We start from the raw sequence: 56,567 nt of genomic DNA on the forward strand, positions 1-56,567 counted from the left end.
AGAAATAGAACAAAGCAGGCTAAAACTTGCAGAACTAGCTACAGAGCGTGAACGAGTTGAACAGCTAGTCTCAGCAGGCGCTGTACCTCCTGTAGAATTAGAAAAAATTGAAAATAGAATAGCTTTAGAACAAAGCCGCCTTGCTCAAGCAGAAGCGCAGTATGAGCAGGCACAGGTACTGCGTGATCAAGGTGACTGGACTGAACGATTACGAGCAATAGAAGCAGAGAAAGCAGGCTTAATTGGAGATTTAGCGACTCTTGAGATTCGAGCACCCTTTTCAGGCACTATTAGTGAAATGAACCTTTATCGTGGCCAACTAGTAGACCCTTCTAGACCCTTATTGAACCTGACAGGCAAGAAAGATCTGGAGATACAAGTAGATGTGCTACATGAAGAAGTGAACAAAGTTCATAAAGGGCAAGAAGTAGTAGTAAGTCATCGGGGCACAGGCAAAAGTGTACAGGCTAAAGTAGACAGAATTGGAACTAGAGCAGAAGCAAAAATCTCACCTTTAGGATTAGAACAACGTCGCGTACCTGTCTACATAACTGTCGACCCCATACCAGAACAATGGCTTGAAGGCTTTCCCATCGATGTTACTTTCTCTTGGACTACTGAAGAAAGTTTGCTTATTCCACGCAGTGCTCTTTTAGCAACTGCCGAAGGGACTTTTCTTTATCTCATGGAAAATGAAGAAGTGAAGCAAGCGCCTGTTAGCATTGGCATTATAGCTAATGAGAAAGTACAAGTCTTAGCAGGACTACAAGGTGATGAGGAGATAATACTTTCCCCAGAAAATGTTAAGGTGGGCCAAAAAATAAAAGCTACTCAGCTCTCTTTCACTTCCTCTGAATAAGTTGTATACTAATATGATGTGATGTTAGTCAGATTGGTCTATTCTTAAGAATTAGCCTGGAGGAAGAAATATAATGACAACTGCTGAAATGTCAACGTTAGCCCAAGAAGTCAATCGTCGTCGTACTTTTGCTATCATCTCTCACCCTGATGCAGGGAAAACGACTTTAACAGAAAAGTTACTGCTTTACGGAGGTGCTATCCGCTTAGCAGGTTCCGTAAAAGCAAGAAAATCTCAAAAGCATGCCCTCTCAGACTGGATGGAGATTGAAAAGCAAAGAGGCATCTCTGTAACCTCCAGTGTGTTGCAATTTGACTATGATGGCTTCCGTGTTAATATCCTTGATACACCAGGTCACCAGGACTTCAGTGAAGATACTTATCGTACTTTAATGGCAACAGATAGCGCCGTAATGGTTATTGACGTTGCCAAAGGCGTAGAAGACCAGACGAAAAAGCTTTTCCGCGTCTGTAAACAGCGAGGAATTCCTATCTTTACTTTCGTTAATAAGCTTGATCGCTTTGGCAAAAGTCCCTTTGACTTAATGGAAGAGATCGAGAATGTTCTTGGCATCAGGGCTTATCCAATGAACTGGCCTATAGGAAATGATGGCAATTACGTTGGTGTCTACAATCGAAAGTTAGCCCAAGTAGAACTTTTTGATACAGAAGGTGCTCATGGGCAGAAGATTATTCCATCACAAGTAGGCTCTGTTGATGATCCTGCTTTTGCAGAGCTTTTGGGAGAAGAAGCTTACAAAGCTTTACAAGAAGACATTGAGTTACTTGATCTAGCTGGTGATGTTTTTGATGAAGAGAAAGTAGCGGCTGGTGAATTAACGCCAATGTTTTTTGGTAGTGCTATTAGCAACTTTGGTGTACGTCCTTTTCTTGAAGAATTCTTGCAACTAGCGCCGCCGCCCCTGTCCCGTAAAGGTGTCGAAAATGCTGTAGAACCTCATGACGAGCGTTTTTCAGCTTTCGTCTTTAAGATTCAAGCGAACATGAACCCCACCCATCGGGATCGTATCGCATTTATTCGCATTTGTTCTGGCAAGTTCACCAAAGGGATGGCTGTTAAGCATTTAAGCACAGGAAAGACGATCAAGCTTGCTCAGCCAACGCAATTTATGGCTCAGGAGCGGACGATCATAGACGAAGCCTATTCTGGCGATATTATCGGTCTTTTTGATCCCGGTGTCTTCGGTATTGGCGATAGTCTTTGTCAAGATGGTCTGACCTTCCAATTCGAAGATTTTCCTGTCTTCCCACCAGAACTTTTTGCACGCGTTCAAGCCAAAGATACTATGAAGCGCAAGCAATTTAACAAAGGTATGACTCAGCTCACTCAAGAAGGAGCTGTACAAGTCTTTCGTCAACCTGAGATGGCCATTGAGTCTTACATTGTAGGAGCAGTAGGTTTGCTTCAGTTTGAAGTACTAGAGTATCGCTTGAAAAACGAATATGGTGTAGATATTGAAATGAACCATCTTGGATATAGCACTGCTCGCTGGATCGATGAAGGAGATCTTAAGAAAAGTATTAAAGGCATCGATAGTGCTATGATCGTAAGAGATATAAAAGATCGCCCCGTAATTCTTTTCCGTAACGAATGGTCCTTCAACTGGGCCAAAGAGCAGAATCCGTCGGTGAATTTTATGATCGTGCCTAAGTAGAGGAGGTCTGTCGTGCCAATCAAAAAACTTATCTATCTAGCTATTTTTCTTGGCACCGCCTTCTCAATCTGGCAAACAGAATGGGGAAAAACCTTTCTAACCATGTCGCTGACGACAGATATAGAAGCGCTTGCTACTTATCTTAATGAGCTAGGTTGGAAAGCCTGGTTAATTGCTATTTTTCTTTCAACGGTGCAAAACTTTATCGCCCTTATACCTAGTTTCTTTTTAATTGGTGCCTTTGTTCACGTTTTTGGTTGGCAAACTGGTCTGCTTATTGCTTGGATTGGTGAAATAGTAGGTGCTGCTTTAGCTTTTGTATTTTTTCGCTACTATGGTCGTTCCTATATGGCAAGCTTGTTAAGTAGACATAAGAAGCTGAATCAATTTGATCATTGGATTCGCGATAACGCTTTTTGGAGTATCTTACTCTTACGTTTAGCACCTTTTGTGCCTACTGGTGCTATCAATATAACAGCTTCTCTAAGCGGTGCTTCCTTTGTCGCTTTCATTGCCGCTACTGCGATAGGTAAAATTCCCATGGTGCTTTTTGATGGCTTGATCGGTCATGATATCTGGAACCCCCAGGAAAATGCTCTGCGCTTAGCTATTGTAACGGTTGTTATGATCGTCTTTGCTCTGCTAGTTCATCGATATCGAACCAAGTTCTATCAGGCAGAAGCAACATCTGCAGAGGAATCAAAAATGAACAGCTGAACGATAAATAGTCCAGACACGCTTTGCTCAATCGGTACTTGATCACAAGTACCGACTTTTTTTGGATATAAAGAATTTGGGGTTTTATTCAAATTAATTAGGTTAATTAGGTTAGCAAAAAGAAGTAAATTAGCAAGGAGAAATATTAAATAAGTCGAATATGTACGCTAAAGATCTATGTTGCATAAACAGCTTTCTATAGAAGACTTGATTTTAATCAAAGATCGGAGTGGATAGAATGAAAAGCCTATTTAGTGGCTTACAAGCAAAGTTGATCTTAGTGATTCTTGGCATACTTCTTGTGGCAACGACTATTTTTGCTCTCTTCTCCATCTACACAGCCAGCGATCGCTTTGAAAGGGTTTTCATAGAACGTATCGAAAAAAATCTTCTCGGTATGGAAGAGCTTTTGTCTATGTATAAGACGCAGGCCTTAGCACAGAGTAACATCTTAGCCCAACATCCTCAAATTGTTGAAGGTGTGCAGAGAAATGACTTTAGCTATCTCTTGACAGTAACAGCGCCTTTAATGGAAATGGGTAAATTAGATTACCTTGTCATCACAGATCCTACTGGTCGTGTGATCATCAGAACTCATGAGCCTCAAAAGGTCCCAGCGCCTGATGATAATATTTCTAATCAGATTAATATTCAACAAGCTCTTGCTGGCAAAGCTTTTGTGGGCATTGAAGAAGGTAGAGTCGTTAGACTCTCTGTGCGTGCGGGAACGCCTATTTACAATGAGGCAGGTCAATTGATTGGTGCTCTTTCAACGGGCTATGTGGCCAGTGCTAATGGCATGGTAGACCAAGCTCAACATATGTATGATGGCGTATTTAGTTTGTTTTTGGGAACAGAACGGGTAGCCACAACAACAGTTGATGAGAGCGGGAATCGGCAGATTGGGACAGAAGTACGTAATGAAGAAATTGTACAAAGGGTGATACAAGAAGGTAGTCTTTTTGTTGGCATGAACCAATCTTTTGATCGCAATTTCATTACAGGATATATGCCTTTAGAAGGTGCTGATGGAACTACTATTGGCATGATTGGCACAGCCATCCCACGTGCGGAGATTCAAGCTATTGAAAGGGCACTAGCTACTCAAACAACCATAGCGGCAGTTGTTATTTTTACTATAGCAGGATTCATTGGTTGGTTCTTCGCAGGTCGCATAGTTGCTCCTATTCAAGAACTTCAAAAACTAATGACAAAAGCTGGTGCGGGTGATTTAACTGTACAAGGTACAGTTCGCTCGAAAGACGAACTAGGTGAGTTAACTAGTTCCTTCAACGAAATGATTAGAAGTCAATCGCAAATCATTGCTATTGTTCGTCAAAGCTCCGATGAATTAGCAGCTGGATCAGAGGAAATGGCTGCTTCAGCCCAACAAGTAACCTCAGCAACACAAGAAGTAGTACGCAATATTCAAGATCTAACGGAAGATGCAGAACAAGGCAACCAAGCCGCTCTCAATGCTTCTGAAGTTCTCTTAGAGCTTTCATCGCTCATTCAGATTGCCAAAAACGAGGCTATAGTTGCCGCAGAAAATGCTGTAGACTCCCTTACGGCAGCAGAAGTTGGCAAGACAACGGTAGAAGAAACAGTAAGTCGTATGGTAACAATCAAGAAGAAAACGATAGAAACAGAAGAACAAATTGCTACGCTCGATCAATATTCCAAGCAAATTAGTATGATTACCGAAACAATTACTAACATCGCTGGTCAGACTAATCTGCTAGCACTTAATGCCGCCATTGAAGCGGCTAGAGCAGGAGAAAACGGTCGAGGTTTTGCAGTTGTAGCTGATGAGATTCGCAAGCTAGCAGAACAGTCTAATCAAGGCGCTGAAGAAGTGTCAGCTCTTGTCAAAAAAGTAGAACAAAGCACTAGAAATGCTGTAGAGGCAACGCAAGAAAGTCGAGGAGAAGTTGAGAAAGGTGTTATTGTAGTCAACGAAGCAGGAGAGGCTCTGGAAAAAATAATGACTACAGTAAAAACAGCAGAAAAGGCAGTACAAGACATTGTATCCTTAACAACAGAAGAAGTAGCTAGCTCTGATAAAATTGTCGCTTTAATTAACTCTGTTGCATCTACAATTGAAGGAACAGCCCATAAAGCACAAGCAGTAGCCGCCGCTTCTGAAGAAACCTCGGCGGCTATGGATACTATTTCTGCGGCAACAGAAGAAGCAAGTGCCATGGCTTTAGAATTAAAGTCCTCAGTAGAACGCTTTAGTGTGAACAGCAAGTAAGTGTAAATAAAAAATAATAAGCATGAGCCTCCTTTTCTTAGGGAAAAATAAAAAGAAAAGGAGGTAACTTTTTTGCCAGAACATGAACAGCAAAATCCTTATGAGCAGGGAAAAAAAGGCAAGGAACTACAAAACCAGCTTAATAACGAGGGTAATGAGTTAACGAATATTCCATCGGCAGTAGATCCGGAAAGCTTACAAGGTATTCCTGCCGCTCCTGGTATAGCAACTATTGAAGAACATGATACCTTGCCAGAGATCTCGAAAGATCCCCGCTAAAGTAAAAAGAAGAGTAGCTCAAGTATCTAGTACTAGAGCTACTCTTCTTCTGATGCTGAGTAGGGCTTTCTGATTAGGCTTCTGTAAATAAGACTGTGCTCAGATAACGCTCACCCGTGTCAGGGAGAACAGCAACAATACGTTTACCTGCGTTTTCTGGACGCTTTGCTAATTGAAGAGCGGCATAAGCAACAGCGCCAGCAGAAATACCAACGAGTAAACCTTCTTCTTTGGCCAGACGGCGACTTGTAATAAGGGCATGATCATCGAGAACAGGAATAATCTCATCGACTACATCTAGATCGAGAACTGGTGGAAGAAAACCAGCACCAATTCCTTGAATCTTGTGTGGACCAGGCTTACCACCAGAAAGCACAGGAGAAGCGGCTGGTTCGACAGCAACAACCTTAATGTTACTGTTATACTTTTTCAAAGTCTTACCAGCACCCGTAACAGTACCACCTGTACCAACACCAGCAACAAAGATATCAACTTTACCTTCTGTATCTTTCCAGATCTCTTCGCCTGTAGTTACTTCATGAATAGCTGGGTTAGAAGGATTAGCAAACTGCTGGAGTAAAATGGCATTCTCAGTCGTTTCAGCCAACTCTTCAGCTTTACGTACAGCACCTTTCATGCCTTCCGCACCAGGGGTCAAGACTAGCTCAGCACCATAAGCGCTTAATAAGTTTCTTCTCTCCATACTCATAGTTTCAGGCATAGTAAGAATGAGTCTATAACCTTTCACGGCCGCAATCATGGCTAGAGCAATACCAGTATTACCACTAGTAGGTTCAATGATCAACGAACCTTCTTTTAACAAGCCTTTTTGCTCCGCATCGAGGATCATATTCAAACCGATACGATCTTTTACACTGCCACCAGGATTGAAAGATTCTAGCTTAGCAAGCACTTCAACATTCTCAGTCTCCACAATACGATTTAACCGTACCATCGGTGTTTTTCCAATTAGTTCGCTAACGTTTTGAGCAATCAAAGCCATAGCAGAAGTCACTCCTTACTGTTTTTAATCCCTAGTAATCATATCGGATATTAACCATATCACTTAAGTTCATCATAAAGGCAAGATCGACCTTTGTCAAGCATAGCCTTTTATAAAATTTCTAGCTTTCTGTCGAAAATAGCCAACCCAAAAAAAGACTTGACCTAAGGCGACAATACCTGTAATCTTATATCGGAAAACTAAACATTAAGTTTCTTATCAAGAGCGGCGGAGGGACAGGCCCTGTGAAGCCCGGCAACCGGCGGTATTAACTGCAAGGTGCTAAATCCTGCAGGGAAAGTCCCTGGAAGATAAGGCATAGTGCTTACTAGAAGTCTTCTCTTCAAAAAAAGGGAAGACTTTTTATTATGCAATAATAAGGAGGATGACGTCTTGCGTATAGAGACTTTGTTGGCTCAATTGGGAAATGGAAAAGATCATACAGGAGCTATTAGCTATCCTATCTACCCTTCTGCTACCTATCGTCATCCCGCTTTGGGTGAAAGTACTGGCTTTGACTACAGTCGTTCTGGAAATCCCACCCGTAAAGTTTTAGAAGAAGCTATTGCTCAGCTGGAAAAAGGCAAGCGAGGTCTAGCTTTTTCTTCGGGTATGGCCGCTATTGCCTCTTGCCTGTCCCTTTTTAAGCCTGGTGATCACCTTATCCTTTGTCAGGATCTATATGGGGGAACTTACCGACTAGTAGAACAAGTTTATGGACCATTGGGCCTGACAGCTACTTATGTTGATACACGTTCTAGTCAAAAAATTAGAGAAGCGATTAGGGAGAATACGAAAGCTATTCTGGTAGAAACTCCGACTAATCCGACGATGCATATTACAGACTTGAAAGAGATGCATCAGATTTGCAAGGATCATGACTTACTCATGATTGTCGATAATACTTTTATGAGTCCTTATTTGCAACGGCCTATTGAAGTAGGTGCTCATATCGTTATTCATAGCGGTACGAAATACTTAGGTGGTCACAACGATGTGGTAGCAGGACTTGTTGTAACAGCAACGGAAGAGCTAGGTGAGAAGCTATATTTTTATCAAAATGCTATAGGTGCAGTGTTAGGTCCCTTTGATGCTTGGTTACTGTTACGAGGCATGAAAAGCCTAGCGTTACGGATGGAACAAAGTCAAGCTTCTGCTCAAGCGCTGGCTCAATGGTTACAAGAACATAAAGAAGTAGAGCAAGTTTATTACCTTGGCTTACCTGAGCACCCTGGTCGAGAAGTTCATTTTGCTCAGGCTAGCGGGGCAGGAGCTATGGTTTCTTTTGCTCTTCGTAAGGAAGAGCAAGTTGAACAAGTTCTCTCTCGTGTACAATTAATCTCTTTTGCTGAAAGTTTAGGTGGAGTAGAATCTCTAATTACTTTCCCAGCCAAACAAACGCATGGTGATATTCCCGAAGAATTACGTTTACTAACTGGCGTTACGTCTACTCTCTTGCGCCTTTCCGTAGGCATTGAAAACGTAGAAGATTTAATCGCAGACCTTGATCAAGCTTTACGGGATTAAGGAAAAACTAAAGCCTGATTAACACAAAAGGGTAGGTAAGAAGAATGAAAAAAGCAACACAGGTTATCCATACAGGGATTGAACCGGAAAAGCATACTGGCGCTTCAAGCGTACCAATCTTCATGGGTTCAACATTTCATCAAACAGATATTGACGAAATACCAGCTTATGAATACTCTAGGTCAGGCAACCCAACTAGAGAAGCTCTAGAAACTGCACTGGCTAAGTTAGAAGGTGGTACTAGAGCTTTTGCCCTTGCCTCTGGCATGGCCGCTATGACAACAGCTATGGCCCTATTCGGTGCTGGCGATCATGTTATCGCTTCCCGCGATATATATGGTGGTACTTATCGATTGCTTAGTAAAGTGTGGACTCAATTTGGTGTGGAAACGACTTTTGTCGATACTACAGACCTAGAAGCTATAAAAGAAGCAGGACAGCCTAACACTAAAGGGTTAATTCTTGAATCGCCTTCTAATCCCACCTTGGCTATTACAGATATTAAAGGTGCTGTAGCTATTGCCAAAGAAAATAATTGGCTTACGCTAATTGACAATACTTTTATGACACCCTATCTACAGCAACCTTTAGAGTTAGGTGTTGACGTCGTAGTCCACAGTGCCACTAAGTTTTTGGGCGGCCATAGTGATCTCGTAGCAGGTGCTGTTGTTGTAAAAGATAAAAATCTGGGCAAAAAACTTTCCTTCTATCAAAACGCTTTCGGTGCTATTCTAAGTCCTCATGACAGTTGGCTTTTAATAAGAGGCCTCAAAACTTTAGCTGTTCGCATGGAAGCTTCTCAAAAAAGTGCAGAAATAATTGCTTCTTACTTAGCTAAGCAAAAAGGGATTGAAAAAGTCTACTATCCTGGCTTAGTTAGTCACAAAGGCTATGACCTACAGCTCCAACAAGCAGAAGGAGCGGGCGCCGTACTCTCTTTTGATCTAGGTAATCGAGAAAAAGTGAAAAAGTTTCTTCAAAAAACTAAGTTACCTCTCGTGGCTGTCAGCCTTGGTGGCGTAGAGTCGATCTTATCTTATCCAACCACCATGTCCCACGGTGCTATGGAGCCAGAAGAACGTCTTATCCGAGGCATTGGCCCAGGTCTAATCCGACTTTCAGTAGGTTTAGAAGACCCTGACGATCTAATTGATGATCTACATCAAGCTTTAGAAGACTTATAATCATAAAGGAACCCCCCGCTGGTCTTGCGCATAATTTAAAGACCAACGCGGGGGTTTTTTTATGGCTTCCTAAGAGCCCGTTAGCGAGGTGAAGAGATTGCTCCAAGGTATGAAGAAAAAAGCGACAATGCCAAGCCCCCAGGTCTCGGGAATCATTCTGCTCATTATGCTAAGCTTTATAGTTACTGCTTGTACACCAGGAATGCTTGGACTAGGGAAGAGAGAGGATTATACCAGAGAAGCCGTTCTTACTATTTCCGCTTACTCAGTGACCAAAGAGGCTCTAGAGCGTGAGATAATTCCAGCTTTTCAAGAGAAGTGGGAAAGAGAGCAAGGAGAGCCGGTCATTATACGACAAACTTATGGCCCTTCAGGTGCCCAGGCCAGAGCTATTGCAGGTGGCTTAAGAGCCGACATAGCTTTGTTAGCCTTAGAAAGTGATATGAATTTAATTGCTAGGGAAGGCCTCATTACCGAACCATGGAAAGAAAAAAAACATGGTGGTCAAGTAACTCGTTCCATCGTGACTTTTGGTGTAAGACCAGGCAATCCTCTAGCTATTGAAGATTGGCCCGACTTGATGCATGAAGGCATTGAGATCATCTATCCCAGTCCTCGAACATCAGGTGGAGCTATGTGGGTAATTAATGCTATCTATGGGTCAGCTCTTAAAGAAAGTGAAAAGGTAGATTACAAGAATCATCAAGGGCTTGACAATCAACTAAAATTGGATAGCCAAAAGCAAGAAAAGGGAAGAGAAAGACTTAAGCGGATTCAAAGCAATGTACGGGTCATGGACAAAAGTGCTCGTGAGTCCATGACAACTTTTGAGAAAGGATTAGGGCAAGTTATTATCACCTATGAAAATGAACTATTGCTACGCAATCGAGAAGAAAAAATATATGAAATTATTTATCCATACTCCACTATCTTGATAGAAAACCCAGTTGCTCTTATTGATAAAAATGTGGAAAGAAATGGTAACAGAAAGATTGCTGAAGCCTTTCTAGATTATTTGTGGAGTAGAGAGGCACAAGAAATTTTTGCAAACTATGGTTTTCGTCCTGTTCATGAAGAGGTGATGGCCGAACGTATCGATCAATTTCCTCAGCCCGAAGGACTCTTTGATATTGACTACTTAGGTGGCTGGGATGAAGTAAGAGTTAATCTCTACGGGCCTCAAGGTTTGTGGACGCAGGTGATCGAAGGCAGAGAACAGGGGTGAAGATAGATTGAAAGGATGTAGCTCGCGGCGAGAACAGGATCTTTCAGCCATAGCCTTACGTAGCATACTTTTTGGCTATCTTATACTCTTGATTATATTGCCTTTGGGACATATTTTTGGAGAAGCCTTTCGGGAGGGTTGGTCCGGCTTTTGGCAATCACTACAGAAAGCAGAAGCCCTTTTTACTCTAAAGTTTACCTTCGCACTGGCTCTATTTACAGCCATTGTTAACGCTATAGCTGGCACATTGACGGCTTATGTGCTGGTGCGCTTTCCCGTAAAAGGTAAAACCATACTCAATGCTCTCGTTGACTTACCTTTTGCCATCCCCACAGCTGTTAGTGGCTTGATGCTCTTGCTCCTCTATGGACCACAAAGCCCCCTTGGGAGTTGGCTTGGCGATCGAGGTATTGATATCATCTATGCCATACCTGGTATTGTGTTGGCTATGATTTTTGTAACTTTTCCTTTTTCTATTAGATCTGTACAGCCGCTTTTATTGGAGATGGGCCAAGACAAAGAAGAAGCAGCTAAAACCTTAGGCGCTAGCTCTTGGCAAACTTTTCAGAAAGTAACTCTGCCAATGCTTTGGCCTGGCATATTGTCTGGTTTCTCTTTAACCTTTTCTCGAGCTCTAGCGGAATTCGGTTCTGTAATCATTGTTGCTGGCAATATTCCCTTGCAAACTCAAGTTGCTTCCGTCTATATCTATGGAGAAGTAGAAAGCTTTAACATGGTAGGGGCCGCTTCTGTTTCGGTAGTTTTGCTTATCTTATCATTTACCTTGCTCTATGCCCAGAACCGCTGGCTTGCTCGAAAAAGGAGGGGCGATAGATGAACAAAAAAAAGACCCTCTATACGGGCCTACTTTATCTCTGGTTTACAATTTTTTTGATGGCTCCTGTAGGTGCTTTATTAATGGGTACTTTCGAATTTGGACTAAGCGCTTTTTGGCAGGAACTAACGAGACCGGAAGCCCTGCACGCTTTAAAACTAACTTTTATCATTACATTGATTGTGGTATTCATTAACACTATCTTGGGCTTACTGACCGCTTACGTAATGACGCGGCAAAAATTCTGGGGTCACTCCGTAATCAATGGCATTATTGATTTACCTTTTGCCGTATCTCCTGTTATTGCCGGCTTTATGATTTTGTTACTCTATGGTCCTCAGGGTGTCATCGGAATTTTTTTCACGGAAGCTACTTTCTCCATAATTTTTGCCTTGCCTGGTATGATTATAGCTACACTTTTCATTACTTTTCCTTTTATGGTACGAGAAGTGATGCCTCTATTAGAAGAAATGGGTCGCAATCAAGAAGAAGTTGCCTATACTCTTGGTGCATCGCGGTGGATGACTTTCTGGAAGGTTACCTTGCCATCTGTAAAATGGGGTGTCCTTTATGGCATGGTCCTGACTACGGCTAGATCACTCGGTGAATTTGGAGCTGTGCTCGTTGTGTCAGGCAATATTATCATGGCTACTCAATCGGCTACCTTATATGTTTATCAGGCCGCAACAGACTTTAACATGATTGGAGCTTTTGCTGTATCACTCGTTCTTGCAGGCACATCTTTTATAACGTTGATTTTTCTTGAATTGTTAAAACGCAAGAAGGACGTGATGGAATCATGAGTATAGAAGTAAAGAATCTTATAAAAAACTTTCACAACACCGAAGTCTTAAAAAACATTACTTTTCAAATCGAAGAAGAAGAGATGACAGCTTTTTTGGGGCCTAGTGGTAGTGGTAAGACTACATTACTGCGTATTATTGCAGGGTTAGAACAACCTAGCGCAGGTGAAATTTATATAGGAGGAGAAAGGGTTGACCATTTACCACCACAACGTCGTGGTATTGGTTTTGTCTTTCAGAATTATGCTCTCTTTAAGCACATGACTGTTTTTGACAATATTGCTTTTGGCCTCAAGATTCGAAAAAGGAAAAATGAGATTATAGGCTGTAAAGTTTTTGAACTTTTAGAAAAAATGGCTTTGCAAGGCTTAGAAAATCGTTATCCTCATCAGCTATCAGGAGGACAACAACAAAGGGTAGCTTTAGCTAGAGCTCTCGCGTCAGAACCCAAACTGCTTCTACTTGACGAGCCTTTTGCTGCTGTGGATGCCAAGTTACGTAAAGAATTACGACAATGGATTGTTAAACTTCACGAAGAAATGAAATTAACAAGTATCTTTGTAACTCATGACCAACAAGAAGCTCTAGAAGTAGCTGATCGTGTTGCTGTTTTCAATCAGGGAAAACTAGAACACTTTGGTACTCCAAGAGAAATCTATCATCGCCCGGCTACACCTTTTGTAGCTAGCTTTGTAGGTGATGTTAACTATTACCAAACAAAAATAAAAGGCGGCTATGCTGATGTAGGGCCAATTCAGATTAAAGCTTATCGGCTTGTAGAAGGTAGTGACGTAGAAGTCGTAATTCGTCCTGAAGATGTACGTATAGAACCTTATCATGACAGAGCAGATCTAAAAGCACAGGTAAAGCAAACGACTTTTTTGGGAGACTTTTTCAAAGTAGAAATGGTCTTAACGGGAGACAAGACTATTACTGCCACCGTATCAAAAGAACAGGGCTGGGTGATCCAGCCCCAAGATTGGGTATCACTTCGAATTCTATCTACTAAGCTATTCACGAAAGAGCGAACACCAGCTTTAGAACTCTTTCATCAGCGAAGACCAGTTGAGGAGCTAGCAAAAACAGCAGATGCTTCACTTTAGAGCGGCTTTTAGCGTAGAATAGCCTAGCAGATCATAGACTAGACAATAGCCTAATAGACCTTGGACCATTTGCCAGATACCGAGAATGGCAAGCAGAGATTGTGTGATGGGCGCAGCAATAGGGAAGAGGAAGGCTAACAACAACAACTGGGCACCTAGGAATAGGCGAATCAAGCGGTCAATGTGACCTACGTTAGGCTTGAATTTCAATTGCATCGTCATAGCTCACTCCCTTTTCTAGTTACCCCTCGGTAGTTACCTTTCTTAATAAAGGTAGGTTATAGAGAAAGTATGCGCTTTTTTTTTGCTTCTCATGTTGAAAAATAATGTACTGTCAAACAAAAAAAGACACCGAAGAGAGCAAGTCTCTTTAGTGTCTTTTTTTGATAATAGCCGCGGCTATTCGTTTGTCGTAAAGGGCAGTAAAGCAACGTGGCGGGAGCGCTTAATTGCTTGAGTTAACTGACGCTGGTGTTTCGCACAGCAACCAGATACACGACGTGGTAAGATTTTACCGCGTTCTGTAATATACTTGCGTAGCTTGCCCACTTCTTTGTAATCTACATTATCGATTTTATCGACGCAGAAGAAACAAATGCGACGGCGAGGACGACGTCCTCTGCGACCGCCTTTGCGTTCTGGCTTTTCGCCTCTATCTTGCATGATAACCCTCCTTTACCCAGCAATGGTATGCAAAAAAAGTCTAGTTGACAGTCTTGCTTCGCTGATTACTCTTCGTTACGAATGACTAAGAAACGGACAATGTCATCGGAGATTTTCATAACCCGTTCTAGTTCTTGAGCAACCGCAGGTTCTCCTTTGAAATAAACGAGAACGTAAAAGGCTTCTTTGATCTTATTGATCTCATATTGAAGCCTGCGCTTGCCCCACTTGTCAACCTTGACGATCTCGCCACCCTCTTGGGTAATGAGGTTCGTAAACTTGTCCACAACAGCTAAGAAAGCTTCTTCTTCTAAGTTGGGGCGTACTAAAATCATCGCTTCATAATTACGCAAACCAGGCACCTCCCTTCGGACTAATGGCCCTATCTTCTTAAGGATAGAGCAGGGATGTAGGCTCTTAAGCCACATTTGTATACTATATCATGATGAATAATTTTTGGCAACTATTTCTGCAAAACTAATCTAAGACTTCATATCCTTCTTCTTCGATAACTTCAATTAACTGTTCAGGATTAGCTTTTGTACCATCATAGCGGATCGTTACTTGCTTCTCTTCTAAATTAACTGAAGCTGATTCTACAGCTTCGATCTTAATAAGAGCTTTTTCTACAGCAGATTTGCAATGGTCACAAGACATACCCTCAACCGTAAGTGTCAATTCAGTCATTTCAAAGTACCTCCTATAATTTAGTTCATAAACCCATAGAGAAAAGCCAAAATATAAAAGGAATTCCTGTGTTGGATATCGAAACAATTGTATTATAAAAGAACAAGGACCTGCTCCAAGTCTTAATTGAGGAGCAGAGGGAGATGAGAAAAAGGTAAAAAGAATAACTTACTCTTTGGCCTACCGATAAAGAGTCAGGGGCAGAAAGCAGGTATCAAACGATGACAGCGAAGAAAAGGTTTAGTTTTGCCAGTAGTCGTTTCAATGTTGAAAAAGCCGTATACATGATGCTTGAGGATATTAAAACAATCCCTTGGAAATCTGGTGATCTTGATTTTATTAAGTTAGCTTTGATCGAAGCGATGGTCAACGCTGTCGTTCATGGCAATCAAGAGTGCAAAAGTAAGAAAGTAAAGGTTGCTTATGAAGTGACGCATCATGCATTAACAGTAGAGATCTCCGACGAAGGACCTGGCTTTTCTTGGAACGATGTAGGGGAACCAGACCTGCTAAGTGAATCAGGTCGAGGAATCTTGTTGATCAATGCATCGATGGATGAGGTATCTTACAACGAAAAAGGGACAACAATCTACATGACTAAGTATATACCACAGAAAGTCTCTTTGCCATCTTATAACAAAAAAGCTGTTTTTGGTGACAACCCGCTTTCCAATTCAGAGAGGAGGAATCAGAAATGAGTCAGAACAACAGTGGTGAGCTTACCGAAATTCAGTTGGTCGTATTCAAGTTAGGTTCTGAGGAATATGGTGTTCCTATTACGCAAGTTCAAGAAATTAATCGCCTGATGACTCCGACCAAAATTCCTCAATCACCACCTTTTGTCGAGGGAATCATTAATCTACGAGGCAAGATTATTCCTGTTATAGATCTTAAGAAAAGATTTAACTTGCCGCTAGTAGATCATACAGCCAACACCCGTATTATCGTCATCAACATTGGAGAAAACACTGTTGGTGTTGTTGTCGACGCTGTAACAGAAGTTCTTCGACTCCCCATGTCCTCTTTAGAACCACCACCACCGATGATTAGCTCTATATCTGTAGATTATCTGAAAGGCGTGGGCAAAGTTGGCGACCGATTGCTCATCCTGCTAGATCTAGACAAGATTCTTACAGAGAAAGAGAAAGAACAGCTTGCGGCAACTGAAGCATGCGCAAAGGATACCGTGAAATTTTAAAGGATCTGGCTTTGCAACTAGGGTTTGCGCCTGAGCAGGGTGGTCATACTAAGCTTATGAAGCAGGTTAAAATTTCCAACCCTGCCGAGGTATCCTTTCACATCGGTTGCGATATTGTAGAGATTCAAAGAATTCAAAAGGCCGCAGAACGACATAGTCGCTTTTTATCGAGAATCTTTACAATTGCAGAAATTGAAGAATGTCAACAAAAAGCAGACCCTTGGCCATCATATGCCGCTCGCTTTGCCGCAAAGGAAGCGGTCATCAAAGCCATGCCTGGTGACTTTATCCCAGCTTTTACTGACATCGAAGTTACTCGGCAACAACAAGGGAAACCACAACTACTTTTTCGTGGAAATACCCAGGCTTACTTAGAATCAATTGGCTGGAAAGGTTGGTCTGTTAGCTTGTCTCATGAAAAAAGTCATGCCATGGCCGTTGTCTTAAGTTGGCGTGAAGGTGCAAAGGGGGTGGCACCTTGCGAATTGTAACAGCGGCTGAAATGAACCGCATCGACGATAGAGCCACAGAAGAGTATGCGATTCCACCGCTTTTGCTGATGGAAAACGCGGGACTACAAGTGGTTAGAGAGGTAACCAGTCTTCTAGGTGATTCATGCCGAGGTCGTAGAGTTCTCATCCTTTGCGGAAAAGGCAACAATGGAGGTGACGGTTTTGTTGTTGCGCGCCACCTACTCAATCATGGCGCCGAAGTAAAACTGTTTCTACTTGCCCCCGAAAGAGATATACGAGGCTCAGCTCTCACTAACTTGACCATCTATAAGCGTATAGGTGGTAAGATTTATTCTTTAATGGATCACAAAGACTTAAATGCTCTCCGCATGGCTCTTTTGTCTACAGATCTGATTGTAGATGCCATCTACGGAACAGGTTTTACTGGTGTCGTTCCACCACTTACGGCAAAAGCCATGGAGATGCTCAATGAATTGTCTTTACCTACTGTTGCTGTAGATGTACCTTCTGGTCTAGAAGTAGATACAGGTAAGATTAAGAGCCAGTGCTTAGAGGCTACAGTAACAGTTACTTTCGGACTCCCCAAACTAGGACTACTCATTGAACCAGGCGCTACTGTAGCGGGGAAACTGGTCGTAGCTGACATCTCATTGCCCAAAGAATTGATTGATAATCCTCTCTTAATGAGGAGACTTCTAACTAAAGAACTTTGCAAAACTTGGACAGTAAAAAGAGAAGCAACTGCCCACAAAGGAGACTTTGGTCACCTCTTGATCATCGGTGGAACTGAGGGGATGGCCGGTGCAATTGCCTTAACCGTAAAAGGAGCTTTGCGTGCTGGTACAGGGCGTACAACAGTAGCTGTACCTGAAAAGATTGCTCCCTTCGTTATTCCACAAGTACCAGAGTCCATGAGCTGGTCTTTGCCAGCACCGAATGGTCGCCTAGAAAAGTCATCATTACAGGACAAGGTTTTTGACAATTTTGACAGTCTTGTAATAGGACCCGGACTAGGTCGATACGAAGAATCTGCCGACTTTTTGGAAGCAATCTTCGAAAGAACAAGAGCACCCATAGTTTTAGATGCCGATGCACTATTTGCTCTTGAAGATAACATAGAACTTCTTGCCGCGGCCCAAGGACCCTTAATTCTAACACCACACCCAGGAGAAATGGCACGTCTAACAGGTCTTACGGTAGAAGAAGTACAAAAAGAACGACTCCAAGTAGTAAGTCATTACGCCAAAGACTGGGGCGTTACGGTTGTTCTAAAAGGTGCTAGAACTTTAGTGGCCACACCTGATGGAGATTTGCTAGTTAACTCATCAGGTAACCCAGGTATGGCTACAGCAGGAAGCGGTGACATTCTAGCTGGCATTGCAGGTAGCTTACTCGCCCAAGGCAAAAATCCTCTAGAATCTGCGGCACTAGCCGTATATGTTCATGGATTAGCAGGCGATATAGCAGCTCAACGATTTGGGGACATAGCCATGAAAGCAGGAGATATTATCGACTGCCTACCGCAGGCATGGAATTTAATAGAAGATTAAGGGCGATGGTGGTGTTTTTGTGACTTCCAAAAAAGTAAAAGCAGTAGATATAATGACCAAAGAAGTTCACTCTGTCTATGTTGATACACCAATTAGTGAAGTAGCCAAAGTACTTACAGAGCAGAAGATTAGCGGCTTGCCCGTATTGTCTCGGCAAGGAGAAGTAATAGGAATCGTATCAGAAGGTGATTTGCTCTACAAAGATAGAGAAGTAAAGTACCCTTCTTATATTGCCTTGCTCGGTGGCTTTATTTACTTAGAAAGTCCTAAACGTTTTGAAGAAGAATTTCGTAAAATTACGGCTCTTCGTGCAGAAGAAATAATGACCAAAGAAGTTATTACAATTGAAGAAGATACCTTAGTGCAAGATATGGCTGCGATTATGACAGAACAGAGAATTAATCGACTCCCCGTTGTTCGTCAAGGAAAGCTTGTTGGCATTGTGACACGGGCAGATATCATAAAAGCTTTGACTGAAGAAGCGTAACACGGGGGCTCGGGGGATGCAGGAAGAGACAGAGTGGCAGGGGAAAGAGACAAGTAGACCTGCCTGGGCAGAAATAAAACTGGAGAATTTTGCCCATAATATAAGGTCTTTAAAAAAGCTTACCACTGCTGGAACAAAATTTTTTGCTGTTCTAAAAGCAGATGGTTATGGTCATGGTGCCGTACCACTTGCTAAAGTGGCAGTGCAAGAAGCTGTTGATGGCTTTGTTGTAGCAATTCTAGATGAAGCTCTTGCCTTACGAAAGGCTTCTGTGAAGCTACCTGTTCTGATTCTAGGTTATACGACGCCAGATAAAGTGTCGGTAATCATCGAAGAAGAATTAACACAAGCTATCTTTACAAGGAAAGCCGCTGAAGAGCTTTCCACAGCGGCAGTAAGAATCGGTAAAAAAGTAAAAGTGCACCTTAAAGTTGATACCGGTATGGGACGAGTTGGCTTTCCTGCCATAGGAAGCCTAGAAGATCTTAAAGCTGTTGCAAAGCTACCAGGTTTAGAAGTGGAAGGCCTGTTCAGTCACTTTGCAACGGCTGATGAAGAAGATAAAAGTTATGCTTATCATCAGCTAGAAAGCTTTTTTAACATAGTGAGGCAATTAGAAAAAGAAGGTCTTTGCTTCCCTATGCACCACATGGCCAACTCAGCGGCGCTTCTAGAGATCCCACAAGCACACTTTAATGCTGTACGAGCAGGCTTAGCTATCTATGGACACTATCCATCAGTAGACAGCGAAAACAAAGTAGATTTACTACCATTGATGACTCTAAAAGCTCGAATCGTACAAATCAAAAAAGTACCGGCTCAAAGTCCCATTAGTTATGGTTGTACCTATCGTTGTCCTAGTGCTACAAGATTGGCAACGGTTCCACTTGGTTACGCCGATGGTGTACCGCGAATTTTATCAGGAAAAATTAAGGCTTATGGAAAAGAAAGCATCATTTCCCAGGTAGGACGAATATGTATGGATCAGATGGTTTTTGACATTGCTGATGCGCCCCTTGAAGAAGGTGACGAAATTGTTCTATTCGGTCATCAACAGGGAAAAAAATCTGTACCAGAACTAACGATGGAGCGATGGGCAGAACTAGCGGGTACAATAGCTTATGAAATCATGACGGGTATTTCACTCAGAGTTCCCCGGATTTATCTATGAATGACAAGGGTACCATTAATTGGATCATTCCGCTTGCATAAAACCCCTTGCCTTTAGGGGTAAAAAGTTTATATAATAAACAGACGAAAGCGGAATTTCCCTGGGAGGTGCACTGCGTGCCCGATTTGAAACGCATTCAGGTTACCTTACCGGAAACTTTGTTGACGGAACTAGATCGAGTACTGATGGCCGAAAAGATGAATCGCAGTCAACTGATTCGGGAAGCCGTAAACCTGTATATGATTGAGCACAAACGAAAGGTGTTACGTGACCAGATGCGTCGTGGATATATAGAAATGGCCCGAATCAATTTGGAGTTAGCCTTAGAAGGGTTTACCGCTGAGGTTGACGTTGAGCGATTGTTTGAGGCTAGGCTGGCCAGGTAAATAAATATGGCCCATATACGTCGCGGAGAAGTCTACTACGCAGAACTTAACCCTGTAGTTGGCTCGGAGCAGGGAGGTACCCGCCCCGTTCTGATCATACAAAATGATATCGGCAACCAATATTCACCTACAACTATTGTAGCGGCTATTACATCGCAGATTAGTAAAGCCAAGTTGCCGACCCATGTTGAAGTGCCATCTAGCAGAAGCGGATTGGATCGAGACTCTGTCGTACTGCTGGAACAAATTCGAACCATCGATAAAACTCGGTTACGTGAAAAAATCGGTCTACTAGACGAAGATATGATGAGCAAAGTTGCGCAGGCCCTAGAAATCAGCCTAGGTCTGATCGAACTTTAACCAACAATCCGCTCGGGAAATCCCGGGCGATTTTTTTATGGACAAAAGTCGCCGAGTTTTATGGAGGTGTTCGACAGATGAAACCCCTTGTGTTAGTTACTCCTTCTTTCGAACGAGGACGCCTGATGGTGCGTCGAGAGTACCTTCAAGCCTTACAAGACGAAGGCGTACTGCCTTGGCCAATTTCCATAGAAGCCATAGAGGAGGCAGAAGCCTACTGTAACAATGCTCACGGTCTTCTACTTTCAGGTGGTGGAGACATTGACCCACTCTTCTATCATCAACAACCTCATGTAGCACTAGGCGAAGTAGACCCTGATAGAGATAGACTAGACTTTGCGATTTTGGCTAGAGCATTACAAAGACAAATGCCTATTCTGGCTATTTGTCGAGGTTTACAAGTACTAAATGTTGCTCGAGGTGGTACACTCATTCAAGATCTTCCTCGTCAACGTCCCCAGGCTCTTCGGCATCAACAAAGAGCACCAAGATGGCATAAAAGCCATAGTATTGACATTTGCGAAGGAACTATGTTGCGCCAAATATATAGAAATAGCACAGGGCAAGTTAACAGCTTTCATCATCAAGCCGTCGATCGTGTTGGAAAAGACTTAGAAGTTGTTGCTCGATCAAACGATGGTGTCATAGAAGCGTTAGAGGGCTTAGGAAAGAACTTTGTAATGGCAGTACAATGGCATCCAGAAGATCTTTATAACAATGATCTTGAAGCAAGAGGATTATTTCGTGCTTTTGCAGAATCTTGTATAGAATATGAAAAAATATGTAGGGTAACCGGAGGGTGTTCCAGTGAGCAGACAAATCCATGTGACCCTGATTAATAATGACGTACGCTTAGCCAAACCTGTTTATAGCAAGACAGGTGCTGTCTTGCTACCTATAGGTAAAACTATCAATAACCGCTATGTATCCTACTTAAAAAATCAAGGTATTGAGTTTATTGACATAGAAGTAGGAACAACAGAAAGCCCCACTAGTCTCAGCAAAGAGAACACAGTACAGAACAATGAGCAAGAGCAAGGTCAAGATAAAGAGGCATACAAAGACAAAGCTAGAGATATTTTCAAAGATGCTGTAACGAACAGCTCAGACTTCAATTTTCTTTACATGTTGAAAAGAGATCTCTCTCTATCTGTTCAAGAAAGTGTATGCAACTTTGCAAGACAAGACAATCAAGACGTGGCAACAGTCAATGTAATTATCAGAATATTTGATGATATCCTACAAAATCCCGGTGACATCATCAACCTTTTAGCCTTAAAATCGACAGACGGATTTACTTACAAGCACTCTATTAACGTGGCAGTACTTTCTTTGCTCATGGCCATGAACTTAGGCTATAGAGAAGAAGAACAAAAAGTTATTGCTAAAGGTGCTTTTTTTCATGATATAGGGAAGCATAAGATACCGAGAGAGATTCTCTTCAATGATGGCGTTCTAGATGCAGAATCACGTAGAAAAATAGAAGAGCATCCTAGAAAAGGCTATGAAATCTTAGAAGGCTCTACTCATATGACGGAAGAAGCGGCTAAAATTGCTTTACAACATCATGAACGATTAAACGGCACAGGCTATCCGCAAGGCTTAAAAGGCAAAGATATAACTTTAGCTAGTCAGATTGTAGGTATAGCTGACGTTTTTGAAGCGATGATTTCTAATCGAAAACATCGAAGTAGTTACAATCCCGTGGAAATAATTGAATACTTGATGACTTTAGCAGGAACACACTTTCAAGAGCAAGTCGTCAAAGCTCTACTCAACAGCATAACGATTTACCAAATTGGCTCCCTCGTTGAGTTAAGCAACGGTGAGCGTGCTGTAGTCGTCGAAGTAAATTTTTCTGTGCCTACAAGACCAGTTGTACGTGTTGTTTTTGACAGTCGTGACCTACCTGTTCGCCAGAAAAGAGAAATAGATTTGTCAGCAAAAGAAAACATGACACTGAATATACAAAGATCTTTCGGTTAGTACTTATATAGTACTAACCGATTGAAAGGAGCAAAGGAATGAGCACCCTACTTGTCGAAGTTACAAGAGGCACAATGGTTGAAAATCGTCACTACGGCTCTATAGTTGTAATTGATCATGAAGGTCGTATATTAGCTTCTGCTGGTCAAGGAGGTCCTACTTACATGCGGTCATCATCAAAACCCTTGATGACCATACCGCTAGTAGAAAAAGGTGGCATGGATGCTTTTCAATTTCAAGAAGAGCATCTGGCCATTTTTACAAGCTCCCACACCGGTGAAGAAGAACATCGGCGCTGGGTCTTAGATAGTCTACAAAAAATAGGACTAGAAGAAGAAGTCTTAGCTTGTGGAACACACAGGCCCTTTGATCGTAAAACAGCAGAAGCATTGCTCCGAGCAGGAGAAAAACCAGGTCTACTGCATTGTAACTGCTCTGGTAAGCATAGTGGTGTTTTAGCATACTGCTTGCTTAGAGGCTATCCATTAGAAGGATACACATTGCCGGAACATTCAGCAGAAAAAGATATTTTATCGGCTGTGGCTGACCTAGCAATGCTAAAGGCAGAAGATATCGTAATTGGAATAGATGGTTGTGGCATTCCTGTTTACGGAATGCCCTTAAAAAATATTGCCCTTGCCTTTTGTCGCTTTGGCATGGCTAGTGCAGGTAATGAAGCACGGCAACAAGCATGCAAACAAATTAGAAAGGCCATGATCAAACATCCCTTTTTGGTAGCCGGCACAGGTCGCTTAGATACAGACTTGATGACAGTCACTGAAGGAGCTGTTGTTGCCAAAATCGGAGCAGATGGTGTCTACGCTTTAGCTGTACCGGAAAAAGGCTGGGGCATGGCTGTAAAAGTCGATGATGGCAATATGGTTGCTTTAGGCCCTATCGTCATAGAAGCTCTCAGCCAACTAGGTCTTCTATCTCCAGAACAAAGACAAGCTTTGGCCTCCCATGACCAAAAGACGATCAAAAACAATTTGCGCCAAACAGTAGGAGAAATGAGACCTTTTTTTACTTTGCAATAGATAGAAAAGAGAATAGGCCATGAGAAAAATAATTTATGGAGCCCAGGTCTGGACCATGACAGGAACAAATTACGCACCTGGGCTGGTTGCTTTTGATGAAGATGGAATCATTAGAACCGTAGAAGATTGTCCACCTTCTTTTGAAGAAGAAGGCGTAGAAATCATTGATGGACGTGGGCAAATACTTTTACCAGGATTTATAGAAGCTCATTGTCACGTAGGTTTGCTAGAAGAAAATACACCTGTAGAAGGTAATGATCTTAATGAGACATCAGACCCAATTACACCACAGATGAGAGCCTTAGATGGAATCAACCCTTTTGATCCAGCTTTTGAAGATGCACTTCAAGGTGGAGTTACTACTGTATGTATTCTACCGGGAAGCGCTAATATCGTTGGTGGACAAGCAACAATTATGAAAACAGGACCTCTCTCCTGGTCTGAAAGGGTCGTAGAAGAGCAAAGTGCCATAAAATGTGCTCTCGGCGAAAATCCCAAGCGAGTCTATGGCGATCAGAAGAAAGCACCAATAACTAGAATGGCTTCAGCGGCTTTGTTAAGAGAAGCCTTTACCAGAGCTAAGGCATATCAGTGCAAAAAAGAAAAAGCTAAAGAACCATTAACAGAGCCTGATTTACGCTGGGAAGCCCTGCTACCACTATTAGAAAAAAAAATTCCCCTGCGCGTCCATGCTCATCGTTCTGATGACATCTTAACGGCTCTACGCATCGCTAAGGAATTTGACTTGCCGCTGGTGATCGAGCATTGTACAGAAGGTCACCTTATTGCAGAAGACTTAGCTGAAGCTAAAGTATCAGCAGTAGTTGGACCATCATTAGTCAATCGAGCCAAAGTAGAAATGAAAGAAATCACTCCAAGAACATCCGCTGTTTTGCACAAAGCCTCAGTTCCCTTTGCGATCATGACAGATCACCCTGTTATACCCATACAGTACTTACCCCTTTGCGCTGGCCTAGCAGTCAAGCATGGCTTAGAGGAAGAAGCAGCTCTTAAAGCAATCAGCATAAGTGCGGCACAAATCTTAGGCTTAGAAAAAAGAATTGGCACGATTGAAGTAGGAAAAGAAGCGGACCTAGTGCTTTGGAAGGGCCATCCTTTCGACATCAGAAGCTCCGTTACGACAGCATGGGTCAAAGGAAAGAAAGTTTTTCCCTTCTTAACTTAGATAAATAGACTAAAGCAGGAATTTGTGAAAAGATGACGAAAAGGGAAATAAAAGGTAAGTTGCATGAAATGCACTTTTCTAGTATTTTTATTTTGTGAGGTAATTCTTTATGGTAACAAGTGATGAAAGAGACAAGAGTGAAGACAAAATGATCCTTGTTGTTGACGACCAACAAGGTGTTCGCTCCCTCTTGCAGATCATTTTCCAAGAGGCAGGTTACAAAGTAATGATGGCTAGCAATGGTCTACAAGCTGTAGATATAGTGGAAAAGTATCATCCACCTATAGTACTGATGGATGTACGCATGCCAGGGTTAGATGGTTTTCAATCTATGTTACGGATGGTAAAAGTAAGCCCCTATATCAAAGTCATTCTGATGACAGCGTACACTGATGAAAGCCTTGTGCAAAGAGCACTACACGAAGGAGCTGTCGACTGTTTAACCAAGCCCTTTGACGTATATATTGTTAGTGAACGAGTTGAAAAGTTGTGGCAATCTATTCTGGAAGAGCGTGCTAATAGAGAAAAAGATAAAACTTCGGCCTAATAACCCCTAAAAAGGGGTTTTCTTTTTCTATGTCGTATAATGTAAAGAATATTGGTAATAAAGTTAGCAGAAGTAACTATTGATGATATCTTAGAAGGAGCAATGATTTTGCATAAAGAGATAGGGCAGGGACTTCTCCCTGATGAAGAAGCAACTCGTGCTTTTGGTCAATGGTTAGCTCAGCATATGAAAAAGGGCGACATTATCTTACTTTATGGCGATCTTGGGGCAGGGAAAACAACGCTCGTTCAAGGATTACTTACTTCCCTAGGCTATGGGGGAGCTGTAACAAGTCCTACTTTCACACTAGTCCATGAATACGAAGCTGATTTGCCAGTTTTTCACTTTGATCTATATCGATTGACAGAACCAGATCAAGTCTGGGATATCGGATGGGCCGACTACTTAAAAGGAGAGGGCCTACTCTGCGTAGAATGGCCAGAACGGTTGGGCCATCTAAAGCCTTTAGAAGCCCTTTCGATAAAGCTAGAACCTGTAGAAATGTCTAATGGCCAAATAGGTCGTCAAGTTGAACTTACAGGTGTAGAAGAGAGCGCACAAGCTATTGTAAGGGAGTGGAAAAAAGCATGTACTTGCTTGGATTAGATTGCTCCACATCAGTAACAGCACTGGCCATTGCGACAGAAGAAAGAGTGTTAGCCGAGACATTCTTACATACCGAAGGAACACATTCTGAGCGACTAATGCCAGCTATCGAAGCAACGCTTGCAATTTCCAAACTTCGCTTAGCTGACCTGCAAGGAATAGCTGTTGCCATTGGGCCCGGATCTTTTACCGGTCTTCGCATTGGACTAGCTACAGCTAAAGGTATCGCCCATCCTCTTAGTCTTCCTGTAGTAGCTATTCCCACTTTAGATGCATTAGCACGGAACGCCATGCATACGACAACACTTGTGTGCCCCATATTAGATGCTCGCAAATCAGAAGTCTATACGTCTTTATATCAAGCTAGCACAGAGGGGATGGAGAGGCTAAGCCCCTATGAAGCTTTATCACCAGAAGCACTTGTCCATAAAATAACTGCAAAACAGCAAGAGCTAGAACTAGAACTTAATGTTTTATTTCTTGGCGATGCTGTACCTGTTTATCGAGACTATCTGCAAGCAAAAATGGGAACAAAAGCTCTTTTTGCACCACCTGAGCTGGCTTACCCGAGAGGTAGTCAAGTAGCGCGACTAGGTCTAGAACGACTTAAGCAAGGGGAAGAAGATTCCCTTCATGAATTAGCACCACTCTATATCCGACCTTCTGAAGCAGAAGTAAACTATGCAAAACAAAAAACAGCCCAAACAGTAAAAGTCTAAGGAGGGCGAGAGAGATGGAAGTGCAAGACGGTCAAGTATATTTTCGCCCCATGAGCCTTGATGATCTAGAGCAAGTCTTGACCATTGAAGAAGCTTCCTTTCCCGCTCCCTGGAGTCGCCATGCTTTTCAAGATGAATTAACGGAAAGTCGACTAGCACATTACTGGGTAGCTGTGCACGAAGCAGAGACAGGAAAAGAAGAAGTGATCGGCTATGCTGGCCTATGGCTTATATTTGATGAAGTTCACGTCACCACCATTGCCATAACCCAGTCTTGGCGACAACAAGGTCTTGCTGAGGCTATGTTGCGCTATGTTTTTTTAGAAGCAATTCTATTAGGAGGAGAGCGAATTACCCTAGAAGTAAGGCCTTCGAATCAAAAGGCCCTGGCCTTATATAGTAAACTAGGCTTTCGCAGTGTCGGTCGTAGAAAAGGATACTATAGTGATAATGGTGAAGATGCTATTATCATGTGGCGTAACCTAAAAGAAGAACAAGAAGCTAGTCAAGGATAAGAAGGGAAGGATTTATTATCTTTACGGCGAATAAACTTCCCATAAGATCTTGCAATGCGGTGAAGGTGGAAAGGTAGGGGAAGGCCATGCTAGTGGAAGCAAAGATGATCTCTCCGGCTATTACAACGTCCATGACGACACCTATATCCGAAGCTTTACGGATTATGACAGAAAAAATTATTCGACGCTTGCCCGTTGTGGATGACCAGAATCGTCTAGTAGGAATCGTTACCTTTCACGACATAGACAGGGCTATGCGTGCGCCAGGTGTTATTGCCTTAACACCTGTAGAATGGGTTATGTCACGCAACCCTGTATATATTGATAGGGACAAAGAAATGGCCTTGGCAGTAACGAAAATGAAAAAATATAAAGTAAGCTGTTTGCCTGTCGTTGAAGGAGAACAAGTTGTTGGAATTTTATCAGTAAGCGATATTATGGACCTTTGTTATGATCTCTTAAAAGAAAAAGAGAAGGAAGACGCCCCGCCAAGCAATTTATAGAAAACCCTGCTCATCAGCAGGGTTTTTTGTCGGAAGAGTTCACAAGTACCAGATGAGTTCAGCGACAGCAAGGAAGGGTGGATGGAATGCTCATCGTTGGGGAAAAAATTAACACAAGTCGTCAGGGCATAGAAAAAGCAGTCTTGTCACGTAATGCAGTTCACATACAAGATCTTACATTGCGTCAAAAACTATCAGGTGCCCATATTATGGACCTAAATTGCACTACCTTACGACAAAGAGAACCGGAAAGCTTAGCCTGGCTTGTAGAAACAGTACAAAATATTGCTGGTGATCCTGTTTGCCTCGCTAGTCCAAACCCAGTAGCTATTGAAGCGGCACTAAAAGTTCACCAAGGTAGAGCCTGGCTCAACGCCATATCAGCAGAACAAAATCGCTATCGTATCTTTATCCCACTAGTCAAGCAATACAATTGTCGCGTCATAGCCCTCTGTCTAGACGATCGCGGTGTAGCAGAAACAATAGAAGAGCAAGTCGATGTCTCTCTCCGACTAGTAGACAAACTAGTTAAAGATGGTGTCGCTATCGAAGATATCTACCTCGACCCCATGCTACGTGCAATCGCCCATGGCGAACACTGGGCCGTATTCGCTCTAGAAGTTATCAAAAGACTTAGACAAGAGCTACCACAAGTACACATCATCTGTGGACTATCTAACGTTTCCTTCGGCTTACCTGTAAGGTCTTTGTTAAATAGAACCTTCCTTACCTTAGCCATTGGAGCAGGTTTGGACAGTGCCATTCTTGACCCAGAAAACAAAACCATCATGTCTTCTCTCCGAGCCGTTCAAGTGCTCATGCAAAAAGACGCAGGCTTTCGGGAATATCTTATGTCTTTTCATGAGGGCCTTCTCACCTAGGACATCCTAGTAGAAAGACAATCTTTGCAGAGCTATACCGATTAGGGGTATAATAACATCAAAGATATTGGTTATGAGGAGCAACAAGAGGTACCAAAGGGGAGGAAGAGACGATGAAATGGCACATTACAGATGAAGCCATGGTCAAGATAACAACCTTAGGCAATGAAATCACTATTGACTTACAGTGTATTGTAGGCGGAGGTTGTTGTGCTATCGATCAATACTTGCCTATTGTTACAGAAGGTAAGCCTGCAGATGAGACACCTTTTTGCAAATTAGAATTGAAAGAAATAATCATTTATTATCCTCAAAAGCTTCGTGCAATTGATGATACAAAACCAGCGCGAATTACGGCGAGCAAAGGCTGGTTTCCCCATGGTTTAGAAATTGAAAATGTACAATTATGAGGTGGACAGAGTTGAAAGAGCTTACTTCTTCCTTCGAAGAAGGGAATCTCATTCTAGCCATTGAGACAAGTTGTGATGAAACGTCAGCAGCAGTTATCGCCGAAGGACATAAAGTGCTTTCTAATGTTATTGCATCACAGATCACAACTCATCAAATCTTTGGTGGCGTAGTACCAGAAATCGCCTCAAGAAAGCATATGGAAAGTATCACAGCAGTTGTTGATCGGGCATTACAAGAGGCGCAGTGCACTTGGAGTGATATTACAGCCATAGCAGTAACTAAAGGACCCGGTCTTGTAGGTGCTCTTCTAGTCGGCGTAGCTTACGCCAAAGGTGTCGCCATGGCTAGGGAAATTCCTCTTGTTGGTGTACATCATATTGAAGGTCATATCTACGCTAACTTTCTTCAAAAACCTCAACTGGAATTTCCTCTTTTATGTCTTGTTGTATCAGGTGGCCATACCCATCTTATTCATCTAATCGATCACGGTAAAATGAAGATCATAGGTTCTACACGTGACGATGCGGCAGGTGAAGCCTATGACAAAATTGCACGCGCCTTAGGTCTAGGATATCCAGGAGGGCCACTAATCGAAAAAATAGCTCAGGAAGGCGATCCAGCTCGATACGACTTACCGCGAGCTTGGCTGAAAGACAGTTATGACTTTAGCTTTAGTGGTCTAAAATCTGCTGTACTAAATATGTTAAATAGGGCCAAATTAAAAGGGGAAGAAATCGATAAAGCTTCACTAGCCGCCGCTTTTCAGAATTCTGTCGTTGACGTTCTAGTAGAAAAAACTTGTGATGCGGCAAAAGAGCTACAAGTGCCAACAGTGCTTTTAGCTGGTGGCGTAGCCGCTAACAACTACTTACGGCAGCGCTTACAAAAAGCTTTACAAGGCCAGGGTCAAGAGCTTATTGTACCACCCCTAGAGCTCTGTACAGACAATGCCGCTATGATTGGCTGTGCAGGCTATTATAGACTACAAAAAGGCGAGCGAGCTGGTAGTGATCTTAATGGACAAGCCAACTTGCCTTTGACAGATTCTTGAAGAGGAGACTTGAAGCAGAGGAGATTATAGAAAGAAAGCAATGATCAAAGAAACAGAAGCAATCGGAGAAGCAATGCTTTGTTACGGAAAAAAATTAATTGCCCATGGTCTGGTAAGTGGTTCAGGTGGTAATATTAGCCATCGACTTGATAACCCTAACAAGATGCTGATTACACCTAGTGGTATGGCTTATGACAAGCTTCAACGAGAAGACTTAGTCGTCATGGATATACAGACAGGAGAAATTGAATCAGGCCATAGAAAACCTTCTATCGAAAGAGGTCTGCACCGAGCTATTTATCAAGCTAGACAGGATGTACAAGCTGTTGTGCATACCCACTCTAAGCATGCTACAGCAGTAGCGGCTACGAGAAAGAACATTCCAGCCATGCTTGACAACATGGTTGCTTACTTTGGCGGCTCTGTACATACAGCGCCCCACGCTCCTATTGGTTCACTATCACTAGCTGATAATGCTGTGAAAGCACTTGCTCATCGGCCCGTAGCCTTGCTGGCTAATCACGGTGCAGTTGCAGTAGGAAAAGATCTGGCTCAGGCTTTTTTGATGGCAGAACTATTAGAAGAATGTGCTCAGATTTATTTGCTTTCTTTCTTAGCAGGCGGACCAATCAGTCTTACAGATGCAGAAGTGGAAGAAGAGATCAAATGGCTTCAAGGAAAATATGGTCAACCTTAAGCAGAAAAAAAGAAGGTTCGAGGTCATTTTAGAAGTGACTTCGAGCCTTTTTGCTTTTTGCGAACAATAACCCCAAACAGGTCTTCGTATCAGAGCATGTGGATGATAAATCTGTGGATAATGTGTATAAGTCTGTTAATAACTATCTATATTGGCTTTTCCCTTGTGGAAAGTTCTTGAATAAGATGGTGGATTAAGATAAACCATACATATATTCGACGATGCGACGTTCTCCCATCAAAGAGTACCTTGCATAGTTACACTAAAATGGTTCATAATGGAACAGAGGTGATGCCTGTGGGTGAAGAAGGCAGTAAGAACAAGATCGTTACGAAAGAAGAGGGACCTGCAGTAGCACAAAAGAAAGAAGGCGATAAAAAAAGGCGTCCAAGAGTACTGATGGCGCCCGGCATGAATCGCTGTATTGCTTGCTACTCTTGTATGCTCGCTTGTGCTCGTATGGTTTATCGCAGTTACTCTATCCATAAAAGTGCAATAAAGATCCTTACCCGGGGAGGCTATACGAGCAAATTTGTAGCCAACATATGTAGAGCTTGCATAGATCCACCTTGCGCAAGAGCCTGTTGCGTAAAAGCTTTAGTGCCTAGAGAAGGTGGTGGCATTCGTTACCACAGAGACCGCTGTATTGGCTGTAGAAAATGTGCCGAAGCCTGTGTCGTACAGGTTATCGACTTTGATGAGGAAGAGAAAAAAGCAATTATCTGTATTCAATGTGGCAATTGTGCCAGCTTCTGTCCTCACGAATGTTTAACCATGGAGATTAGTCCTCATGCCGAAATGAACAAGCCAGGCGGAGCATTCCCAACTAAAGAATTAGAAAGTCCCTCGCCAGAGAGAAGAAATCCTAATGACTTGATTCATGATGGGAACTGAGGCGTCTCTAGGAGTGATAAAAAAGTGTTAAATAAAGATTATATACGGGTCCTCTATATCAATGTGACCGACCAAACGGTGCGTTTTGAAAACCGCAAAGATCTCTATCATTATCTTGGTGGTCTCGGTGTCGGTATTAAGCTTTTTGAAGAGAATATGAAAGCAGATCTGCCCCCGCTTCATCCCGAACAACCTGTTGTTTTTGCTAACGGAGCTCTCAACTTTATATATCCTGTTATCACTAAAGTGCCTGCTCTTTTTGTATCTCCACTTACGGGAGAACTAGGTGAGTCCTATGCGGGGCTTCGCTTTGGCATGGCAATGCGCTTTTCTGGCTGGGATGCTATCGTCATCACAGGGAAAGCGGATGGACCGATTTACCTTTCCATCAAAGCACAAGGTGTAGATTTCAAAAACGGCATAGGAATCTGGGGTTTGTCTTCCGAAGAATCAGCACGAATCTTACGAGATCTAGAAGAAGGCACAGGAAAACGCTCTATCGTTCGAATTGGAACGGCTGGAGAAAGACAAGTAGCTTTTGCTAATGTTGTCGTAGATACTTTTCGACACTGGGGTCGACTTGGTCTGGGTGCCGTTTTAGGTTCTAAATATATAAAAGCAATTGTAGTTCATGGCACTGAATCTTACCCCATAATCAACAAAAGTGCTTATGCCAAAGTTTATCGCAATATGTACCATAAGATAAATGACACCGAAGTAATGCTCAAATACCATGGTCTTGGAACAGCAGGTAACGTAATTCCACTTAGTGAAATCGGCGGCTTGCCAACGAAGAATTGTCAGTCTGGATCTTTTGAAGAAGCAGAAAACATCTCCGGTGAAGCTTTTGCAGAACACAATCTTATTCGTAAGATTGCTTGCTCTGGTTGTCCTATTGGTTGTATTCATATAGCCTTGCACCGTCGACAATTTGCCGAGCCATATGAATATGAATCTGTGCACATCTCTTACGATCATGAATTAGTCTATGCCTTTGGCTCTATGTTGGGATTAGGCAAGCGAGAGGATATTTTAGGTTTAATAGAGCGAGTTGAGTTAGATGGCCTTGATGCCATCACTTCTGGTGTAGTATTAGCTTGGACGGCAGAAGCATATGAAAAAGGTCTCATATCAGAAAAAGAAACGCTAACAGAAGTTCGCTTTGGCGATTTTAAAGGTTTCAATGAAGTTCTAGGCCATCTCTGTAATGGCACTAACGAATTTTACCGTGCCCTTGGTAAAGGATTACCTCATGTAACAGCAAAGTATGGAGGTCAAGAATTTGCCTGTGCCATTGGTGGCTTAGAGATGGCTGGTTATCATACAGGCTATGGTAACTTACTGGGCCAACTTGTCGGTGCACGGCACTCTCACCTAGACAATGCAGGCTATGCTTTAGATCAACAAAGACCGCCTTTAGATGATGAAGAGCTAGTCAAGGCACTCTTAGCTGAAGAGAAAGAGCGCAATGTTTTAAATTGTCTTACCATCTGCCTCTTTTCACGTAAAGCTTACGATCGCAATTCTGTGCGCGAATGCCTAGCGGCAGTCGGTATGGAAAGAAGCGATGAAGAGCTAGACTGGCTCGGTGAAGAAATCCACCAAATCAAGTGGAGAGTAAAAGAAGCACTAGGCTATAAACTAGATGGCAAAGATGTACCTGAGCGACTTTTCGATACACCAAGCTTTAGAGGAAAACTAGATCGAAAGCGTTTTGAAAAGATCCTTGCTTTATGGCAGAAGATAGATCGAGAAAATCGTGGTGGTCACCGACCCGTTCCCGATAGAGAAGACTTGCCTTCTGGTGGATCTCCAAGAATTGACGTGTAGATTGTATTGTTAGGAGGCTTTTTCATGATGATGTTAACCTTTTATGGTCATGCCAACTTTCTATTAGATGATGGCACCCATAAAGTATTGATTGATCCCTGGTTTACAGGCAACCCTGCTTGTACCGTTTCAGCCGATCAAGTCAATGTCCACTATATTTTAATTACTCATGGTCATGGTGATCATCTTGGTGATGCCATAGAGATAGCTAAGCGTTGCGATGCCACAATTATTGCAACTCACGAAGTAGCCCACTATTGTAATACTAAGGGAGCTAAAGTTCATGGTATGCACATCGGTGGTAAGCATAACTTTGATTTCGGGAGAGTGCGCCTAACCGCCGCTCTTCATGGTTCAGCTATTTTCGAAGGCGATCAAATGATCTATGGTGGAAATCCCTGTGGATTTCTTATCCAAATGAATGGCAAGAGTATTTATCATGCTGGAGACACAGGCCTTTTCCGCGACATGGAGCTAATAAATCATTGTCACTTAAAAGGTAATCGTCTTGACGTGGCTCTTCTACCAATTGGCGATAATTATGTAATGGGCCCTGAAGATGCTGTTTATGCGGCTAAATGGCTTCATCCGCGCCATGTCATACCGATGCACTACAACACTTTCCCTTTACTACAGCAAGATGGGGAAGCTTTTAAGAAAATGATTAGTGAAGGTACTGACGCAGAATGCCATCTAATGGAGCCTGGTGAAAGTTTTGTGATCAAGTAAGCAACCAATCCAGAACAAGAAGAAATCAAAAAGACCTGGTAACCAGCTTGTCACTGGTCACCAGGTCTTTTGTTATGCAGAGCTATTTGGGAAATCCCCTATGCTGAGAATTAACTGTCCCCTGCCGATTACTACTGTACCCCTTATACTTTCCTTTATTCACGAGCTCAGCCCACCACTTACTATGACGATGCTCTACGTAGGCGGCGTCTACTTGCCCACTAAACATAGAAGGAATCAGTTTGCGGTTAGCAGGAACTAAAAAGGCGGCAAGATGTAAGAAAATGCCCAGTATGATCATCATAGCAGTTAGATTGTGCAATGTAGTGCTCCAGAAGATAGTGCTTTCAGCTAGATCTATGCCCGGTAGATTTTTGTAAACTTTGATCATTCCTGTTACTATAACACCGATAATGCTCAATCCGATGAAAGCATAGGCCAAACGTTGTTCTGCCAAGTACTTATGGGAAGGTGGCTCATCTTTGCCTGTAAACATAGCTTTCATAATTTGGATGGACTCACCCACATCACCTTTACGCGGCATAATGTGAAATTCTCGGCGTAAGAGGTGGTAAAAGATATGAAAAGCTACAACAACCATCAATACAATGGCCCCTAGATAGTGAAGAGTCAAAGTCAAAGCATAATCACCAGTCCAAGCCATACCAGGGACATCTACTAGCATGTAGCGTTTATACATAGGCATCTGACCGAAACCGGAAAAGATTAGTGAGAAGATAGATAAAGCAACAATCCAATGTACAAAGCGATTAATCTTACCATGACGAAGTACTTTACCGTTACCTAAAATACCTTCAGGCTCTCTTTTTTGAGGAGACACAATTATTCATCTCCCTTCATGGTGCGATAAGCCGCTACAGCAGCCGCGACCATTCCGGCAACAGGTGCGAAAAAAGCAGCTTTGGCCATATTATTAGCTTGGTCCATGGCATTACCAACACCAACGGGCATAGCAGGAAGACCTGGTTTGCCATCAACCACCTGTTCTACCATGGCCTGATGAATAGACTCAAAAGGTACAGGAGATACGTAGAAGGTAGAAGTACCACCATTTTCTTTTTCGCCATAAACGTAACCATTGATTTCCTGTGCTCTAGCTTTAGCTCGCTCTAACAAAGCATCTTTTTGACCGTAAAGGATAGCTTGCTGAGGACAAGCATCGACACAAGCAGGTGCTTTTCCTTCGCGAAGGCGGTCAATACAAAGATCACACTTATACATAACACCTCCACCTGCGTACTTTGGAGCGCCATGTAAGTATAAACCTACACCAGCTTGTCGAGCTGGTATCCCCCAAGGGCAAACATCACGACACTTAGCACCGCCAAAACAGATCTTGTCATCAATGACAACAACGCCTTCAGATGTCTTCGTACAAGCACTAAATGGACAGATGTGGGCACAGGGAGGGTTTTCGCAGTGCATACAGCGGCGAGGGACAAAAACATCTGTCTCTTCAGTACTTGCTGTAGGTACTGTTACTTTCTGAACATACGTCCAGTTATAAGGTGTAAGGCGATTAGTGAGCTCTCTTTTAGCAGACCAGTCTTCATGGTTTTTATGTGGCCAATAATCTAGAATTGGTTTCTCTGGTTCAGGAAAGCGACTTTGATTCTTCTGTCTACATGCTAATACACATTGTGGTGTATGTTCATGTGCACAGCCATCACAGCGTGTCAAGTCAATGAGAGTACCGACTTGACCAATTTCGGAGGGAGAAGCTAGAACTTCTTTCCCTGCTGTAAGAACAGTTGCTCCAACGATGCCCGATAAAGCCGTTCTCTTAAAGAAACTACGACGATTTAGGGTGCTCATACCCCGTGAGCCTCCTTTATTGATAGATATTGCCTTAAAAATATACCCGATAGGGGTATGGGGTGTCAAGGAGATTCCTTAATAACTGTACAAGAAAATCAAGTTTTAATTTTCAGAAAAAAGGACATTAAAAAAAACTGTAGCAAAGTTTTAGCAAAATATATAAAAAGGTATTGCAAGTGGAAACTTTCGCATGTATAGTTAATTTACAGATATAGATAACTGCCCTTGTCCATTTCCTTTGGAACTTAGGCAGCTGACAACGCGTATTTGACATCATTTGAGGGGGATGGGGATTTAATGAAATTTTTTAAGGTTCCAGAGCCAACCATCATGAGGTTATCGCTATACTCACGTATTCTTGAGCAAATGGAAGAGCGTGGTATACCCATTATTTCTTCTGTAGAACTGGGCGATGCGGTAGGCATTAACTCAGGCGTTGTACGTAAAGACTTGTCCATGTTCGGAGAATTCGGCGTTCGTGGCGTAGGTTATAACGTGCGGGAATTGCGTGACAACATCCGTAAACTACTGGGACAAGACCGTAATTGGCCCGTTATTATTGTAGGAGCAGGTCACCTAGGCTCTTCGTTAGCCGCTTATCCTGGATTTACACAACGTGGTTTTAACATAGAAGCCATTGTTGACTCAGATCCTGCATTAGCAGGTACAACTATTCAGGGGCATCCTGTTATTGACTGGGCAGGAGCGGAACAACTTATCAAGGAGCAAGGAGTTCGGATGGCAATTTTAGCTGTGCCACCTGATGCAGTACAGTCAGTCGCTCAGCGTATGATTGACTTGGGCATTGAAGCCATTCTCAATTTCTCTCCCATCATCCTTAAAGTACCAGCCGCTAAAGCTCAAGTTCAGAATGTTGACCTTACGGTCTTCTTTGATTTAATGAGATTCACATCCAACTTGAATGAACAAGAAGGGCTTCGTCCACAGTCTTCGTCTTTGCGGGGATTGGCTGTACGTTAGTTCCAATTAGACCGGATTGAAAAAAGACCCCGCAAGGGTCTATTTTTTTTGCTTACTTAGAACAAATACTAAATTGTTCCAATAAGCACATTCTATAAAAATGGAGACATAAAAAACTAAGAAGCGAGCAAAGATTGTTGAAAGAGTGAAGCAAAAGTGGTTGACTTCGAAGGTATAAAAGAACAAAAAGTAAAGTTGCGTGCTTCTATTCTTCAGAAACGCAAGCAACAGACTATAGAAGAGCAAATCTACAAAAGTACTATAATTACAGAAAAACTTGTGCAAGGGAGAGACTTCCAAGAAGCTCGTACGGTTATGGCATACTCTAGTTTTCGACAAGAAGTTATGACAAAAGCCTTACTAGAACTGGCCTGGCAAGAAGGTAAAAGAGTGCTCATACCTCTTTGCCAGCCCTCGGACAGCAAGATCATTCCCTGTCAGATCGATAGCTTCGATGATCTTGTAGAAGGAACATGGGGAATATTAGAACCTTCTCCCGAAAAGTTGAATCCTCTTTCCCCTGCTGAAATTGACCTTGTATTAGTACCGGCTCTCGCTTTTGATCTGCAAGGTCATCGTTTAGGCTACGGTGCTGGTTATTACGATCGCTTTTTACCTCAACTGCAGGAGAAGGCAGTCAAAATCGGCTTAGCCTATGAACTGCAGATCATAGAGAAGCTTTTCCCTGAAGATCATGACATTCCAGTAGATTCTATAATAACAGAAAGCCGCTGGATTAACTGTAAAGGCCGTTCCTATCGATAAATTTGTAAAAGAATAAACAAAAGAACAAATATATAACCATCTTTCGGCTTCTTTTGTGATAAACTGAAAAGCAATGTAAGGTACAAAAGTTTTGATGTTTCATGGGCCGAAAGCAAAGAGATACTATAAAGGGACGGCATAAGATATAGCCGTCCCTTTTTCCAGATGCCGAAAGGAGTAACCAAGCGTGACAAAACCACTTTTTATGATCATAGATGGCAGTAGTTTGCTCCATCGAGCTTTTTATGCCATTCCACCCTTATCAAGTAGCTCAGGGATACCAACTAATGCCGTCTACGGCTTTTTGAATATGTTAGAAAGATTAAAGCGGGAATATAACCCTGCTTACCTTGCAGTTGCCCTCGATAAAAGCAGACAAACCTTTCGCAATACAACTTATGAAGCCTACAAAGCTAACCGAGGAGCGACACCAGATGAACTAAGGCCACAGTTTGGCCTGCTAAAAGAGGTACTTACGCTTCATCGCATAGCTCTTTTTGAAGAAGAAGGCTATGAAGCAGACGATATTATAGGCACATTAAGCCTACAAGCATCAGAAAATGGTATGCAAAGCCTTATTGTCACAGGCGATCGCGATGCATGGCAACTTATCTCACCAGATGTAGAAGTTTTGCTAACGCGCAAAGGCATCAGTGAAATAGAGCGATACAATGAAGAAGTATTGTTAGAAAAAATAGGCTTAAGACCTCAGCAAGTCATCGATCTCAAAGGTCTGATGGGTGACAGTTCTGACAATATTCCTGGCGTACCTGGTGTAGGCGAAAAAACAGCTATGAAATTACTAAAACAATTTGAGAACTTAGAGAACCTCTATGCCCATCTCGATGAAGTAAAAGGAAAGCTTCAAGAAAAACTCCGCCATAACCGAGAACAAGCTTTTCTCTCCAAAGAGTTGGCTACTATCAAAGTTGATATGGAACTACCGCTAGCTTGTTCTGAATGTGCTTTGCAAGAACCGGATCTAGAAAAGCTTCGACAAAAATATGATGAATTACAATTTCGCACCTTGCTTCGCTCTTTGCCTACATCAGAATCGAATGATGCAAGCACAACCATAAGGGAAGACGAAAAAGCAGATGACAAAAAAACAGAAGAATGCACTAGTAAGGTTAGTAAAGACCTAGAATATAAGATTCTTAGGGAAGAGGAGTACCCAAGCCTACTAGAAGAACTGCAAAAAAATAAGGATCAATGCTCTTTTCAAGGAGCTCTCTGGGGAACTTGGGAAGGACCAGCTCGACATGGAATGCTGAAAGAGCTAGTCTTTGCCTATGGTCAATTTGAAGCTGAGCCAACCATTTACGTCATAAAAGAACCAATAGCATTTCTAAAAGCCACAGCACCTTATTGGGCTGAGGAAAAAGAAGAAAAAGTTTTTTTCGATGCCAAATCCTACTGGCTCTTGCTCCAAGAAGCAGGTGTAGAACTAAAAGGACTTCGAGGTGACGCTCTTTTAGCGGCTTACTTGCTAGATCCTGTTACGAATCGTTACACTCTACCAGACTTAGCAGAGCAATATCTAGGAAAAAAACTAGATCATCCCTATGAAGCAAAGCAAACGAAAGAACCCAAAGAAAAGCCAGATTGCCAGAAGGAAGACTTAATAAGTGCTAGCTATGGCTCTGCTCTCTTTGCTCTCATGAAGGTATTAGAAAAGAAACTACAGGAACAAGAACTTTACACTCTTTATAAAGATGTAGAATTACCACTATCGCTAGTTCTAGCGGCTATGGAGCGAAGTGGGTTTGCTGTTGATCCTACAGTCTTAGAAGAGATGTCCAAAGAGCTAGGGAGTCATCTCGAAGAATTACGAGCAACCATATATGACCTAGCCGAAGAAAGTTTCAATATCAACTCGACACAACAGCTAGGCAAGATCCTTTTTGAAAAGCTCGGTTTACCAATAATCAAAAAAACCAAAACAGGCTACTCCACCGACATGGAAGTCTTAGAAGAACTAGCACCACGCCATCCCATCATCCCAAAAGTCTTAGAATATCGTCAGCTCATGAAACTGAACTCTACTTACGTCGAAGGACTGTTACCACTCATTGAAAAAGATGGACGTATTCACAGTACTTTGAATCAGACGGTTACAGCAACAGGGCGACTTTCTTCTACAGAGCCGAACCTGCAAAACATTCCCATTCGCTTAGAGCAGGGCCGCACAATTCGCAAAGCCTTTGTAGCGCCTACAGAAGATAAAATCCTATTAGCGGCAGACTACTCTCAGATTGAGCTACGCATCTTAGCCCATCTTTCTGGAGACGCCTCCTTCATTGATGCTTTTGCCAAAGAACAAGATATACACAGCCGCACGGCCAGTGAAGTATTTGCCGTACCGATGGAAGAAGTAACTTCTGAAATGCGCCGTAGAGCCAAAGCAGTAAACTTTGGCATCGTCTATGGTATCAGTGACTTTGGCTTAAGCCGTGACTTGTCAGTTACGCGAGCAGAAGCGAAAAAGTATATAGAAGGCTACTTTGCACGTTACGAAGGAGTCAAAAAGTACATCGAAAAAACGATTGCCATGGCCAGAGAAGAAGGCTATGTAACAACCTTGCTAGGCCGACGTCGCTATCTGCCAGAACTAAAACAACGCAATAAAATGCGTCAAGCTTTTGGTGAACGTATGGCTATGAACACGCCTATTCAAGGCACAGCGGCCGACATCATCAAAGCGGCCATGGTCGCCATCGATAAGTTCTTACAAGAAGAAGCGAGAGAAACAGTGATGATTCTGCAAGTTCACGACGAACTAATCTTTGAAGGTCCAAGGAAAGAATTGACAGAAATTGCCCCTTCGATCAAAAATATAATGGAAAAAACAATTGAGCTTTCAGTGCCTTTAGTCGTTGATATGAAAATTGGACCTAACTGGTACGATCTCCACCCTTACCTTACGAAAAAGGAGGGCTAGCAAAAGTGCCAGAACTACCTGAAGTAGAAACAGTACGACGGAGCTTAGAGCCTAAAATTGTCGGTAGAACAATAAAAGGCCTGACCATAAATCTTCCTAGAATTGTGAACAGTCCACCTGGCCATGACTTTGCAGAAACGCTTATCGGCAAGAGCTTTGAAAAGCTAGAACGGCGAGGAAAATATCTCTTATGCTATCTCTCCGAAGACTACTGCCTCGTTGTCCACTTGCGGATGACTGGTCGATTAATTCATTGTTCGCCAGAAGAGCCAATAGTACGCCATAGTCATGTGCTCATAGAACTAGATGATGGTCAACAATTACGCTACATCGATGTTCGACAATTTGGCACTTTAACCTTACGCAAGACAGAAGAGTTAGACAAACTTTCAGGCCTTAAAGACTTAGGTCCTGAGCCTTTAGGAGAAGACTTTACTTTGGCAGAATTTCAAAAAGCTATAGCTAGTAAAAAGAGAAATATCAAAGCATTACTACTAGATCAACGATTTATTGCTGGACTAGGCAATATTTACGTAGACGAAGCTTTAGCCAGAGCGGCTCTCCATCCCGACCGTCTAGCTTCTGACTTAGCATCTGAAGAAGTAGATAGTCTTTACCAAAGCATTCGCCAAGTCCTAGAAGAAGGCATCTCAGCAAGGGGAACTTCTTTTCGTGATTATGTAGACGGCGAAGGAAACAAAGGGGACTTTCAGAATCGTCTCTGGGTTTACGGGCGAGCTGGACAACCTTGCCCACGCTGTAAAGAACCAATTCAACGAGAGAAAAAAGCAGGTCGAGGAACTCATTTCTGTCCCTGCTGTCAACGATAACAAAGAAGCAATAACTTTTTGGGAGCTATAATGAGCAATAAAATTATTGTACAAGCCAAAAAGCTAGCCCTATCTTACGGTAGTAAGTCAATTTTTGAAGATATTTCTTTCATCATTCACGAAAATGATAAAATTGGCCTTGTAGGACCTAACGGTGCAGGCAAGACCAGCTTATTCAAAGTCATGACTGATGAAGAAGAAGCTACATCGGGTGACCTATTCTGGAGCAATCAAGTTCAAATTGGTTATGTAAGTCAGTTGAACCAGTTACCAGAAGGGCAAGACCTTTTTCAAGTTGCTATGAGTGAGCTTTCTGATATCCTTCAGCTAAGAGAGAGTATAGCTAACCTCGAACATAAGATGGAGAACTGGGAAGAGCAAACTGAACAAGCTGAGCAAGGCCTAGAAAAACTTATGGAAGAGTACGCTGAAAAAGTTGAAGAATATGAAAAATGTGAAGGCTACGGAGCAGAAGCCCGTGTACGCTCCGTTCTCAAAGGACTTGGTTTTTCAGAAGAAGACTATCAACAACCGGTAGAAGTGTTTAGTGGCGGTCAAAAAAGACGCCTAGCCTTAGCAAGGCTACTTCTTCGTCAGCAAGATCTCATTATCTTAGACGAACCGACGAACCATCTCGACTTAAAAGCTGTGGAATGGCTAGAAGACTACCTGCGAGACTATACTGGTGCTGTGCTGATCATCTCACATGATCGCTACTTTCTAGATAAGGTATGTAAGCGCATTTTCCATCTTGAAAATGGAGCTATGGAAGAATACCCTGGCAACTATAGTCGCTTCTTGCAACTACGTGAAGAAAGAATGATGGCTCGTCAAAAAGCTTACGCCAAAGATCAAGCCGAGATCGCCAAAATGGAAGAATATATTAGGCGCTACAAAGCAGGAGTAAAAGCCAAACAAGCTCGGGGAAGAGAAACTTTATTGAACAGACGCAAGCGCATTGAAAAGCCTCAAGAAGGACAGAGTTTAAAAGATCTAAAGTTTATCCCCCACACAGCTAGTGCAGAGCAAGTTCTTATAACTCATGATCTGGCTGTAGCCTATCCGAACAAAGTACTTTTTAGAGACTTAAACCTTACTGTGAGAAAAGGTGAATGCGTCGCCATACTAGGTAGAAATGGTGTAGGCAAGACATCACTATTTCGGGTTTTACTAGGGCAACTTGAGCCACTTACAGGTGATATCGTACTAGGAGTGCGAGTCAAACCAGCCTACTATGCCCAAGAGCAAGAAGAACTTCAAAGTAAGCAAACCGTCCTAGAAGCAATCCGTGAAATGCGTCCCATGACAGAAGAAGACGCAAGAACTTTGCTTGGACGTTTTCTCTTTCGCGGTGAAGATGTATTTAAGACCGTTGGAGTCTTAAGTGGCGGAGAGAAGAGTCGGCTAATTTTTGCCCGCCTTTTCCTTATGGGCGCTAACTTTCTACTGCTCGATGAACCAACTAACCATCTAGACATTGAAGCCAAAGAAGCTCTAGAAGAAGCTCTTGCTGAATATGAAGGCACTGTAATGGTCATTTCTCATGACCGTTACTTTCTTGATCGTCTAGCCGATCGAATCTTAGAGCTTGAGGAAGGCACTTTTACAACTTACTTAGGAAATTACACCGATTTTCGGAGAAAAAAAGATGACCAAGCACAAGCCAAGACAGAAGCATTGGCTATGCAAGCCCTTATGTCTCAAAGAAAAGAATCTCTTCAAATCCCTACAGAGCCAGTAAAAGAAAAGAAAAATAATAAGATAAGCAACCCTTGGAAAAGAGAAGAGGCCATACAAAAAAGAGAATTAGAAATTAACAGGCTTGAAGAACGGATCGAAGAGCTAACGAGACTTCTAGGAGAAGAAACAACATATCAAGATGGCGAAAAAGCCAAAGCCTATGCTGAAGAATTTGAGCAAGCACAAAAAAACTTAGCTCTAGCTTATGAAGAATGGGAAAGCCTCATGGAGAACGATTAAGAATAGGGATCGACTGGAGTGGACTTTTCTCCCCCTTTGCATAGTATAAGGCAAAGGTGAACCCGGGAGGGACAGTCGCGTGTCTACATGGTCCTTGTTCGTTCTAGCTTTTGCCTTAAGCGTAGATGGCTTCGCCGCCGCTGTCGCTTATGGTCTCAAAAGAATTCGTGTTCCTTTTTTTTCATTACTCATCATCTGCCTTTGCTCTACAGCGGCCATGGCTCTTGCTCTGTTAGCTGGCCAAGGCTTATCTAGCTTTTTCCCCGAAGCTTGGATCGGAAAAGTCGGCGGGATTATCTTAATCTGCTTAGGCTTACTGCAACTTTACAACAGCAAAAAAGTACAGAGTCAAAGAATAGAAAAAAATTGCCCTAACAATCAAGATACTGTTGTAAAAGCAAGTGCTTTTTCTACTGCCACTGTAAAAGAAGTAGAAAAAGTATTTTCTTTGACCGTACCTCCATTTGGCTTAGTCATTCAGGTTTTTCGAGAACCAACGAGAGCAGACTTAGATTCTTCGGGAGAGCTAAGTTCTCAAGAAGCATTTCTCTTAGGTCTGGCTCTTAGCATGGATGCTCTTGCGGCTGGTTTTGGCGCTTCACTATTGGGAGGAATTCCTCTGTATGCACCTTTGATTGTAGGAATGTCCCTCTTTGTACTTGTCGTAGCTGGTCTCTGGTGGGGGCATAAAAATGCACGTTGGGCCGGTGGGCCTTGGATTTCCTATCTTGCAGGACTAGTATTACTCTCTTTAGGAGCAAGTAAAGTATTCTTTTAGTGACTATTCTTTTAATAAAGTATTCTAATAGCAGACTATTCTTTCAATAAAAGTTTCAAAAAAGATGTTTTGTATAGAACTGCTAGAAACTAGGTCAATGGATATGCTAAGAAGTAAAAGATTTTCATAGTATATGAAGAGAGGAGCTCAGGCTGATGAAAATCATTGGCTTGACCGGTGGCATTGCCAGTGGAAAAACAACAGTATCTGCTTATCTACGCAAGTTAGGGGCTCAAGTCATAGATGCTGACGATATAGCTCGTCAAGTCGTTGCTCCTGGGGAGCAAGCATGGCGAGAAATTAAAGAGACTTTTGGTTCTGAATATTTTCTCCCTGACGAAAATCTGAATCGAAAAGCTCTTGGGCAATTAATCTTTGCCGATGAAAAAGCACGAGCGAAACTGAACGCCATTGTACACCCGCAAGTTAGAAAAAGATTTCAGCAAGAAACAGAAAAAGGGGCACAAAAAGGGCTACAAGCCATAGTCTGGGCTGTGCCCTTATTACTTGAATCATCTATGGACAAGATAGTCGATGAAGTATGGTTGGTAGCAGTTCGAGAAGAAGAACAATTAGAACGATTGATAAAACGTGATCTGCTCGATAGAGCTTCAGCTCTTGCTCGGATTAATGCACAAATGTCTCTTGCCGAAAAAATAAAAAGAGCCGACAAAATAATTGATGCTAATGTAGGCAAAGAAGATATGTATAAACAGGTGGCGGCTTTATGGAGGGAGGCGACCTGTTGCTAAGAAAGCCTATAATTGTCTACACCTTATCACTGCCCCGTTTGGTCATTACTATTGTATTATTGACCATTGTGGGCAATTTTTTATGGTTTAGTCCTTGGGTTCAAAAGATTATATACCCACTACCTCATAAAGAAACAATCTTTAAGTATGCTAGACAAAACGACATAGATCCCTACCTAGTGGCCGCCATTATCAGAAGAGAGAGCAAATTTTGGATCTGGGCTGAAAGCCCACAGGGAGCTAAGGGTTTGATGCAATTAATGCCTCAAACGGCAGAATGGATCGCACAAGAAATGGACATGAATGATTACAGCCATGACAAGCTTTATGAGCCTCACCGCAACATAAAGATGGGTTGTTGGTATTTAGCCAACCTTAACAAAGAATTCCAAGGAAACATAATTCTTGTAATTGCCTCTTATAATGGTGGACGAGGCAATGTGCGTCAATGGATAGATGAAAAAGGATGGACTGGCCAAGAGCACTCTATAGACATGATTCCCTATCCTGAAACAAGGGCTTATGTAAAAGGTGTTCTTCAAGACTATCAAATATACCGTAACCTATACGAAAAAGAATCAGATTAGAAAAATATGGAAGGAATTCTAGAGTCTTTGTGGAATAGTAAATAATGGATATCTCATAAATGCTTCTATACGGGTCATAATAAGAGAGGCTCTAAGTGATTATGATCTCAAGGTGGCATTATGGGTCAAGAAATTATTGTTATCATATCAAGGACGCTACTCATCTACTTGGCAGTGCTCTTGATCATGCGCATTATGGGTAAACGAGAGATAGGACAGCTTTCGCCAGTCGATCTTGTTGTAGCCATAATGATTGCAGAGTTAGCCGCTATTCCCATGGAAGATACGGATAAACCACTCTACGCGGCCCTGATACCCATGTTTGTGCTTATGTTTGCGGAAATTGCTTTTTCCTATCTTCAGCTCAAAATACCCCAGACGCGTGTCTGGCTCAGTGGAAAACCGACTGTTGTCATCAGAGACGGCAAAATACAAGAAAAAGCTATGCGTATGAGTCGTTATAATCTTGACGATTTATTGAGTCAACTACGTGATCGAAACATTCCCAACATTCAAGATGTGGAGTTTGCTATTCTTGAAACATCTGGTACATTGAGCATTATACCCAAGTCGCAGAAAAGACCAGTAACACCTGAAGACTTAGGAATATCGACGGTATATGAGGGTCTACCCGTTCCAATCATCTTAGATGGCCGTATAGAGTTTAGCAACCTCAAGGAACACAACTTAGATGAAAATTGGCTCAAAAATGAACTAGCTAACCATGGAGTTGCAGGCTACAAAGATGTCTTTTTTGCTTGTTTAGATAGCCGAGGCAACTTCTACGTCTGCCCCAAAAAAAACTAAAAATTGTTAAATTATTTTTCCTCTAATGAATTCTTCAATTGACGAAGCTGGTACAATTCGGTACAATACATCGAGATGGTGGAATCCTGATTTTTCCGCCATTGGTAAAGGTCTCTCCCCTTCGCAGGTCTGGGGAAGGGAAAGGAGAGTTAAGTTTGGAGCTCTGGCAATCACTTTTTCTTGAGAAATACGATTTCTTCATGGTGCCTTTACAGTTCCTGATCATCTTTTGCACATTCTACTACTTGATCTTGTCGTTATTTGGTTTTCGGAGGAAAAAAGAAGGGCCTCCAGCACCACCGAGCAAGAGTTTTGCCCTTGTAGTAGCGGCTCACAATGAAGAGGCCGTTATAGGACCACTAGTAGAGAACTTAAAAGAACTAGATTATCCCAAAGAACTCTACGAGATTTTTATTGTAGCCGACAACTGCAGTGACCGTACCGCTCTTATAGCAAGAGAGGCAGGGGCACAAGTACATGAGAGGTTCAATAAGGAACAACGAGGAAAAGGTTATGCCCTAGAGTGGATGTTTGAAAAGATTTTTCACATGGAACGGCAATATGATGCTGTTGTGATTTTTGATGCCGACAATCTGGTCAAGCCTAATTTTTTAAGGGAAATGAACACTAAACTTACAGAAGGCCACCAGATTATACAGTGCTATCTTGATTCGAAGAATCCTTTTGATACCTGGGTAACAGCGACTTTCTCCATTGCCTTCTGGCATATTAACCGATTAATTCAGCTCGCTCGTTACAATCTTGGCTTATCCAACATCCTTGGCGGTACTGGAATGTGTATCTCTACCGAAACACTTCGTAAGTATGGTTGGGGTGCTACTTCTCTAACAGAAGATCTAGAGTTTTCCATGAAGGCGCTCTTAAATGGTGTCAAAACCACTTGGGCTCATGGAGCAGTTATCTACGATGAGAAACCCTTAAAGTTTAAGCAATCTTGGAATCAGCGCAAACGATGGGCTCAAGGTCATGTCGATTGCTTCTTCCGTTATTTTCCGCAACTTCTGTGGAAAGGATTGCGTACAGGAAACTTTTCCATGCTTGACGGCGCTATTCATTTGTTCCAACCAGCTTTAGTCGTAATCGTTACATTCTTTTTAACCCTTAATTTCTTTTTACACGGTTCTTATACACAACTTTTTGGTCTAATGAATGAGCTGAGTTTGTGGCAACTTTTATCTTATGTACAACTAGCTCTCCCCTTTGCGGCTTTGTTGTTAGATAAAGTTGATCGACGAGCTTATAAGTGGGTATTGCTCTATCCATTCTTTATCTACACCTGGGTGCCTATTGTTTTTCTTGGTTTTTTACACCGCAACAAAAGAGAATGGAGTCATACCGTGCATACGAGAGGACTCTCTTACAATGAAGTTGTTAAATAGGAAGGCGAAAGTCTTCCTATTTCGACTTTTTAACACAAATTATTGTTTATTTTTTCGCTATGTTTGGTATAATAAACAAGGTTTAAGACCAAAACTTAACTATATCGTATTTGGAGGAATGGTGTCATGCTACCCGTACCCAAAAAGTATTTCATCACAGCTGCATCAGCAGAAGGAAAGAGCAAGTTAACGGCCTTTGACAATGCCTTACTGAAAGCAGGCATAGGTAATGTCAATCTGGTGCGGGTCAGCAGTATTCTGCCCCCCGAGGCTGAATTTGCACCTGGTATGAAGATTCCCCCAGGTTCTTTAGTACCAACAGCCTATGGCTCTATTGTTTCAGAGATTCCAGGGGAAACAATCTCTGCTGCCATCGCCGTCGGTGTCTCCGAAGAGAGCTTTGGTGTTATCATGGAGTTTACTGGAAAATGTTCCAAAGAAGAAGCTGAAGCTACCATTACCCGTATGGTTAAGGAAGCTTTTGAAGTTCGAGCTATGGAACTGAAAGAGATCAAAGTTAACGCTGTGGAACATAAAGTAGAGAAAATCGGTTGTGCCTTTGCGGCCGCCCCATTGTGGTATTAATCGAACCGATCGTTCTCTCTAAAAAAGGTTGTTTTTAACAAAAGGCTTTGCCACGGCAAAGCCTTTTTGTAAAATAATGAGAAAAATTAAGCGTAAGAAGAGCTTTAAGCAAAGCTTTTCGTAAAGGATGGATAGTTGTTATGTCAGGAATGTGGTTTACAGAAGAACAGACAGCTAATATTCGTTTTGGCTGTCGGATTCGTGATATATTGCACAGTGAGAAAACAGACTTTCAAGATTTAGCTGTTATAGATACTTTACAGTGGGGTCGTATGCTTCTATTAGATAATCTGGTCATGACTACAGACAAAGACGAGTTTGTCTACCATGAAATGATCAGCCATGTAGCTATGAACAGTCATCCCAATCCCCAGAAAGTATTGGTCATTGGTGGCGGCGATGGCGGTACTATTCGAGAAGTAGTGAAGCACGAGAAAGTAGAAAAAGCTGTACTATGTGAGATTGATGGACAAGTTATCGAAGCATCGAAAAAGTACTTTCCCGAGATTGCTTCCGTATTAACAGGTCATCCCAAAGTCGAAATTTTAGTTGCTGATGGTATCAAGCATGTAAAAGAAATGAAAGAAGAGTACGATGTCATTCTTGTTGACTCTAGCGAGCCTATTGGCCCTGGTGCTGTTCTTTTTACTGCAGAATTTTATCAAGCTGTTTCCGACGCCTTAAAGCCTGATGGTATTATGGTAGCTCAGACAGAGTCTCCTTTTTATAATCAGGAATTAATTCAAACAGTCTTCCCTACGATTAACTCTATTTTCCCTATTACTAAGCTTTACCTTGCTTCCATTCCAACTTATCCATCAGGTCTGTGGAGCTTTACAATAGGCTCTAAGAAGTATGACCCTGAACAAGTTAATGCAGAAGAAATGGTTGATCTTGATACCAAATATTACACTCCCAGCCTTCATAAAGCGGCTTTTGCCTTGCCAAGATTTGTTCGGAAATTAACGGAGGGCAAATAAGTTTGAACAGATATCTAGAAAGACTTACAGGCTTTATGGGTGCTACAGAAGATTACGCAGAAGCTGATGTAGTGCTCGTAGGGATACCTATGGATTTTACTGTTAGCTTTCGGCCCGGTTCACGTATGGGTCCACAGCAGATTCGTTTGGTTTCCTATGGTATTGAAGAATATAGCGTCTATCAAGACAAAGATCTTATTGACAAGAAATATTTTGATGGTGGCGATATAGCTTTACCTTTTGGTAATGTTACTGGTTCTTTAGAGCGTATTGAAGAAGTGACGGCAGAGCTACTGCGAGATGGTAAGCGTCCCTTGTTCATAGGCGGTGAACATCTCGTAACTTATCCCATTATCAAACCTTTTGCTAAGCAATACGACAACCTAGCAGTAATTCACTTTGATGCACATGCTGATTTAAGAACAGACTACATGGGCGAAAGTAACTCTCATGCTACTGTCATCCGCAAAGTCGTTGATCTAATCGGTGGCGATAATGTATACCAGTTTGGAATTCGTTCCGGTACAAGAGATGAATTTGCCTTTGCCCGTGAACATACCAATATGTATGTTGATGAAATTTTTCCTGCTCTTCAGCAAGTGGTAGAGAAGCTACAAGGTCGGCCCGTCTATGTTACTTTAGATGTAGACGTTCTTGATCCTGCCTATGCTCCGGGAACAGGCACACCTGAACCTGGTGGTTGTACGCCTCGTGAAATATTCGAAGCTATGCGTGTCTTAGGAGCGCTTAACGTTGTAGGATTCGATCTCGTAGAAGTTGCCCCATCAGCTGACTTATCAGATCGGACAGCCCTATTAGCGGCTAAAGTAATTCGAGAAGCCATTTTGTCTTTCTGGTAAACTTTTCTTTTAGCCTTCATGAAAGAAGCAGTGAGATTACTGAGATTCTTTCATGAAGGTATTTTCTATAGATATTGTTAAGCTGTTTTCTATAGAAATTGTTGTGATTATTCAGGATTTCACTGCCTATCGAGGCTTTGTGTTTTGGCTTAAGAAAAAAATCGAAATAACCAGAAAAAAACATTTGACGAGAACACTCAGCATGAGGTATAATTCTTTTTGTCGCGAAGGGGAGCTGTGGTGTAGAGGCCTAACATGCCTGCCTGTCACGCAGGAGACCGCGGGTTCGAATCCCGTCAGCTCCGCCATCTAATTCGCCTCGATAGCTCAGTCGGTAGAGCAGAGGACTGAAAATCCTCGTGTCGGTGGTTCGATTCCGCCTCGAGGCACCATTCTCGCGGGAATAGCTCAGTGGTAGAGCATCGCCTTGCCAAGGCGAGGGTCGCGAGTTCGAATCTCGTTTCCCGCTCCATTTCAATAAAGGAAGCCACCGCGAAGGTGGCTTTTTATAACCAGTCGACGACCGTCGACAAGGCCTTTATCAATGGAAACGCCGTTTGGCAATGACACGATACTCATTACCATCGTGAGAGCCTTGAGGCTGATAGTCGAAGCCTTGAAGGCGCAAGAACTCGAAGACTCTATCTTGCTGGTGAGCATCTTTGGCATCCATGATGATGACTAACTCGTCATGTCTGTCGAGTTCTCTAATTCTGTCAGATAAGATAGCTAGTTGATCTGTCGCTGGTGTTACCTCGATATAATGGGTGGGCATAATATCACCTCCTGTTATCAACTAGTCTTGCTTATAGAAAGATTAATGAACCTGGTTTTATTTTCTTGTTGACGACATGGCTATTCTGTAGTATACTAACTCTTGTGGTTGAAACAAGACTGCTAACCAAGCAGGAATATTATTATGCGAGTGTGGCGGAACAGGCAGACGCAACGGACTTAAAATCCGTCGCCCCAAAAGGGCGTATCGGTTCGACTCCGATCACTCGCACCACTACATAACTAATGAAAGACCTCTGATTATTGAATCAGAGGTCTTTTTTGTGTTGATTTCCTGTTTTTTTATTTTTTTGCTTATAGGACAGGATTTTCTTTATTGGCCTTTATAGAAAGGATTACGCCACTCCATCAAGACTGCATTATGGCAGGATTCTTCATCCTCGAGGTAATTAGAAAGGACTGCCACAGGCATTCGTCCACAACGAAGCAAGAAGGAGACAACAGGATCATGGAAATCTCCTCTTAATAGAGCCGCTAAGTATTCTTCAGCCGTCATTTCTTGGCTTTTCTTATGGTAACCAGGCATACGACTACCGCCTAGCAGGCGTTGTAAACGCAGATGAACAACAACATCGTACATAGATAACATTAACCACTTACCTAGCCCTAATTTTCTATAGAGTGGGCTTATACAGATATCGACGACATATAGCGTATTGCCCTGAGGTGTATGGTTTCTGATATAGCCACTATCGGTTATTTCCTCCCAAGTATGTTGCGGGTGAGCGGGATCGTAGGAAACGATTAGGCCTGTCATAGAACCGGCAATTCTTCCATCTACCTCAACGCATAAAGCGCCTTCGGGAAAAAGGCTAATGTGATTTTCTAACTGTTCTTGATTCCACCACAACTCCGAAGGAAAGGGTGGTGGAAAACTTTCCTGTTGAATACGAATTAAGCCTTCGAAATCTTCTTTTCCATAATTGCGAATCAACACTTTATGGTGTTTTTGACCGTCATAAACATAAAGTTCCTTATGCATAAAAGGCATGAATATCACATCCGATCCTTGATGTCTTTAATCTTGAAAAGAAGGATATAGATCGATTCTTCGATCTTGCCAGGTTCTTACAGAACCTTTTTCTCGCATTTCATAAAGTAGAGATAGATCGAGATCGCCTGTTACAGTCATATCAGCATTTATGATGCCTTCGACCATAATACCACGAGGTGGAAAAGGTACATCATTAGGTGTAATAAGCGCTCCTTGACCATAATTAGCACGCATAAAGTCAATATTGGGCAAAGAACCTACAGTACCTGTATTTACAATGTAGACTTGGTTTTCAATAGCTCGAGCATGACAGCAGTAGCGTACGCGATAAAAACCTTGTTCGTTATCAGTGCAAGAAGGGCAAAGAATAAGATCAGCTCCTTTTGCTCTAACCATACGAACGACTTCAGGGAACTCAATGTCATAGCATGTCAGCAAAGCTACCTTGCCTTTTTCTGTATCAAAAACAGAAAGACTATTACCTTCTGTCATATTCCAGGCTTTTTTTTCTGATGGGGTAATATGCAGTTTAGGTTGTTGAGAAATAGTACCATCAGGATGGAAGAGGAAAGCCACGTTTAATAAACGTTCTCCTTCGCTGATAACATGAGTTCCGGCGGCAATAATCATCTTATATTGACTAGCTAAAGTCTTAAAATAAGCAATATATTGGTCGGTAAAGCTAGGTAAATCTTGAATAGTCATCGAAGACCCATCTTTTCTACCTATAGAAAGTAGTTGTGTAGTTAAGAATTCAGGGAATAAGATAACTTCGCTTTCAAACTCTTCGGCCGTCTTTACATAGTGAAGTACTTGAGCCTTAAAATCATCAAAGCTACTAATTCGTTGTAAATAGTACTGTACAGCTGATACTCTCAATCGCATCAAAAAATACTCCTCTCTTAACTATATAGTTGTTCAAAAAAAGAGCCTACTCTCTGAGTAAGACTCTTTTTTAGGTATAACTAGCCTGTCAGCTTATTCAATAGAACATACGCGATTGCGTCCTAATTCTTTGGCTTTATAAAGGGAACTATCGCCTTCACGGATCAGGTCATCAATCTCTTTTATATCATGTTCAGACATAGAGGAAACACCGAAGCTAGCTGTAACTCTGGCGGAAACTTTTTGTTTTGTGTTGTTAAACAGCTCTATAGAAGTAGCATGTAAAGCTATGCGCATTTCCTCGGCAATCTTAAAAGCTCTTTGTTTGGAAGCACCTGGTAAACAGATCATAAATTCTTCGCCACCAGAACGACCTATTAGATCATAAGAACGACAGCGGCTTTTGAATAGTTGGGCAACTATCTGTAAAACCTTATCGCCAGCTTGGTGACCATAAGAATCATTTACTTTTTTGAAATGATCGATGTCAGCAAAAATCATACTAAGTACAGTGCCTTCGCGGCGAGCCCTATTGATTTCCCCTTCTAAGCGTTGAATCAAGGCTCTTCTTGTCATTACACCAGTAAGAAAGTCTGTAGAAGCCAAATGCTCAGCTTCATCCCGAGCAATCTCCGCTTCAAGCTTTGCATTCACTAACTCCGTGATATCTCTATTAACACCAATCAAGCCGAACTCTTCGCCTTTAGGACCTGTAAATAAAGTTTTCATCGTGTCATAAAAACAAGGACGATTATTAGAATCAACAAGATAAACTTCAACTCGTTGAGGTTTCTTAGTTTCTAATAATATCTTTTCTTGTTTTGTATACAGGGAAACAACTTCAGGTGGAAATAGTTCTGCGTCAGTAAGACCTACAATTTCGCTTTCTCTTTTGCCTACAAGAATTTCAAAATCTCTATTACAGCCTAGATAATGACCTTCGGTATCTTTGTAAAAAACAATATCAGGCATAGAGTTCACCAGACTGTTTAGGAGAGCTCTTTGTTCAGCTAACTGACGGGCCATTAATTTGTGCTTTGATATATCTCGTGCAATCCCGAGGATATAACAAGGTTTGTCAGTGCGACATACGAGTGTGCTATTTATCTCTACAGCAAGTATTTCGCTTTTGTTGGTAATTAAATCGAGCTCAAAGCGAATAGGTTCTTGGGAAAAAATCTTAGACGTAAGTATTTCTTCGATTTGATCAGCCTTGTCGTGAGCAATAAGTTCTTTTATATTCATACCTATTAGCTCGGCAAGCCTATAGCCCGTCAACTCCTCAGTCGCAGGGCTCACTTCTAGGAAATTTCCTTGTAAATCAAGCTTATAGATGATATCACGAGCATTTGTTAAGAGCTCCTTATATAGTGAGCAATCATCAGGTGATAATAGTCCACTTGATAAAGAGCTTTTTTCTTTTTTGCACACGATGGCACTCCTTTTCAAAATAAATTTCCAATCCATATGCAAATTTTTTGAAACGTTTCGATACCTTCATGCTATCATCATAGATGTCTTACAATACTTTACCATGAAACGAGATATAAAAAGTCGAAAATAATAAAAAAGCTAAAAATATAGAAAGGATTTTTATAGTGATTGATGTAACTGCGGCATTATTAGTTTCAGAAGATCGCCTTTTTATCGCCCAGAGACCAACAGGAGATGTACTTGAACACAAGTGGGAATTTCCTGGCGGCAAGATCGAGAGGGGAGAAACAGCCCAGGAAGCGCTAACCAGAGAAATGGAAGAAGAATTTGGGATTCAAGTACATGTAAACAATTATTTTGATCAAAATATTCATAAATATCCCTATGGAACTATAAAACTAATCGCATACTGGGCCCATATACTCGAAGGAGAACCGCAACTGAGAGTACACCAAGATGGGCGTTGGGTTACTACTGAAGAATTAAAAAACTACGATTTTGCCCCAGCTGATATTCCATTTGTAGAAAAGTTGTTGCATGAAGCAAGAACAATTAAAGAATCAGTAGAAAAAATAAATGAAAACAATAACTACTAAGAAGACATTGCTTTTTGCAGGTCTTAACAAACTTTTGTAGAAAATGTATAGCATGCGAACTCAAGAAGTAGATAACAAGGAGGTGTGTTCTTGACTCCTTGAGAGGAGCAAGTAAGTAGATGACTTTGAAAGCTTATTTTGAACACAGAGAAGGGTTAGGTATTTTATCTACGGCCGATGAGAGTGGAGCAGTAAACGCTGTTGTTTATGCCAAGCCTCATTTTATGGAAGACGGTCAGATAGCATTTATTATGCGAGAAAAGCTAACCTACAAAAACATTCAAGCTAATCCTAAAGCATGCTATCTCTTTGCAGAAAAAGATAAGTATGAAGGCAAAAGGCTTTATCTGACTAAAACAAAAGAAGAAGATAATGCAGAATTAATAGAAACAATGCGCCGAAAAATTTTCGATAGCCATAGTGACTCTGACGGCAAAGTCCACCTAGTCTACTTTACTATTGACAAAATCTTACCCCTCGTAGGTAGTGCTGAATCGAAAGGATGCCCCCATCATCATAAGTAAAACATAAAGACCTATCATCAATCTTTTCTATAGATTCATCTATATTACCTCTATAAAATATGAATAGTTCTTCACTAGCCTTTTGAGATTTCTCAAAAGGCATTTTTATTTTAGGTTAAGTTGTATCGCTCACCGAATGAAGGTAAAAGCAATATACATAGTAAGAGGCTCAAAAGTTAGAAAGGAGTATCTTAATATGATTAAGTTATCTTTATGTCACAAAGGATGCTGTCCAACGGTTTCTGTTGCCAAAGGACAAATAGTGATCAGTGATGATTTTGGGGGTCAAGTTAAACTAACGAAAGAAGAACTCAAAATCTTAGTAGATAAATATCCTGAGATAACAAAAATAATAGGTTAGCCTAGTTTGACTTAGAAAGAATCAGTGAATCGGAAGGGGGGGTGTCGATGTTCATTGAATTACTCTTCGCACTGAGCTTGCGATTTTTTTTCTTTGATTTTATATTATTCAAAAAAACACGAGAGAAACTGAAAAAGCAAAACTATTTTTTCAAAAAACTTTTATCATGCTCTTTCTGCCAAGGTTTTTGGTGTGGCATCTTCGTATATCTGCTCTTCAACATTTCCTTCGCCCTGTTCACCCTATATAACTTGCTTAACCTCCTAGCCTTTGGTTTCGCGTCAGCTATCTTATCAATAACATGGGTTGTTATTGTCCATCCTTTCTTAAAAGAATACGAAGAAGACCAAGAGCTGCCTCTAATCTAAAAAAATAACAAGGCAATTGAAAAAGCAAATAGCGTGCAAAAAACCTCGATAGTATGTAGAAACACTGAAAAACCTGAAAAAAACATCAAATGGTGGCTAAAATCATCAAAAACCAGACCGATAAAAATGGAAGAAAAGGAAAAATAAAATAGTTGCATTTTCGCATAGACTATGTAATAATACTTTTTGTCGCCACGAGAGAGCGGCAAAAAATGGACAGCAAATAAGTAATAACGGTCCTTGAAAATCAAACAGTTGTAAAAAAGTCAAGCGTGCGAAACGTCGAAGCCGAAAGGCAGAGACAGCAATCAATTTAAGTCAATTAGAGCTTGTCAAAGCTCCGGAATATAAGGATATAAAGGATGTTAACCGCTATTGCCATCCATGGCGCGGTTAACTCCGTAAAATCCATTTTACGGAGAGTTTGATCCTGGCTCAGGACGAACGCTGGCGGCATGCCTAACACATGCAAGTCGAACGGAGTCGATTAAGTA

63 protein-coding genes, 4 tRNA genes, 1 rRNA gene and 1 riboswitch (1 of these 69 only partly in view) are annotated in these 56,567 nt (G+C 42.0%); of the genes, 57 read left to right on the forward strand and 11 right to left on the reverse strand.

The annotated features are described in order from the left end of the window. The 5 genes from F9B85_RS11040 to F9B85_RS11060 all read left to right on the forward strand — a co-directional run. Positions 1-859 carry the 3' portion of an efflux RND transporter periplasmic adaptor subunit gene (locus tag F9B85_RS11040; protein ID WP_151620888.1) on the forward strand. Its footprint begins 374 nt before the window's first position, so only the last 859 of its 1,233 coding nucleotides appear in the window; its start codon lies beyond the left edge, outside the window; the stop codon is at positions 857-859. 88 nt (positions 860-947) lie between these two features. Further along, positions 948-2,534, forward strand: coding sequence for a peptide chain release factor 3 (locus F9B85_RS11045; RefSeq protein ID WP_151620989.1), 1,587 nt, complete (start codon positions 948-950; stop codon positions 2,532-2,534). Positions 2,535-2,546: 12 nt separating this feature from the next. After that, entirely contained in the window at positions 2,547-3,251 is a 705-nt protein-coding gene (locus F9B85_RS11050; protein WP_151620890.1) for a TVP38/TMEM64 family protein, read from the forward strand. A 238-nt stretch (positions 3,252-3,489) separates the two neighbouring features. Further along, a complete protein-coding gene (locus tag F9B85_RS11055) occupies positions 3,490-5,505 on the forward strand; it encodes a methyl-accepting chemotaxis protein (protein WP_151620892.1) in 2,016 nt (671 codons plus the stop codon). Positions 5,506-5,577: 72 nt separating this feature from the next. Then, the gene (locus F9B85_RS11060; RefSeq protein ID WP_151620894.1) at positions 5,578-5,784 is read left to right on the forward strand and encodes a hypothetical protein; all 207 of its coding nucleotides are present in this window, start codon (positions 5,578-5,580) and stop codon (positions 5,782-5,784) included. Positions 5,785-5,857: 73 nt separating this feature from the next. Here F9B85_RS11060 and cysK read toward each other — a convergent pair whose 3' ends face one another. Continuing rightward, positions 5,858-6,787, reverse strand: a complete 930-nt coding sequence (gene cysK, locus F9B85_RS11065) for a cysteine synthase A (protein WP_151620896.1) — start codon at positions 6,785-6,787, stop codon at positions 5,858-5,860. Positions 6,788-7,000: 213 nt separating this feature from the next. Then, positions 7,001-7,105: riboswitch (SAM riboswitch) on the forward strand. A 75-nt stretch (positions 7,106-7,180) separates the two neighbouring features. Between cysK and F9B85_RS11070 the strand changes: the two genes are divergently transcribed. From F9B85_RS11070 to F9B85_RS11095, 6 genes are all read left to right on the forward strand, one after another. After that, complete coding sequence (locus tag F9B85_RS11070; RefSeq protein ID WP_151620898.1) at positions 7,181-8,314, forward strand: trans-sulfuration enzyme family protein; 1,134 nt, start codon at positions 7,181-7,183, stop codon at positions 8,312-8,314. Positions 8,315-8,358: 44 nt separating this feature from the next. After that, positions 8,359-9,498 carry a trans-sulfuration enzyme family protein gene (locus F9B85_RS11075; protein ID WP_151620900.1) on the forward strand — a complete coding sequence of 380 codons (1,140 nt, stop codon included), beginning with the start codon at positions 8,359-8,361 and terminating at the stop codon, positions 9,496-9,498. Between the two features lie 88 nt (positions 9,499-9,586). Beyond that, positions 9,587-10,723, forward strand: coding sequence for a sulfate ABC transporter substrate-binding protein (locus F9B85_RS11080; RefSeq protein ID WP_207707102.1), 1,137 nt, complete (start codon positions 9,587-9,589; stop codon positions 10,721-10,723). A 7-nt stretch (positions 10,724-10,730) separates the two neighbouring features. Next, the gene (gene cysT, locus F9B85_RS11085; protein ID WP_207707103.1) at positions 10,731-11,561 is read left to right on the forward strand and encodes a sulfate ABC transporter permease subunit CysT; all 831 of its coding nucleotides are present in this window, start codon (positions 10,731-10,733) and stop codon (positions 11,559-11,561) included. Continuing rightward, positions 11,558-12,361 (forward strand): sulfate ABC transporter permease, encoded by an 804-nt coding sequence (locus tag F9B85_RS11090; protein WP_151620902.1) that lies wholly within the window; start codon positions 11,558-11,560, stop codon positions 12,359-12,361. The genes cysT and F9B85_RS11090 overlap by 4 nt, the downstream gene beginning before the upstream one ends. Beyond that, the gene (locus F9B85_RS11095) at positions 12,358-13,464 is read left to right on the forward strand and encodes a sulfate/molybdate ABC transporter ATP-binding protein (RefSeq protein ID WP_151620904.1); all 1,107 of its coding nucleotides are present in this window, start codon (positions 12,358-12,360) and stop codon (positions 13,462-13,464) included. The genes F9B85_RS11090 and F9B85_RS11095 overlap by 4 nt, the downstream gene beginning before the upstream one ends. Here F9B85_RS11095 and F9B85_RS11100 read toward each other — a convergent pair. From F9B85_RS11100 to F9B85_RS11115, 4 genes are all read right to left on the reverse strand, one after another. After that, entirely contained in the window at positions 13,456-13,686 is a 231-nt protein-coding gene (locus F9B85_RS11100) for a YgaP family membrane protein (RefSeq protein ID WP_207707104.1), read from the reverse strand. The genes F9B85_RS11095 and F9B85_RS11100 overlap by 9 nt on opposite strands. Before the next feature lie 177 nt (positions 13,687-13,863). Beyond that, complete coding sequence (gene rpsR, locus F9B85_RS11105; protein ID WP_151620906.1) at positions 13,864-14,127, reverse strand: 30S ribosomal protein S18; 264 nt, start codon at positions 14,125-14,127, stop codon at positions 13,864-13,866. A 65-nt stretch (positions 14,128-14,192) separates the two neighbouring features. After that, positions 14,193-14,480 (reverse strand): 30S ribosomal protein S6, encoded by a 288-nt coding sequence (rpsF, locus tag F9B85_RS11110; RefSeq protein WP_151620908.1) that lies wholly within the window; start codon positions 14,478-14,480, stop codon positions 14,193-14,195. A 124-nt stretch (positions 14,481-14,604) separates the two neighbouring features. Then, entirely contained in the window at positions 14,605-14,814 is a 210-nt protein-coding gene (locus F9B85_RS11115) for a heavy-metal-associated domain-containing protein (protein WP_151620910.1), read from the reverse strand. 221 nt (positions 14,815-15,035) lie between these two features. Between F9B85_RS11115 and F9B85_RS11120 the strand changes: the two genes are divergently transcribed. From F9B85_RS11120 to F9B85_RS11235, 24 genes are all read left to right on the forward strand, one after another. Continuing rightward, entirely contained in the window at positions 15,036-15,512 is a 477-nt protein-coding gene (locus tag F9B85_RS11120) for an ATP-binding protein (RefSeq protein WP_151620912.1), read from the forward strand. Further along, the gene (locus tag F9B85_RS11125) at positions 15,509-16,012 is read left to right on the forward strand and encodes a chemotaxis protein CheW (RefSeq protein WP_151620914.1); all 504 of its coding nucleotides are present in this window, start codon (positions 15,509-15,511) and stop codon (positions 16,010-16,012) included. The genes F9B85_RS11120 and F9B85_RS11125 overlap by 4 nt, the downstream gene beginning before the upstream one ends. Positions 16,013-16,068: 56 nt before the next feature. Continuing rightward, positions 16,069-16,503 carry a holo-ACP synthase gene (gene acpS, locus F9B85_RS11130; RefSeq protein WP_170270456.1) on the forward strand — a complete coding sequence of 145 codons (435 nt, stop codon included), beginning with the start codon at positions 16,069-16,071 and terminating at the stop codon, positions 16,501-16,503. Beyond that, positions 16,491-18,035, forward strand: a complete 1,545-nt coding sequence (locus tag F9B85_RS11135; RefSeq protein WP_151620918.1) for an NAD(P)H-hydrate dehydratase — start codon at positions 16,491-16,493, stop codon at positions 18,033-18,035. The genes acpS and F9B85_RS11135 overlap by 13 nt, the downstream gene beginning before the upstream one ends. Positions 18,036-18,054: 19 nt before the next feature. After that, positions 18,055-18,522: a CBS domain-containing protein gene (locus tag F9B85_RS11140; RefSeq protein ID WP_243138173.1), complete on the forward strand. Its 468-nt coding sequence runs from the start codon at positions 18,055-18,057 to the stop codon at positions 18,520-18,522. Between the two features lie 16 nt (positions 18,523-18,538). Next, positions 18,539-19,693, forward strand: coding sequence for an alanine racemase (gene alr / locus F9B85_RS11145; protein ID WP_151620920.1), 1,155 nt, complete (start codon positions 18,539-18,541; stop codon positions 19,691-19,693). A 116-nt stretch (positions 19,694-19,809) separates the two neighbouring features. Continuing rightward, complete coding sequence (locus F9B85_RS11150; RefSeq protein ID WP_151620922.1) at positions 19,810-20,079, forward strand: CopG family ribbon-helix-helix protein; 270 nt, start codon at positions 19,810-19,812, stop codon at positions 20,077-20,079. A 6-nt stretch (positions 20,080-20,085) separates the two neighbouring features. Next, positions 20,086-20,439 (forward strand): type II toxin-antitoxin system PemK/MazF family toxin, encoded by a 354-nt coding sequence (locus tag F9B85_RS11155; protein WP_151620924.1) that lies wholly within the window; start codon positions 20,086-20,088, stop codon positions 20,437-20,439. Positions 20,440-20,516: 77 nt separating this feature from the next. Then, entirely contained in the window at positions 20,517-21,278 is a 762-nt protein-coding gene (locus F9B85_RS11160; RefSeq protein ID WP_151620926.1) for a gamma-glutamyl-gamma-aminobutyrate hydrolase family protein, read from the forward strand. Further along, positions 21,247-22,425, forward strand: coding sequence for an HD-GYP domain-containing protein (locus tag F9B85_RS11165; RefSeq protein WP_151620928.1), 1,179 nt, complete (start codon positions 21,247-21,249; stop codon positions 22,423-22,425). Before F9B85_RS11160 ends, F9B85_RS11165 begins: the two co-directional genes overlap by 32 nt. Before the next feature lie 38 nt (positions 22,426-22,463). Continuing rightward, positions 22,464-23,462, forward strand: a complete 999-nt coding sequence (locus F9B85_RS11170) for an asparaginase (RefSeq protein ID WP_151620930.1) — start codon at positions 22,464-22,466, stop codon at positions 23,460-23,462. Between the two features lie 19 nt (positions 23,463-23,481). Next, positions 23,482-24,648 carry an amidohydrolase gene (locus F9B85_RS11175; RefSeq protein WP_151620932.1) on the forward strand — a complete coding sequence of 389 codons (1,167 nt, stop codon included), beginning with the start codon at positions 23,482-23,484 and terminating at the stop codon, positions 24,646-24,648. Positions 24,649-24,757: 109 nt separating this feature from the next. Further along, positions 24,758-25,195 (forward strand): response regulator, encoded by a 438-nt coding sequence (locus F9B85_RS11180; RefSeq protein ID WP_151620934.1) that lies wholly within the window; start codon positions 24,758-24,760, stop codon positions 25,193-25,195. 51 nt (positions 25,196-25,246) lie between these two features. After that, a complete protein-coding gene (gene tsaE, locus F9B85_RS11185; protein WP_151620936.1) occupies positions 25,247-25,801 on the forward strand; it encodes a tRNA (adenosine(37)-N6)-threonylcarbamoyltransferase complex ATPase subunit type 1 TsaE in 555 nt (184 codons plus the stop codon). Beyond that, a complete protein-coding gene (gene tsaB, locus F9B85_RS11190; RefSeq protein ID WP_151620938.1) occupies positions 25,783-26,520 on the forward strand; it encodes a tRNA (adenosine(37)-N6)-threonylcarbamoyltransferase complex dimerization subunit type 1 TsaB in 738 nt (245 codons plus the stop codon). The genes tsaE and tsaB overlap by 19 nt, the downstream gene beginning before the upstream one ends. A gap of 14 nt (positions 26,521-26,534) precedes the next feature. Then, positions 26,535-27,035: a ribosomal protein S18-alanine N-acetyltransferase gene (rimI, locus tag F9B85_RS11195; protein ID WP_151620940.1), complete on the forward strand. Its 501-nt coding sequence runs from the start codon at positions 26,535-26,537 to the stop codon at positions 27,033-27,035. 92 nt (positions 27,036-27,127) lie between these two features. After that, positions 27,128-27,538, forward strand: a complete 411-nt coding sequence (locus F9B85_RS11200) for a CBS domain-containing protein (protein WP_170270458.1) — start codon at positions 27,128-27,130, stop codon at positions 27,536-27,538. An 86-nt stretch (positions 27,539-27,624) separates the two neighbouring features. Then, a complete protein-coding gene (locus F9B85_RS11205; RefSeq protein WP_151620944.1) occupies positions 27,625-28,419 on the forward strand; it encodes a dihydropteroate synthase in 795 nt (264 codons plus the stop codon). Between the two features lie 113 nt (positions 28,420-28,532). Further along, positions 28,533-28,829 (forward strand): CC/Se motif family (seleno)protein, encoded by a 297-nt coding sequence (locus F9B85_RS11210; protein ID WP_151620946.1) that lies wholly within the window; start codon positions 28,533-28,535, stop codon positions 28,827-28,829. 11 nt (positions 28,830-28,840) lie between these two features. After that, on the forward strand, positions 28,841-29,881 hold the full coding sequence (tsaD, locus tag F9B85_RS11215; RefSeq protein WP_243138174.1) for a tRNA (adenosine(37)-N6)-threonylcarbamoyltransferase complex transferase subunit TsaD: 1,041 nt from the start codon (positions 28,841-28,843) through the stop codon (positions 29,879-29,881). A gap of 40 nt (positions 29,882-29,921) precedes the next feature. Continuing rightward, positions 29,922-30,578 (forward strand): class II aldolase/adducin family protein, encoded by a 657-nt coding sequence (locus F9B85_RS11220; protein WP_207707105.1) that lies wholly within the window; start codon positions 29,922-29,924, stop codon positions 30,576-30,578. 297 nt (positions 30,579-30,875) lie between these two features. Further along, positions 30,876-31,472: a 4Fe-4S dicluster domain-containing protein gene (locus F9B85_RS14820; protein ID WP_243138175.1), complete on the forward strand. Its 597-nt coding sequence runs from the start codon at positions 30,876-30,878 to the stop codon at positions 31,470-31,472. Positions 31,473-31,496: 24 nt separating this feature from the next. After that, a complete protein-coding gene (locus F9B85_RS11230) occupies positions 31,497-33,302 on the forward strand; it encodes an aldehyde ferredoxin oxidoreductase N-terminal domain-containing protein (RefSeq protein ID WP_151620950.1) in 1,806 nt (601 codons plus the stop codon). Between the two features lie 27 nt (positions 33,303-33,329). Further along, positions 33,330-34,031 (forward strand): metal-dependent hydrolase, encoded by a 702-nt coding sequence (locus F9B85_RS11235; RefSeq protein ID WP_170270465.1) that lies wholly within the window; start codon positions 33,330-33,332, stop codon positions 34,029-34,031. An 82-nt stretch (positions 34,032-34,113) separates the two neighbouring features. Here the strand turns inward: F9B85_RS11235 and F9B85_RS11240 are convergent, their stop codons facing one another. Together F9B85_RS11240 and F9B85_RS11245 are read right to left on the reverse strand one after the other, a co-directional pair. Further along, positions 34,114-34,872 (reverse strand): formate dehydrogenase subunit gamma, encoded by a 759-nt coding sequence (locus F9B85_RS11240; protein ID WP_243138177.1) that lies wholly within the window; start codon positions 34,870-34,872, stop codon positions 34,114-34,116. A gap of 2 nt (positions 34,873-34,874) precedes the next feature. Beyond that, a complete protein-coding gene (locus F9B85_RS11245; protein WP_151620954.1) occupies positions 34,875-35,867 on the reverse strand; it encodes a 4Fe-4S dicluster domain-containing protein in 993 nt (330 codons plus the stop codon). 300 nt (positions 35,868-36,167) lie between these two features. On the opposite strand from F9B85_RS11245, the gene F9B85_RS11250 reads away from it, so the two are divergent. The 16 genes from F9B85_RS11250 to F9B85_RS11325 all read left to right on the forward strand — a co-directional run bounded on the left by F9B85_RS11250 (position 36,168) and on the right by F9B85_RS11325 (position 50,588). After that, positions 36,168-36,851: a redox-sensing transcriptional repressor Rex gene (locus tag F9B85_RS11250; RefSeq protein ID WP_151620956.1), complete on the forward strand. Its 684-nt coding sequence runs from the start codon at positions 36,168-36,170 to the stop codon at positions 36,849-36,851. Between the two features lie 156 nt (positions 36,852-37,007). Continuing rightward, positions 37,008-37,616 (forward strand): 5-formyltetrahydrofolate cyclo-ligase, encoded by a 609-nt coding sequence (locus F9B85_RS11255; protein ID WP_151620958.1) that lies wholly within the window; start codon positions 37,008-37,010, stop codon positions 37,614-37,616. A gap of 187 nt (positions 37,617-37,803) precedes the next feature. After that, positions 37,804-40,557, forward strand: a complete 2,754-nt coding sequence (gene polA, locus F9B85_RS11260) for a DNA polymerase I (RefSeq protein ID WP_243138179.1) — start codon at positions 37,804-37,806, stop codon at positions 40,555-40,557. Between the two features lie 5 nt (positions 40,558-40,562). Next, positions 40,563-41,387, forward strand: a complete 825-nt coding sequence (gene mutM, locus F9B85_RS11265) for a DNA-formamidopyrimidine glycosylase (protein ID WP_151620960.1) — start codon at positions 40,563-40,565, stop codon at positions 41,385-41,387. A gap of 30 nt (positions 41,388-41,417) precedes the next feature. Then, positions 41,418-43,367, forward strand: a complete 1,950-nt coding sequence (locus tag F9B85_RS11270) for an ABC-F family ATP-binding cassette domain-containing protein (protein WP_151620962.1) — start codon at positions 41,418-41,420, stop codon at positions 43,365-43,367. A gap of 79 nt (positions 43,368-43,446) precedes the next feature. Then, positions 43,447-44,145 (forward strand): sporulation membrane protein YtaF, encoded by a 699-nt coding sequence (gene ytaF, locus F9B85_RS11275; protein WP_151620964.1) that lies wholly within the window; start codon positions 43,447-43,449, stop codon positions 44,143-44,145. A 155-nt stretch (positions 44,146-44,300) separates the two neighbouring features. Beyond that, positions 44,301-44,897: a dephospho-CoA kinase gene (coaE, locus tag F9B85_RS11280; RefSeq protein ID WP_151620966.1), complete on the forward strand. Its 597-nt coding sequence runs from the start codon at positions 44,301-44,303 to the stop codon at positions 44,895-44,897. Further along, positions 44,891-45,484, forward strand: coding sequence for a lytic transglycosylase domain-containing protein (locus F9B85_RS11285; RefSeq protein WP_243138180.1), 594 nt, complete (start codon positions 44,891-44,893; stop codon positions 45,482-45,484). The genes coaE and F9B85_RS11285 overlap by 7 nt, the downstream gene beginning before the upstream one ends. Before the next feature lie 120 nt (positions 45,485-45,604). Next, on the forward strand, positions 45,605-46,291 hold the full coding sequence (locus tag F9B85_RS11290) for a DUF421 domain-containing protein (protein WP_243138181.1): 687 nt from the start codon (positions 45,605-45,607) through the stop codon (positions 46,289-46,291). Positions 46,292-46,491: 200 nt separating this feature from the next. After that, the gene (locus F9B85_RS11295; RefSeq protein WP_151621007.1) at positions 46,492-47,691 is read left to right on the forward strand and encodes a glycosyltransferase family 2 protein; all 1,200 of its coding nucleotides are present in this window, start codon (positions 46,492-46,494) and stop codon (positions 47,689-47,691) included. A 126-nt stretch (positions 47,692-47,817) separates the two neighbouring features. Beyond that, a complete protein-coding gene (locus F9B85_RS11300; RefSeq protein ID WP_151620970.1) occupies positions 47,818-48,276 on the forward strand; it encodes a pyruvoyl-dependent arginine decarboxylase in 459 nt (152 codons plus the stop codon). Positions 48,277-48,416: 140 nt separating this feature from the next. Beyond that, positions 48,417-49,256: a polyamine aminopropyltransferase gene (speE, locus tag F9B85_RS11305; protein ID WP_151620972.1), complete on the forward strand. Its 840-nt coding sequence runs from the start codon at positions 48,417-48,419 to the stop codon at positions 49,254-49,256. Between the two features lie 35 nt (positions 49,257-49,291). Further along, complete coding sequence (speB, locus tag F9B85_RS11310; protein ID WP_151621009.1) at positions 49,292-50,116, forward strand: agmatinase; 825 nt, start codon at positions 49,292-49,294, stop codon at positions 50,114-50,116. Positions 50,117-50,347: 231 nt separating this feature from the next. Next, positions 50,348-50,424: transfer RNA gene (locus F9B85_RS11315), tRNA-Asp, on the forward strand. Positions 50,425-50,432: 8 nt separating this feature from the next. Then, a tRNA-Phe gene (locus F9B85_RS11320) sits at positions 50,433-50,508 on the forward strand. A gap of 5 nt (positions 50,509-50,513) precedes the next feature. Continuing rightward, positions 50,514-50,588, forward strand: a tRNA-Gly gene (locus F9B85_RS11325). A gap of 69 nt (positions 50,589-50,657) precedes the next feature. Here F9B85_RS11325 and F9B85_RS11330 read toward each other — a convergent pair. Next, a complete protein-coding gene (locus F9B85_RS11330; RefSeq protein ID WP_151620974.1) occupies positions 50,658-50,891 on the reverse strand; it encodes a hypothetical protein in 234 nt (77 codons plus the stop codon). Between the two features lie 146 nt (positions 50,892-51,037). Here F9B85_RS11330 and F9B85_RS11335 point away from each other — a divergent pair. Then, positions 51,038-51,125 (forward strand) — tRNA-Leu (locus F9B85_RS11335). A 99-nt stretch (positions 51,126-51,224) separates the two neighbouring features. Here the strand turns inward: F9B85_RS11335 and F9B85_RS11340 are convergent. The 3 genes from F9B85_RS11340 to F9B85_RS11350 form a co-directional block, all read right to left on the reverse strand. Then, positions 51,225-51,902 (reverse strand): GNAT family N-acetyltransferase, encoded by a 678-nt coding sequence (locus tag F9B85_RS11340; protein ID WP_207707106.1) that lies wholly within the window; start codon positions 51,900-51,902, stop codon positions 51,225-51,227. 27 nt (positions 51,903-51,929) lie between these two features. After that, positions 51,930-52,790 carry a carbon-nitrogen hydrolase family protein gene (locus tag F9B85_RS11345; RefSeq protein ID WP_151620976.1) on the reverse strand — a complete coding sequence of 287 codons (861 nt, stop codon included), beginning with the start codon at positions 52,788-52,790 and terminating at the stop codon, positions 51,930-51,932. A 93-nt stretch (positions 52,791-52,883) separates the two neighbouring features. Continuing rightward, positions 52,884-54,221, reverse strand: a complete 1,338-nt coding sequence (locus tag F9B85_RS11350) for a sensor domain-containing diguanylate cyclase (protein WP_170270460.1) — start codon at positions 54,219-54,221, stop codon at positions 52,884-52,886. A 167-nt stretch (positions 54,222-54,388) separates the two neighbouring features. Between F9B85_RS11350 and mutT the strand changes: the two genes are divergently transcribed. The 5 genes from mutT to F9B85_RS14620 all read left to right on the forward strand — a co-directional run. Beyond that, positions 54,389-54,820, forward strand: coding sequence for an 8-oxo-dGTP diphosphatase MutT (gene mutT / locus F9B85_RS11355; protein ID WP_151620980.1), 432 nt, complete (start codon positions 54,389-54,391; stop codon positions 54,818-54,820). A 119-nt stretch (positions 54,821-54,939) separates the two neighbouring features. Beyond that, the gene (locus tag F9B85_RS11360) at positions 54,940-55,344 is read left to right on the forward strand and encodes a pyridoxamine 5'-phosphate oxidase family protein (protein WP_151620982.1); all 405 of its coding nucleotides are present in this window, start codon (positions 54,940-54,942) and stop codon (positions 55,342-55,344) included. A 196-nt stretch (positions 55,345-55,540) separates the two neighbouring features. Then, positions 55,541-55,705, forward strand: coding sequence for a hypothetical protein (locus F9B85_RS14430; protein ID WP_170270463.1), 165 nt, complete (start codon positions 55,541-55,543; stop codon positions 55,703-55,705). A gap of 47 nt (positions 55,706-55,752) precedes the next feature. Beyond that, positions 55,753-56,073: a DUF1360 domain-containing protein gene (locus F9B85_RS11365; protein ID WP_151620983.1), complete on the forward strand. Its 321-nt coding sequence runs from the start codon at positions 55,753-55,755 to the stop codon at positions 56,071-56,073. 412 nt (positions 56,074-56,485) lie between these two features. Further along, positions 56,486-56,567: ribosomal RNA gene (locus tag F9B85_RS14620) — 16S ribosomal RNA — on the forward strand; the annotation flags it as partial.

It is taken from the genome of Heliorestis acidaminivorans, from assembly GCF_008933955.1.
In the GTDB taxonomy this organism is placed as follows: domain Bacteria; phylum Bacillota; class Desulfitobacteriia; order Heliobacteriales; family Heliobacteriaceae; genus Heliorestis; species Heliorestis acidaminivorans.

Bases quoted from the DNA above. Each gene is read 5' to 3' on its own strand.
- F9B85_RS11170 (WP_151620930.1), top strand. From the start codon at position 22,464: ATGAGCACCCTACTTGTCGAAGTTACAAGAGGCACAATGGTTGAAAAT.
- acpS (WP_170270456.1), top strand. From the start codon at position 16,069: ATGAAGCAGGTTAAAATTTCCAACCCTGCCGAGGTATCCTTTCACATC.
- F9B85_RS11220 (WP_207707105.1), top strand. From the start codon at position 29,922: ATGATCAAAGAAACAGAAGCAATCGGAGAAGCAATGCTTTGTTACGGA.
- F9B85_RS11075 (WP_151620900.1), top strand. From the start codon at position 8,359: ATGAAAAAAGCAACACAGGTTATCCATACAGGGATTGAACCGGAAAAG.
- speB (WP_151621009.1), top strand. From the start codon at position 49,292: ATGGGTGCTACAGAAGATTACGCAGAAGCTGATGTAGTGCTCGTAGGG.
- F9B85_RS11205 (WP_151620944.1), top strand. From the start codon at position 27,625: ATGCTCATCGTTGGGGAAAAAATTAACACAAGTCGTCAGGGCATAGAA.
- F9B85_RS14430 (WP_170270463.1), top strand. From the start codon at position 55,541: ATGATTAAGTTATCTTTATGTCACAAAGGATGCTGTCCAACGGTTTCT.
- coaE (WP_151620966.1), top strand. From the start codon at position 44,301: ATGAAAATCATTGGCTTGACCGGTGGCATTGCCAGTGGAAAAACAACA.
- F9B85_RS11365 (WP_151620983.1), top strand. From the start codon at position 55,753: ATGTTCATTGAATTACTCTTCGCACTGAGCTTGCGATTTTTTTTCTTT.
- F9B85_RS11090 (WP_151620902.1), top strand. From the start codon at position 11,558: ATGAACAAAAAAAAGACCCTCTATACGGGCCTACTTTATCTCTGGTTT.
- rimI (WP_151620940.1), top strand. From the start codon at position 26,535: ATGGAAGTGCAAGACGGTCAAGTATATTTTCGCCCCATGAGCCTTGAT.
- F9B85_RS11245 (WP_151620954.1), bottom strand. From the start codon at position 35,867: ATGAGCACCCTAAATCGTCGTAGTTTCTTTAAGAGAACGGCTTTATCG.
- F9B85_RS11180 (WP_151620934.1), top strand. From the start codon at position 24,758: ATGGTAACAAGTGATGAAAGAGACAAGAGTGAAGACAAAATGATCCTT.
- F9B85_RS11155 (WP_151620924.1), top strand. From the start codon at position 20,086: ATGGCCCATATACGTCGCGGAGAAGTCTACTACGCAGAACTTAACCCT.
- F9B85_RS11115 (WP_151620910.1), bottom strand. From the start codon at position 14,814: ATGACTGAATTGACACTTACGGTTGAGGGTATGTCTTGTGACCATTGC.
- F9B85_RS11360 (WP_151620982.1), top strand. From the start codon at position 54,940: ATGACTTTGAAAGCTTATTTTGAACACAGAGAAGGGTTAGGTATTTTA.
- F9B85_RS11300 (WP_151620970.1), top strand. From the start codon at position 47,818: ATGCTACCCGTACCCAAAAAGTATTTCATCACAGCTGCATCAGCAGAA.
- F9B85_RS11235 (WP_170270465.1), top strand. From the start codon at position 33,330: ATGATGTTAACCTTTTATGGTCATGCCAACTTTCTATTAGATGATGGC.
- F9B85_RS11330 (WP_151620974.1), bottom strand. From the start codon at position 50,891: ATGCCCACCCATTATATCGAGGTAACACCAGCGACAGATCAACTAGCT.
- F9B85_RS11210 (WP_151620946.1), top strand. From the start codon at position 28,533: ATGAAATGGCACATTACAGATGAAGCCATGGTCAAGATAACAACCTTA.
- F9B85_RS11045 (WP_151620989.1), top strand. From the start codon at position 948: ATGTCAACGTTAGCCCAAGAAGTCAATCGTCGTCGTACTTTTGCTATC.
- F9B85_RS11125 (WP_151620914.1), top strand. From the start codon at position 15,509: ATGAGTCAGAACAACAGTGGTGAGCTTACCGAAATTCAGTTGGTCGTA.
- F9B85_RS11295 (WP_151621007.1), top strand. From the start codon at position 46,492: ATGGTGCCTTTACAGTTCCTGATCATCTTTTGCACATTCTACTACTTG.
- alr (WP_151620920.1), top strand. From the start codon at position 18,539: ATGCAGGAAGAGACAGAGTGGCAGGGGAAAGAGACAAGTAGACCTGCC.
- rpsR (WP_151620906.1), bottom strand. From the start codon at position 14,127: ATGCAAGATAGAGGCGAAAAGCCAGAACGCAAAGGCGGTCGCAGAGGA.
- F9B85_RS11290 (WP_243138181.1), top strand. From the start codon at position 45,605: ATGGGTCAAGAAATTATTGTTATCATATCAAGGACGCTACTCATCTAC.
- F9B85_RS11340 (WP_207707106.1), bottom strand. From the start codon at position 51,902: ATGCCTTTTATGCATAAGGAACTTTATGTTTATGACGGTCAAAAACAC.
- F9B85_RS11100 (WP_207707104.1), bottom strand. From the start codon at position 13,686: ATGACGATGCAATTGAAATTCAAGCCTAACGTAGGTCACATTGACCGC.
- F9B85_RS11120 (WP_151620912.1), top strand. From the start codon at position 15,036: ATGACAGCGAAGAAAAGGTTTAGTTTTGCCAGTAGTCGTTTCAATGTT.
- F9B85_RS11250 (WP_151620956.1), top strand. From the start codon at position 36,168: ATGAAATTTTTTAAGGTTCCAGAGCCAACCATCATGAGGTTATCGCTA.
- F9B85_RS11095 (WP_151620904.1), top strand. From the start codon at position 12,358: ATGAGTATAGAAGTAAAGAATCTTATAAAAAACTTTCACAACACCGAA.
- speE (WP_151620972.1), top strand. From the start codon at position 48,417: ATGTCAGGAATGTGGTTTACAGAAGAACAGACAGCTAATATTCGTTTT.
- F9B85_RS11160 (WP_151620926.1), top strand. From the start codon at position 20,517: ATGAAACCCCTTGTGTTAGTTACTCCTTCTTTCGAACGAGGACGCCTG.
- cysK (WP_151620896.1), bottom strand. From the start codon at position 6,787: ATGGCTTTGATTGCTCAAAACGTTAGCGAACTAATTGGAAAAACACCG.
- F9B85_RS11175 (WP_151620932.1), top strand. From the start codon at position 23,482: ATGAGAAAAATAATTTATGGAGCCCAGGTCTGGACCATGACAGGAACA.
- F9B85_RS11270 (WP_151620962.1), top strand. From the start codon at position 41,418: ATGAGCAATAAAATTATTGTACAAGCCAAAAAGCTAGCCCTATCTTAC.
- F9B85_RS11345 (WP_151620976.1), bottom strand. From the start codon at position 52,790: ATGCGATTGAGAGTATCAGCTGTACAGTACTATTTACAACGAATTAGT.
- F9B85_RS11055 (WP_151620892.1), top strand. From the start codon at position 3,490: ATGAAAAGCCTATTTAGTGGCTTACAAGCAAAGTTGATCTTAGTGATT.
- tsaB (WP_151620938.1), top strand. From the start codon at position 25,783: ATGTACTTGCTTGGATTAGATTGCTCCACATCAGTAACAGCACTGGCC.